This is a genomic window from Bacillus sp. Y3 (genome assembly GCF_008123875.1).
Classification (GTDB): domain Bacteria; phylum Bacillota; class Bacilli; order Bacillales; family Bacillaceae; genus Bacillus; species Bacillus altitudinis.
In genome coordinates this window covers 1-41936 of record NZ_VSSC01000011.1, presented here as the reverse complement: position 1 = coordinate 41936, position 41936 = coordinate 1, and the positions used below count along the sequence as shown (strand labels likewise).

Annotated in this window: 44 protein-coding genes; 13 read left to right on the top strand and 31 right to left on the bottom strand. The window is 40.4% G+C overall.

Annotated features, from left to right (window positions below; translation table 11 throughout):
* Nucleotides 1–209 precede the first annotated feature (209 nt).
* Nucleotides 210–479, bottom strand: coding sequence for a UPF0223 family protein (locus FXF70_RS18475; RefSeq protein ID WP_008345089.1), 270 nt, complete (start codon nucleotides 477–479; stop codon nucleotides 210–212).
* Between the two features lie 190 nt (nucleotides 480–669).
* Between FXF70_RS18475 and FXF70_RS18470 the strand changes: the two genes are divergently transcribed.
* Nucleotides 670–2142, top strand: a complete 1473-nt coding sequence (locus FXF70_RS18470; RefSeq protein ID WP_017367175.1) for an aminotransferase class I/II-fold pyridoxal phosphate-dependent enzyme — start codon at nucleotides 670–672, stop codon at nucleotides 2140–2142.
* Nucleotides 2143–2185: 43 nt separating this feature from the next.
* Here FXF70_RS18470 and FXF70_RS18465 read toward each other — a convergent pair whose 3' ends face one another.
* Nucleotides 2186–2305, bottom strand: coding sequence for a GapA-binding peptide SR1P (locus FXF70_RS18465; RefSeq protein WP_003212464.1), 120 nt, complete (start codon nucleotides 2303–2305; stop codon nucleotides 2186–2188).
* Nucleotides 2306–2621: 316 nt separating this feature from the next.
* Between FXF70_RS18465 and FXF70_RS18460 the strand changes: the two genes are divergently transcribed.
* Nucleotides 2622–3002: a hypothetical protein gene (locus FXF70_RS18460; RefSeq protein ID WP_223255627.1), complete on the top strand. Its 381-nt coding sequence runs from the start codon at nucleotides 2622–2624 to the stop codon at nucleotides 3000–3002.
* 125 nt (nucleotides 3003–3127) lie between these two features.
* Here FXF70_RS18460 and lpdA read toward each other — a convergent pair whose 3' ends face one another.
* The 5 genes from lpdA to FXF70_RS18435 all read right to left on the bottom strand — a co-directional run bounded on the left by lpdA (nucleotide 3128) and on the right by FXF70_RS18435 (nucleotide 9332).
* On the bottom strand, nucleotides 3128–4540 hold the full coding sequence (gene lpdA / locus FXF70_RS18455; protein ID WP_003211097.1) for a dihydrolipoyl dehydrogenase: 1413 nt from the start codon (nucleotides 4538–4540) through the stop codon (nucleotides 3128–3130).
* Nucleotides 4541–4544: 4 nt separating this feature from the next.
* Nucleotides 4545–5888 carry a dihydrolipoamide acetyltransferase family protein gene (locus tag FXF70_RS18450; RefSeq protein WP_008345100.1) on the bottom strand — a complete coding sequence of 448 codons (1344 nt, stop codon included), beginning with the start codon at nucleotides 5886–5888 and terminating at the stop codon, nucleotides 4545–4547.
* A 108-nt stretch (nucleotides 5889–5996) separates the two neighbouring features.
* Nucleotides 5997–6974, bottom strand: a complete 978-nt coding sequence (gene pdhB / locus FXF70_RS18445) for a pyruvate dehydrogenase complex E1 component subunit beta (RefSeq protein ID WP_007498597.1) — start codon at nucleotides 6972–6974, stop codon at nucleotides 5997–5999.
* A gap of 3 nt (nucleotides 6975–6977) precedes the next feature.
* On the bottom strand, nucleotides 6978–8093 hold the full coding sequence (pdhA, locus tag FXF70_RS18440) for a pyruvate dehydrogenase (acetyl-transferring) E1 component subunit alpha (RefSeq protein ID WP_148780884.1): 1116 nt from the start codon (nucleotides 8091–8093) through the stop codon (nucleotides 6978–6980).
* 570 nt (nucleotides 8094–8663) lie between these two features.
* The gene (locus tag FXF70_RS18435; protein WP_058337391.1) at nucleotides 8664–9332 is read right to left on the bottom strand and encodes a YkyA family protein; all 669 of its coding nucleotides are present in this window, start codon (nucleotides 9330–9332) and stop codon (nucleotides 8664–8666) included.
* Between the two features lie 235 nt (nucleotides 9333–9567).
* Here FXF70_RS18435 and FXF70_RS18430 point away from each other — a divergent pair, with 235 nt between their 5' ends.
* Complete coding sequence (locus FXF70_RS18430) at nucleotides 9568–9747, top strand: YjcZ family sporulation protein (protein WP_026050085.1); 180 nt, start codon at nucleotides 9568–9570, stop codon at nucleotides 9745–9747.
* Nucleotides 9748–9859: 112 nt separating this feature from the next.
* Nucleotides 9860–10417 (top strand): peptide deformylase, encoded by a 558-nt coding sequence (gene def, locus FXF70_RS18425; protein WP_008345111.1) that lies wholly within the window; start codon nucleotides 9860–9862, stop codon nucleotides 10415–10417.
* A 39-nt stretch (nucleotides 10418–10456) separates the two neighbouring features.
* On the opposite strand, the gene FXF70_RS18420 is transcribed toward def, so the two are convergent.
* Nucleotides 10457–11236: a Cof-type HAD-IIB family hydrolase gene (locus FXF70_RS18420; RefSeq protein WP_024719544.1), complete on the bottom strand. Its 780-nt coding sequence runs from the start codon at nucleotides 11234–11236 to the stop codon at nucleotides 10457–10459.
* A gap of 394 nt (nucleotides 11237–11630) precedes the next feature.
* Between FXF70_RS18420 and FXF70_RS18415 the strand changes: the two genes are divergently transcribed.
* Nucleotides 11631–11840 carry a DNA-dependent RNA polymerase subunit epsilon gene (locus FXF70_RS18415; protein ID WP_008345114.1) on the top strand — a complete coding sequence of 70 codons (210 nt, stop codon included), beginning with the start codon at nucleotides 11631–11633 and terminating at the stop codon, nucleotides 11838–11840.
* A gap of 5 nt (nucleotides 11841–11845) precedes the next feature.
* The gene (gene rnjA, locus FXF70_RS18410; protein WP_008345116.1) at nucleotides 11846–13513 is read left to right on the top strand and encodes a ribonuclease J1; all 1668 of its coding nucleotides are present in this window, start codon (nucleotides 11846–11848) and stop codon (nucleotides 13511–13513) included.
* A gap of 100 nt (nucleotides 13514–13613) precedes the next feature.
* On the opposite strand, the gene ade is transcribed toward rnjA, so the two are convergent.
* The 5 genes from ade to FXF70_RS18385 all read right to left on the bottom strand — a co-directional run bounded on the left by ade (nucleotide 13614) and on the right by FXF70_RS18385 (nucleotide 18895).
* A complete protein-coding gene (gene ade / locus FXF70_RS18405; RefSeq protein ID WP_076821774.1) occupies nucleotides 13614–15344 on the bottom strand; it encodes an adenine deaminase in 1731 nt (576 codons plus the stop codon).
* Between the two features lie 262 nt (nucleotides 15345–15606).
* Entirely contained in the window at nucleotides 15607–16275 is a 669-nt protein-coding gene (locus FXF70_RS18400) for a potassium channel family protein (protein WP_008345123.1), read from the bottom strand.
* Between the two features lie 37 nt (nucleotides 16276–16312).
* Nucleotides 16313–17155 (bottom strand): gamma-glutamylcyclotransferase family protein, encoded by an 843-nt coding sequence (locus tag FXF70_RS18395; protein WP_148780883.1) that lies wholly within the window; start codon nucleotides 17153–17155, stop codon nucleotides 16313–16315.
* Between the two features lie 27 nt (nucleotides 17156–17182).
* Entirely contained in the window at nucleotides 17183–18472 is a 1290-nt protein-coding gene (locus FXF70_RS18390) for an ATP-binding protein (protein WP_041092430.1), read from the bottom strand.
* A gap of 144 nt (nucleotides 18473–18616) precedes the next feature.
* Nucleotides 18617–18895, bottom strand: a complete 279-nt coding sequence (locus FXF70_RS18385; protein WP_017359400.1) for a transcriptional regulator AbhA — start codon at nucleotides 18893–18895, stop codon at nucleotides 18617–18619.
* A gap of 276 nt (nucleotides 18896–19171) precedes the next feature.
* On the opposite strand from FXF70_RS18385, the gene mreBH reads away from it, so the two are divergent.
* The 3 genes from mreBH to FXF70_RS18375 all read left to right on the top strand — a co-directional run bounded on the left by mreBH (nucleotide 19172) and on the right by FXF70_RS18375 (nucleotide 21724).
* Nucleotides 19172–20179 (top strand): rod-share determining protein MreBH, encoded by a 1008-nt coding sequence (mreBH, locus tag FXF70_RS18380; protein WP_017359401.1) that lies wholly within the window; start codon nucleotides 19172–19174, stop codon nucleotides 20177–20179.
* Between the two features lie 74 nt (nucleotides 20180–20253).
* Nucleotides 20254–20385: a protein YkpC gene (locus FXF70_RS19120; RefSeq protein ID WP_003210922.1), complete on the top strand. Its 132-nt coding sequence runs from the start codon at nucleotides 20254–20256 to the stop codon at nucleotides 20383–20385.
* Nucleotides 20386–20491: 106 nt separating this feature from the next.
* On the top strand, nucleotides 20492–21724 hold the full coding sequence (locus FXF70_RS18375) for an aminopeptidase (RefSeq protein WP_008345134.1): 1233 nt from the start codon (nucleotides 20492–20494) through the stop codon (nucleotides 21722–21724).
* A gap of 40 nt (nucleotides 21725–21764) precedes the next feature.
* On the opposite strand, the gene FXF70_RS18370 is transcribed toward FXF70_RS18375, so the two are convergent.
* Nucleotides 21765–23384: an ABC-F family ATP-binding cassette domain-containing protein gene (locus FXF70_RS18370; RefSeq protein ID WP_007498620.1), complete on the bottom strand. Its 1620-nt coding sequence runs from the start codon at nucleotides 23382–23384 to the stop codon at nucleotides 21765–21767.
* A gap of 144 nt (nucleotides 23385–23528) precedes the next feature.
* On the opposite strand from FXF70_RS18370, the gene FXF70_RS18365 reads away from it, so the two are divergent.
* Nucleotides 23529–23804, top strand: a complete 276-nt coding sequence (locus FXF70_RS18365) for a hypothetical protein (protein ID WP_008345136.1) — start codon at nucleotides 23529–23531, stop codon at nucleotides 23802–23804.
* A gap of 63 nt (nucleotides 23805–23867) precedes the next feature.
* Here the strand turns inward: FXF70_RS18365 and lepB are convergent, their stop codons facing one another.
* From lepB to yknW, 8 genes are all read right to left on the bottom strand, one after another.
* Complete coding sequence (gene lepB / locus FXF70_RS18360) at nucleotides 23868–24440, bottom strand: signal peptidase I (protein WP_026050084.1); 573 nt, start codon at nucleotides 24438–24440, stop codon at nucleotides 23868–23870.
* Nucleotides 24441–24650: 210 nt separating this feature from the next.
* The gene (locus FXF70_RS18355) at nucleotides 24651–26543 is read right to left on the bottom strand and encodes a PTS fructose transporter subunit IIABC (RefSeq protein ID WP_008345139.1); all 1893 of its coding nucleotides are present in this window, start codon (nucleotides 26541–26543) and stop codon (nucleotides 24651–24653) included.
* 13 nt (nucleotides 26544–26556) lie between these two features.
* On the bottom strand, nucleotides 26557–27468 hold the full coding sequence (gene pfkB, locus FXF70_RS18350) for a 1-phosphofructokinase (RefSeq protein WP_017359406.1): 912 nt from the start codon (nucleotides 27466–27468) through the stop codon (nucleotides 26557–26559).
* Nucleotides 27465–28220 carry a DeoR/GlpR family DNA-binding transcription regulator gene (locus FXF70_RS18345; protein WP_008345143.1) on the bottom strand — a complete coding sequence of 252 codons (756 nt, stop codon included), beginning with the start codon at nucleotides 28218–28220 and terminating at the stop codon, nucleotides 27465–27467. The genes pfkB and FXF70_RS18345 overlap by 4 nt, the downstream gene beginning before the upstream one ends.
* Nucleotides 28221–28555: 335 nt before the next feature.
* Nucleotides 28556–29749, bottom strand: a complete 1194-nt coding sequence (locus tag FXF70_RS18340; protein ID WP_148780882.1) for an ABC transporter permease — start codon at nucleotides 29747–29749, stop codon at nucleotides 28556–28558.
* The gene (locus FXF70_RS18335; RefSeq protein WP_148780881.1) at nucleotides 29736–30437 is read right to left on the bottom strand and encodes an ABC transporter ATP-binding protein; all 702 of its coding nucleotides are present in this window, start codon (nucleotides 30435–30437) and stop codon (nucleotides 29736–29738) included. Before FXF70_RS18335 ends, FXF70_RS18340 begins: the two co-directional genes overlap by 14 nt.
* Nucleotides 30434–31540 carry an efflux RND transporter periplasmic adaptor subunit gene (locus FXF70_RS18330; RefSeq protein WP_148780880.1) on the bottom strand — a complete coding sequence of 369 codons (1107 nt, stop codon included), beginning with the start codon at nucleotides 31538–31540 and terminating at the stop codon, nucleotides 30434–30436. Before FXF70_RS18330 ends, FXF70_RS18335 begins: the two co-directional genes overlap by 4 nt.
* 20 nt (nucleotides 31541–31560) lie before the next feature.
* A complete protein-coding gene (yknW, locus tag FXF70_RS18325) occupies nucleotides 31561–32181 on the bottom strand; it encodes a YknW family membrane protein (RefSeq protein ID WP_148780879.1) in 621 nt (206 codons plus the stop codon).
* A 518-nt stretch (nucleotides 32182–32699) separates the two neighbouring features.
* On the opposite strand from yknW, the gene FXF70_RS18320 reads away from it, so the two are divergent.
* A complete protein-coding gene (locus FXF70_RS18320) occupies nucleotides 32700–33077 on the top strand; it encodes a Rok-like winged helix domain-containing protein (protein ID WP_008345156.1) in 378 nt (125 codons plus the stop codon).
* A 47-nt stretch (nucleotides 33078–33124) separates the two neighbouring features.
* Here the strand turns inward: FXF70_RS18320 and moaD are convergent, their stop codons facing one another.
* Genes moaD through FXF70_RS18290 form a run of 6 tightly spaced genes read right to left on the bottom strand, consistent with a single transcriptional unit; the run spans nucleotide 33125 to nucleotide 37255 of the window.
* On the bottom strand, nucleotides 33125–33358 hold the full coding sequence (gene moaD / locus FXF70_RS18315; protein ID WP_008345159.1) for a molybdopterin converting factor subunit 1: 234 nt from the start codon (nucleotides 33356–33358) through the stop codon (nucleotides 33125–33127).
* Nucleotides 33351–33842 (bottom strand): molybdenum cofactor biosynthesis protein MoaE, encoded by a 492-nt coding sequence (locus tag FXF70_RS18310; protein WP_041092418.1) that lies wholly within the window; start codon nucleotides 33840–33842, stop codon nucleotides 33351–33353. The genes moaD and FXF70_RS18310 overlap by 8 nt, the downstream gene beginning before the upstream one ends.
* A complete protein-coding gene (mobB, locus tag FXF70_RS18305; RefSeq protein ID WP_148780878.1) occupies nucleotides 33835–34362 on the bottom strand; it encodes a molybdopterin-guanine dinucleotide biosynthesis protein B in 528 nt (175 codons plus the stop codon). The genes FXF70_RS18310 and mobB overlap by 8 nt, the downstream gene beginning before the upstream one ends.
* Nucleotides 34344–35618: a molybdopterin molybdotransferase MoeA gene (locus FXF70_RS18300; RefSeq protein ID WP_187424780.1), complete on the bottom strand. Its 1275-nt coding sequence runs from the start codon at nucleotides 35616–35618 to the stop codon at nucleotides 34344–34346. The genes mobB and FXF70_RS18300 overlap by 19 nt, the downstream gene beginning before the upstream one ends.
* Nucleotides 35619–35627: 9 nt before the next feature.
* On the bottom strand, nucleotides 35628–36644 hold the full coding sequence (locus FXF70_RS18295) for a MoeB/ThiF family adenylyltransferase (RefSeq protein WP_081114456.1): 1017 nt from the start codon (nucleotides 36642–36644) through the stop codon (nucleotides 35628–35630).
* Nucleotides 36645–36673: 29 nt separating this feature from the next.
* Nucleotides 36674–37255: a molybdenum cofactor guanylyltransferase gene (locus FXF70_RS18290; protein ID WP_041092412.1), complete on the bottom strand. Its 582-nt coding sequence runs from the start codon at nucleotides 37253–37255 to the stop codon at nucleotides 36674–36676.
* An 83-nt stretch (nucleotides 37256–37338) separates the two neighbouring features.
* Between FXF70_RS18290 and FXF70_RS18285 the strand changes: the two genes are divergently transcribed.
* Nucleotides 37339–38256 carry a coiled-coil domain-containing protein gene (locus FXF70_RS18285; RefSeq protein WP_148780876.1) on the top strand — a complete coding sequence of 306 codons (918 nt, stop codon included), beginning with the start codon at nucleotides 37339–37341 and terminating at the stop codon, nucleotides 38254–38256.
* Nucleotides 38257–38318: 62 nt separating this feature from the next.
* Here FXF70_RS18285 and FXF70_RS18280 read toward each other — a convergent pair whose 3' ends face one another.
* From FXF70_RS18280 to ahpA, 3 genes are all read right to left on the bottom strand, one after another.
* Nucleotides 38319–38900: a Rok-like winged helix domain-containing protein gene (locus tag FXF70_RS18280; RefSeq protein ID WP_017367156.1), complete on the bottom strand. Its 582-nt coding sequence runs from the start codon at nucleotides 38898–38900 to the stop codon at nucleotides 38319–38321.
* Between the two features lie 481 nt (nucleotides 38901–39381).
* A complete protein-coding gene (locus FXF70_RS18275; RefSeq protein WP_008345174.1) occupies nucleotides 39382–39840 on the bottom strand; it encodes a TlpA disulfide reductase family protein in 459 nt (152 codons plus the stop codon).
* Between the two features lie 276 nt (nucleotides 39841–40116).
* Complete coding sequence (gene ahpA, locus FXF70_RS18270; protein WP_007498654.1) at nucleotides 40117–40659, bottom strand: biofilm-specific peroxidase AhpA; 543 nt, start codon at nucleotides 40657–40659, stop codon at nucleotides 40117–40119.
* A gap of 271 nt (nucleotides 40660–40930) precedes the next feature.
* Between ahpA and FXF70_RS18265 the strand changes: the two genes are divergently transcribed.
* Nucleotides 40931–41740 carry a mechanosensitive ion channel family protein gene (locus FXF70_RS18265; protein ID WP_148780875.1) on the top strand — a complete coding sequence of 270 codons (810 nt, stop codon included), beginning with the start codon at nucleotides 40931–40933 and terminating at the stop codon, nucleotides 41738–41740.
* Nucleotides 41741–41936 lie beyond the last annotated feature (196 nt).

Below are 41936 nucleotides of genomic sequence, written 5' to 3'. Positions count from 1 at the left end.
AATGTGAGTGAGCAAGTGCTTCTCACAGCTGCCTGCCAGAACATGAAGAAGATTGCCACACACCTAGCAAAGCTAGGCTAGGTGTGTGGGAGGCCTTTTTCATGTTTTTCCTTCAATCTCATCTATTATAATGATAGCGAAAATAAAAAAGATTGTAGAAAAACATGAGTTTCTCTACAATCTGAGCCTATCTATTATAGGCTCGTTTTTTACATCCGTATCATAGCTGTTTCTTCAGCCTCTCTTGCACTTTTTACTGTGCGATAAGGGGAATACCCACTTCCCTTTTCAAACGCCGCACAATGCGTCTTTTCTTCTGCTTTTGATGGTACAACTTCTTTAAATCGTTTATAAGCCTCTAGTAACGCTTGTTTCGCAATTCCTGTTTCATAGGCTTTTTCAACGGCTTGAAAAAATGAAATGACCGCCATCTTTTCTTCAGTTGTCCAGTCGACGTCCATTGGATATTGATATTCCATTTACTTGTCCCTCACTTTAATCCACATTTCTTATTTGAACTTTTATTATAGCATCTGTTTGATCAGAATCCGATTGATTTTATGCTTTACATTCCGATCAGTTCATAATATAATTCTTTTGTTTTATGCAATGAAATCTGCTGTTATTGGGATAATAATAGCAGGTATTTCGATGAAGGTGGGAAAGCAATTGTCACAACATGATACACCCTTATACACTGGACTAAAAAAACACGCTTCAACCAATCCAGTCCAATTTCACATTCCAGGCCATAAAAAAGGAGCCGGAATGGACCCTGAATTTAGAGCATTCATTGGAGACAATGCATTAAGCATTGACCTTATTAATATAGAACCTCTTGATGATTTACATTCGCCTCGAGGAATGATCAAAGAAGCACAGGAGCTTGCAGCAGAAGCATTTGGTGCCGACCATACGTTTTTCTCTATACAAGGAACAAGCGGCGCGATCATGACAATGGTGATGACCGTCTGTGGTCCTGGAGACAAAATTATTGTTCCACGTAATGTCCATAAGTCGATTATGTCTGCTATTGTATTTTCTGGTGCAGTACCTGTTTTTATTCACCCGGAAATTGACAAAGAGCTTGGCATCTCTCATGGCATCACGCCAGAGTCAGCTAAAAAAGCGCTGACTAAACACCCAGATGCGAAAGGGCTGCTTGTGATTAACCCAACGTATTTTGGCATTTCAGCTGATTTAAAAACCATTGTAGACATTGCTCATTCATATGACGTACCTGTTCTTGTAGATGAGGCACATGGTGTGCATATTCATTTTCACGATGAGCTTCCATTGTCTGCGATGCAGGCGGGAGCTGATATGGCAGCAACAAGTGTGCATAAACTTGGCGGCTCTCTCACCCAAAGCTCGATTTTAAATATAAAAGAAGGGCTTGTTTCAAAGGATCGAGTACAATCTATTTTAAGCATGCTGACAACTACGTCTACTTCTTATTTGCTTTTAGCCTCCCTGGATGTCGCTAGAAAGCGATTAGCGACTGAAGGAAAGGCGCTTGCAGATGAAGCCATTCGATTAGCTGAATCAGCAAGAACTCGTTTAAACGAAATTGAAGGTATTACTTGTATTGGTCAAGAAATTCTCGGTTCACCTTCTACTTACGATTATGACCCAACAAAATTAATCATCTCCATTAAAGACCTTGGACTGAATGGCCATGATGTGGAGAAATGGCTGAGAGAAAGCTACCGAATTGAAGTAGAGCTCTCTGACCTATACAACATTTTATGTATCGTGACGCCTGGCGATTGTGATGAGACGATTGATACGCTTGTAACGGCTATGAAGGAAATTGCGGCAACCTCTGCACGTCAAGGCGGCAAACAAGCCGTGACAGAAGTGTTACTGCCTGAGATCCCTTCGCTTGCGATGACACCGCGTGACGCTTTTTACGCAACAACGGAAGTCATTCCATTTAAAGAAGCGGCTGGCCGTATCATTGCAGAATTTGTCATGGTTTATCCGCCTGGTATTCCTATTTTTATACCAGGTGAAATCATCACAGAAGAAAATATCTCCTATATCTTTAAAAATATCGAAATCGGTCTTCCTGTTCAAGGACCAGAAGATTCCACACTAGATATGATTCGTGTCATTAAAGAACAAAAAGCCATTTTATAAAAAAGAAACATGCAGCCCCAATTGGAGCTGCATGCTTTTTTATTTATTCAGAGGCTTCATCACAGCAATGACAGTGACCACATGTTCCATAAAGTGTTGTCACTTTTTCATTTTCAAATTGATCAATGGTTTCATTGCAATCTTGACAAATAATTGTACCCACGTACATTCCCCTTTTCTTTACTCAAAGTTTGAAAGCGTTTAATCTATTTCATACCTCTATAATATGATGTCATATTTAAGTTGTCAACGGTTAATTGTATGACACATTTAATCATTTTTTATAAATATATGCTTTTTTCTCATCATATTGAGGAAACGTTTCAAATGTATTTTGCTTCATATCAATTCTGTAACAATTGAGTAACAATCGAAAATTGTCAAAAAGGACGTGATACACTAGAGTGACTAACAGGGAACTAACTCCTAAAAATGTTGGTACAACCCCAAAGGATTTTGAGGTGAATAGATTGAATTTTATGAGGACCCTTCTCATTATATTCCCTATGCTCTTTGTACTTAGTTCATGCTCATTTGCGTATATCATACCGAATCAGACAGACCAGGTCAGTCATATTCAAAAGCCGAGAATTCTCTTTTTTACTGATGCAGAAAATCTTGATAAAGAAAGTCCTTATTATGACGCAGTGCTTGATTTAAAAAATGAATATCCGAAGGAAATGTCCAAGATGATTGTCAAAGAAGATCGTAAAGGCTGGAAAAATGAAGTAGACGAACTGCCGGCTATTTTACTTGTCAATAATGAAAAAGTCATTGTGAAGGTGGAAGGTAATGTCCGAAGTAAAGAGGATATCTTATCACCCATATGCCAAGCATTAGATCGAGTGAATACAAATTAACGGTTCGACTTTGCACTTATATATCCATATGAAAAAAGCCCTCATCTCATGAGGGTTTTTCTTTTTCAGCGACGTTTCACATACATAAAAAACCCCTCTCCGTGTGGAGAGGGGTTAAACGTTCATTATTTTACGATATGGATTGGGCTTCCGATTGCTACTTCAGCCGTTTCCATTGTGATTTCACCTAAAGTTGGGTGAGCGTGAATTGTCATTGCGATATCTTCAGCCGTCACACCAGCTTCAATTGCAAGGCTAAGCTCTGAAATCATATCAGAAGCACCAACACCTGCGATTTGTGCACCGATCACTAGACCATCCTCTTTACGAGTGATCATTTTCATGAAGCCATCAGTTGCATCAAGAGAAAGTGCACGTCCGTTTGCTGCGAATGGGAATTTCGCTGCAACGATGTCGATTCCTTCTTCTTTTGCTTCTGCTTCAGTGTATCCAACAGTTGCAAGTTCTGGCTCAGAGAATACAACAGCAGGAATACCAAGGTAATCAATTTCAGCTGGCTCTCCAGCGATTGCTTCAGCAGCAATTTTACCTTCGTAAGAAGCTTTGTGTGCAAGTGGTGGTCCATCAACGATGTCACCAATTGCATAGATGTTTGAAACGCTTGTACGGCATTGTTTGTCAGTTTTGACAACTCCGCGGTCTGTCAATTCAACACCAACTTGCTCAAGACCAAGCTCATCTGTGTTTGGACGACGACCAACAGTCACAAGTACGTAGTCAGCATCGACAGTTTTTTCTTCACCTTTTACTTCGAAAGTAACAGTGACACCGTCAGATTTTTCTTCAACGCCTTTTGCAAGAGCGTTTGTGTGAATTTCAACGTTTCCTTTTTTCTTCAGGTTACGTTTCACTAATGAGCTCATTTGCTTTTCAAAACCTGGAAGGATTTCGTCTCCACCTTCAAGGATGACAACTTCTGTTCCAAAGTTCGCATAAGCAGTACCAAGCTCAGTACCGATGTATCCACCACCGATGACAACTAACTTTTTAGGTACTTCTTTAAGCGCTAAAGCACCAGTTGAGTTAATCACGCGGTCTGTGTATTTAAATGTAGGCAATTCGATTGGACGAGATCCAGTTGCAAGAATTGCATTTTTAAATGTATAAGTCTGCGCTGAATTTTCATCCATGACACGTACAGAGTTGCTGTCTACGAAATAAGCTTCACCTTTGACGATGTCTACTTTATTTCCTTTTAGAAGACCTTGAACTCCACCTGTTAATTTGTTGACAACAGAAGCTTTCCACTCTTGAACTTTTGTGAAATCAACTGTTACGTTTTCAGCTTTGATACCCATGTCTTCAGAATGCTTTGCATTCTCGAAACGATGTCCAGCATTGATCAATGCTTTTGAAGGGATACAGCCGACGTTTAGACATACGCCGCCAAGTGTTCCTTTTTCAACGATTGTTACTTTTTGTCCTAGCTGTGCAGCACGAATAGCAGCTACATATCCACCAGGACCTGCACCGATGACAAGAGTATCTGTTTCGATTGGGAAATCTCCTACTACCATGAATTTACGCCTCCATTAAAATTAATTGTGGATCATTCAATAAACGCTTGATGTGGTTAAGGGCATTTTGCGCAGTAGCTCCATCAATCATACGGTGGTCAAAGCTTAGGGAAAGAGCTAAGACTGGAGCTGCAACGATTTCGCCATCACGAACAACCGCTTTTTCAGCGATACGGCCAATACCAAGGATCGCTACTTCTGGGTGGTTGATGACTGGAGTAAACCATTGTCCACCAGCAGAACCGATGTTTGTGATTGTGCAAGATGCACCCTTCATTTCAGCTGGAGCCAATTTACCATCACGTGCTTTTGTTGCAAGCTCGTTGATTTCGTTAGATACTTCGAAAATCGCTTTGCGATCTGCATTTTTCACAACTGGAACAAGCAAGCCTTTTTCAGTATCAGCTGCAATTCCGATGTTGTAGTAATGCTTTTGAACAACTTCATCTGTTTTATCATCGATAGAAGTGTTAAGTACTGGGTACTTTTTCAAAGCAGAAGTTAGAGCTTTTACAACGTAAGGCAAGTAAGTTAACTTGATTCCTTGATCAGCTGCAACTTGTTTGAATTGTTTACGATGTGCAACAAGGTTTGTTACATCAACTTCATCCATTAATGTTACGTGAGGAGCTGTGTGCTTAGAGTTCACCATTGCTTTTGCGATCGCTTTGCGGATTCCGCTCATTTTCTCGCGAGTTTCTGGGAATTCTCCTTCTAGAACTGGAGCTGCTGCCGCTTTTGGAGCTGCTTCTTCTTTCGCACTTTCAGCTGCTTGAGGTGCTGCTTCTTGAGTTGCTGCAGAACCGCCATTAAGGAAGCTGTCGATATCTTCTTTTAGCACGCGGCCATTTTTACCAGTACCTGCAACTTTGTAAATTTCAACGCCTTTTTCACGCGCATATTTACGTACAGATGGCATAGCAATAACGCGTTTGTTAGGATCAGCATCTACTTGCTCTTGTGCGCCAGCACCAGTTGCTGCTGCCGCTTCTTCTTGAGCAACTTCTTTCTTTTCAGGCTCGTTACCAGCTTCAGCAGTACCTTGTACTTGAGCTTCAGTTTTCGCTTCGCCTTCTTCTTCGCTGCCTTTAAATTGAAGATTTTCGTAACCAGGTGCATCAAACGTAATGATTGTTTGTCCTACAGTTGCAACCGTTCCCTCTTCAACTTTTAATTCTAATACTTTTCCTTTAACAGGTGAAGGAATTTCTACAACTGCTTTATCATTTTGTACCTCTGCTAAAACGTCATCTTCATTGATTTCGTCGTTTGGTTTTACAAACCACTTAACGATCTCACCTTCGTGGATACCTTCTCCGATGTCCGGAAGTTTAAATTCAAATGCCACTGTTTTTCGCCTCCTAGATTATGTTAAACCATTGTTCTGTCAACATTACACGGTCATGTAATTGATAAAGGGGAAGAGAAATAAATTCTTTTCCCCTCTGTCATTTAATTAAAATTCAAGAACTTTCTTAGCTGTTTCAAGCACGTCTTTATGGTTTGGAAGCCATACGCTCTCAGCTTGAGAGAAAGCAAATACAGTATCAGGTGCAGCTACACGAAGTACTGGTGCTTCTAGGCTAAGGATTGCTCTATCATTGATTTCAGCTACTACGTTTGCTGCAATACCAGCTTGTTTTTGTGCTTCTTGAACAACGATCGCGCGGCCTGTTTTTTCAACAGAAGCGATGATTGTTTCAATATCAAGCGGGCTCACTGTACGAAGGTCGACGACCTCAGCAGAAACGCCTTCTTTTTCAAGTTCTTCAGCAGCTTTAAGTGATTCGTGAACCATTGCACCGTAAGTGATGATTGAAAGGTCAGAACCTTCACGTTTCACGTCAGCTTTACCGATTTCAATTGTGTACTCTTCTTCAGGAACTTCCTGACGGAAAGAACGATAAAGTTTCATATGCTCAAGGAATACAACCGGATCGTTGTCACGGATTGCAGAAATTAATAGTCCTTTTGCATCGTAAGGTGTTGAAGGAATAACAACCTTGATACCAGGCTGTTGTGCAATAAGACCTTCTAAGCTGTCAGCGTGAAGCTCAGGTGTGTGAACTCCTCCACCAAATGGAGAACGGATTGTCACTGGAGAATGCCAGCGTCCACCAGAACGGTAACGCATACGAGCCATTTGTCCAGAAACAGAATCTAATACTTCGTAAACGAATCCGAAGAATTGAATTTCCATTACTGGGCGGAATTCTTGTAGTCCAAGGCCAATTGCAAGACCGCCAATACCAGATTCAGCAAGTGGAGTATCGAATACACGATCCTCACCAAACTCTTTTTGCAATCCTTCAGTCGCACGGAATACGCCGCCGTTTTTACCAACGTCTTCTCCGAAAACGAGAACGTTTTCGTCATTTTTCAGTTCTGTGCGTAACGCATCAGTGATCGCTTGAATCAATGTCATTTGCGCCATGGCTTACTTCGACTCCTTCTGTTTGTAGATTTCAAGCTGTTCAACCAAGTTAAATGGTTTCACATCGTACATGTTTTCAATCAAATCAGTGACTTTCTGCTTAGGCTGTTCGTCAGCTTCTTTGATTGCTTGTTTGATTTGTTCTTTTGCATCTTCGATGACTTTATTCTCTTCTTCTTCAGACCAAAGGCCTTTGTTTTCCAAGAATTTGCGGTAGCGTACCAATGGATCTTTTTGCTCCCACTCATTTTCATCTTCTTTTGTACGATATCTTGTTGGATCGTCACCAGCCATTGTATGTGGGCCGTAACGGAATGTAAGAGTTTCAATTAATGTTGGACCTTCACCATTTACAGCACGCTCACGAGCTTCAGCAGTCGCTGCGTATACAGCTAATGCATCCATACCGTCAACTTGTACGCCTACGATACCAGCTGCAGCTGCTTTTTGTGCAATCGTTTGTGCAGCAGATTGCTTTTCAACAGGTGTAGAGATCGCATATCTGTTGTTTTGGACAACAAAAATCGCTGGCGCTTTGTAAGCCCCTGCAAAGTTAATACCTTCGTAGAAATCACCTTGTGAAGCTCCACCATCACCAGTGTAAGTGATTGCAACAGCATTTTTACCGCGCTTTTTCAAACCAAGAGCTACACCAGCAGCTTGAATGATTTGTGCACCGATAATGATTTGCGGAGAAAGTGCATTCACATCTTCAGGCATTTGGTTCCCAACAAAGTGTCCACGAGAGAACAAGAATGCTTTTGTTAGTGGAAGACCATGCCAGATTAATTGTGGTACATCACGATATCCTGGAAGAATGAAATCTTCTTTCTCAAGTGCAAAGTGAGTTGCAAGCTGAGAAGCTTCTTGTCCAGCTGTTGGCGCATAGAAGCCAAGACGTCCTTGACGGTTCAATGAAATTGAACGTTGATCTAATACACGTGTAAACACCATACGGCGCATTAATTCTTTTAATTGGTCATCTGAAAGATCTGGCATTGCCGCTTCGTTTACGACTTCGCCTTTTTCGTTTAAAATTTGGAACGTTTCAAACTGCTTTTTGATGGCATCGAATTGCTTTTTGCTATCAACAATTGCTTTTTTTGTTTTTACAGCCATTCTAAAGTCACCTCTTCCTTTCTTTTAACAGTCAATTTGTCGTGAATCCATTTATACATACAGATATAGGATAACCCAAAATGCTCATATGACTCCTGTATATAATAGCCACAAAGATCGTTGTCGAAACATTGGATGATCGCTTGCTTTTGAGTTTTTCTAACTGTATTAACGATAGTTCACAAAAAACTAATACAACTTCTGTTAACAAGGAATAGTTTACAACAAGAAAAATAGTCCGTCAATTGATTTAACGGCTTTATTTAAATAAATGTATTCGCTTTACTTTTTATGGTGACCTGTATCAATCTGTTTAATCAACAGCATAAACTGTACTAGTATAGAGTGGGTCACTGTACTACAATAGCACATGTTTGTTTTTGGCGAAAAATAAAAAAAGAGCTATTTTTAGCTCTTTTGATCATGATGGACAAAGGGCTAAAATGAACTTCATTTTAACCCTTTCTCTTCTTTTCAGTTTGACATCTTGGAAAAACGAGTAACGACACGCAGGCACTTTGTGAGTAGCAGCGATAAACAAAACTAGCAGCAAATATGCAAGTACTGTTTTTAACTGTTTTGTGATTCTTTCTGAGCTGTTTTGTATAAAGCTTGTTTATATTCGTTCAATTGATCTGTATATTGATTGAACTTCTTGCTTTCTTTTCTCACTTTACTATAGGAACGATTGACTGTTTTCAGTTTGGATTTCAGTTCAGCGTATCCTAAGTCTTTTCTTTTTAAAGATTCATACAAGTGCTTGTCTTGTTTCAGCGCCTTTTGATACTCACGGTAAAGCTGATCATACGATGCATATCTTTTTTCAATTGATTTGACTGTTTGTTCTGCTTTGTCTCTTACTTCCGCATCTTTTATCTGTTCAGCGAATTCCTTTACAGATTGAAATTCTTTTTTCGATTGATCCATGCTGTCTTTTTCTGTTTTTAAATGTTCTTCACGCTTTTCTGCCGATGCTAATGCTTGATCAGACAAGTTTGAGACTGTTTTTGTGTGGTCTTTTGTTGTTTGAATCATTTTTTTATACAACTGCTGCTCTTTTTTCTCATAGCTTTGCAGTGCACCTTGTTCTTTTTCAAAGGATGCTTCTTTTTCGCTCATTTTCGTCATAGCATCTTGCATCTCATAAAGCGGATTTTGACCTCCGCAGCCCGCAAGCAAGAGGGTACATATCCCCGCTAAAGCTGCACCTGCTTTTATTCTTCTTTTCATCTGTTTCAATTACAAGGTCCCCCTTTACATCTCCACATACCACTATAATTTTTCAGGGCGGTTGTGACAAGGAAAGAGGCGTGTTTTTTGAGGGGAAAGAAGATTTTTTTCATGCTCTAGGCTCATGACTATACAAATAGTGCATTCATACATAGTTTATATTACACGCTTCGCCTTCACTTATGAGAGGCCGAGTGTATTTCCAAAGGAGGTCAAAAGTATGTCTAATTATAGTCATGGAAGTATGTATGGTGGATACGGCGGTTACGGATATGGATACGGCGGCGGTTGTTGCTATCCAAGTTATGGTGGTGGATACGGTTGCGGTTACGGTGGTGGACGTACATTCGCTTTAATCGTCGTCCTATTCATTCTATTGATCATTGTTGGCGCAGCATTCTTAGGTGGCGGTGGCTGCTGCTAATGGCTGAATAAGCCTCTGACCGGTCTCATACGACCGGTCTTCTTTATTTCATTGCATATGTCGTGTATCATTTTATATACTTTACATACAAAGGAAATAGGAGTGAAGTTTTGTGATTACCATGGATGATATCGTACGAGACGGGCATCCCGTCTTAAGACAAACAGCTGAAGCGGTCGAACTCCCGCCAACAGAAGAAGAAAAACAGCAATTAGCTGACATGATTGAATTTGTCAAAAACAGTCAGGATGCAGACATTGCTGAAAAATATGAACTTAGACCCGGTGTTGGCCTAGCAGCTCCGCAAATCAATATCAGTAAACGAATGATTGCTGTTCACTGTGAAGACGAGGGCGGAGAACTTTACAGCTATGCATTATTCAATCCTCGCATTGTTAGCCATTCAGTCAAAAGAGCTTATTTAGCTACTGGAGAAGGCTGTTTATCTGTTGATGAAGCCATCCCTGGATTCGTCCCGCGCTATGAAAAAATCAGGGTGAAAGGTACAACGCTTGAAGGTGAAGACATTGATATTCGCCTAAAAGGGTTTCCGGCCATCGTTTTTCAGCATGAAATTGACCACTTAAATGGCATTATGTTTTATGATCATATTCAAAAAGATCATCCATTCGCCGAGCCAGACAACGCGGTTGCGATCGGCAGATCATAATAAAAAAACAAGACCCGTCCATCAGCGGGTCTTGTTTTTTTATTCATCAATAAGGCCTAATTCAGTCACAGCGTGGAATATGCCATCCTCATCTACAGGTTTGGTGACAAAGTCAGCTAATGTTTTTAATTCATTGACTGCATTCCCCATCGCAACGCCTGTTCCAACAAACGAAATCATTTCTCGATCGTTCAGCCCGTCACCGAAGGCAATTGTGTCCTTTTGATCGTACGGGAGTCTTTCAATGACTCGTTTAATTCCTTCAGCCTTTGATCCACCTTTTGGCAGGACATCCGTAGACAGCTCATGCCACCTGACGAGATCAATTTCTTCACGGAACGCTTCATATAGATGTTCCTCTTCTGCTTTACAAAATAGCAGCATTTGATAAATGACGTTTTCTTTAAAGAATGACAAATCGTGCTCGGGATGCTCTGTTTTTAAAGTGCCAATCCCTTCATGGATAAATGGATGGTTCGGCACAGACGCCTTCATCGTCTTCTCTCCCATGAAAACAAGCGGATGATCATGTTGATCCGCTGTTTCATAAATTTTATCCATCAGCTCTTGCTTAAGCGGATTGCCATAAATGACTTCTCCTTCGTACATGACATACTGACCGTTATAAGCAATAAATGAGTCAAGCCCTATTTCTTCTAAAATAGGCTGGATAAGAAAAGGCGAACGGCCAGATGCAATGAAGAGATGATGCCCTTTTTCTTTTAATAAACGAACAGCTCGCTTCGTTGATTCAGGTATTTTTTTATCATGGTCATATAAAGTACCGTCGATATCAAAGAAGATGACTTTTTTATTCATATCTCGTCTCCTGTCTCTTGTTATGTATACCCTCTCCCCTTCATCATACAGAAAGATCTTCACTGACGAAACCACTTCCTCTTAAAACGCCCATTTCCCACATATAACCATGTAACATTAAGTGGAAACATCATATAATACAAGTATATAGAGAGAACGGAACAAATGGCTGAATGAGACTCATACCGAAAGGAGGCGATCCGCGATGCTTCGTCGTCTGCGCAAGAAAATTCGAAGACAATGGAAGGACATGCTTCGTAAAAAATCGATTGCTTAAAAGGATCTTCCGCACATTTGCTGAAGGTCCTTTTTTCTCTGAGACTTTTCTTATGCGCGTTTTTTTAATATAATAGAATAAGCGAGTGTAACATACGGTATTTAAGGAGAGATTTGGATGATATATAAGGTATTTTTTCAGGCAAGTACGACTGAGGTACCTGTGAGAGAACACACAGATTCACTATACGTTGAAGCGGTTTCTGAAAGAGACGTACGCGATAAGTTGAAAAAACATAACTACAATATTGAATTCATTCAGCCTGTAGACGGTGCTTTTTTAGACTATGAACGAGAAAGTGAAAATTTTAAAGTATTGGAGCTATGAGAGGAATGAAATTTGTAAAAAACGATCAGGCGGCAGTTTTTGCGCTCGGCGGATTAGGCGAGATCGGTAAAAACACGTATGGCGTTCAATTTCAAGATGAAATCATTTTGATTGATGCTGGTATTAAGTTCCCTGAAGATGAACTTCTTGGAATTGATTACGTCATCCCTGACTATACGTATTTAGTTAAAAACGAAGATAAAATCAAAGGTCTTTTTATTACTCATGGACATGAAGACCACATCGGCGGTATCCCTTACCTTCTCAAGCAAGTGAACATTCCAGTTTACGGAGGCAAACTCGCAATCGGCCTACTTCGTAACAAATTGGAAGAGCATGGTCTATTAAGACAGACCAAACTTCACATCTTTGAAGAAGAGGATACGATCAAATTTAGAAAAACAGCTGTGTCTTTCTTTAGAACGACGCACAGTATCCCAGATTCTTATGGAATTGTCGTGAAGACACCTCCTGGTAACATCGTACATACAGGCGATTTCAAGTTTGACTTTACTCCTGTTGGCGAGCCTGCCAATTTAACGAAAATGGCTGAGATCGGGAAAGAAGGCGTTCTTTGTCTTCTATCTGACAGTACAAATAGTGAAATTCCAGAATTTACGATGTCCGAAAGACGTGTAGGTGAAAGCATTGATGACATCTTCAGAAAAGTAGATGGACGTATTATCTTTGCTACATTTGCATCTAACATTCACAGACTTCAGCAAGTGATCGAGTCAGCTGTTGCCAACGGCCGAAAAGTCGCTGTGTTTGGGCGTAGCATGGAGTCTGCCATTGATATTGGACAAGAGCTCGGATATATCAAATGTCCAAAAAACACGTTCATTGAACACAATGAAATCAACCGCCTTCCAGCAAACAAAGTAACCATTCTTTGTACTGGTAGTCAGGGCGAACCGATGGCCGCTCTTTCTCGTATTGCCAACGGTACGCACCGCCAGATTTCAATTAACCCTGGAGACACTGTTGTCTTCTCGTCTTCACCGATCCCAGGTAACAATATTAGCGTAAGCCGTACTATTAACCAGCTGTATCGTGCTGGTGCTGAAGTCATTCATGGCTCACTTAATAATATTCATACCTCTGGACACGGCGGGCAGGAAGAACAAAAGCTGATGCTCCGTTTAATTAAACCTAAATTCTTCATGCCGATCCACGGTGAGTACCGCATGCAAAAAACGCATATTAAACTTGCGAATGATTGCGGAATTCCTGAGGAAAACTGCTTTATCATGGATAACGGTGAAGTTCTTGCTCTGAAAGGTGACGAAGCAAGTGTCGCTGGCAAAATTCCATCAGGCAACGTGTATATCGACGGTAGCGGTATTGGTGATATCGGCAACATCGTGTTAAGAGACCGCCGCATTCTTTCAGAAGAAGGTCTTGTCATTGTTGTTGTCAGCATGGATATGAAAGAATTCAAAATTTCTGCAGGTCCTGATTTAATCTCAAGAGGTTTTGTCTACATGAGAGAATCTGGAGACCTCATTAATGACGCGCAAGATCTCATTTCAAAGCATCTTGAAAAAGTAATGGAACGTAAGACGACTCAATGGTCAGAAATTAAGAACGAGATTACTGACACTCTTGCTCCTTTCCTTTATGAAAAAACAAGACGCCGCCCAATGATCTTACCGATTATTATGGAAGTGTAAGGACGTACAGGGAGACATAGCCAATTGGCTGTGTCTCTTTTTTATGCGCAATAAAAAAAACCCGCATATCTGTACGATACGTGCGGGTTCAGTCATTGTTTTACGATTGAATCGGGAGATGCTGAAAACTTCTCACATCAAACAATCCTTGTGTTGTCATTTTCACATCAGGAATGACTGGCAGTGCTAAGAAGGATAATGTCAAAAACGGATTAAAGTCTAAGACAAAGCCTGTTTCCTTTAACGCTTCATGAAGTGCATGAAGGCTTTCATTGACCTTATGTGCAGGTTGATCTGATAATAAACCGGAAATCGGTAATGGAAGCGTATGAAGAACTTCTCCGTCTTTTACAACGGTCAAACCGCCCCCTGCTTCTTTTAACGTCTCAATGGCTTTGATCATATCAGCATCATTTGTTCCAACGGCAATTAAGTTATGCGAGTCATGGGCAACTGTTGTTGCAATTGCCCCCTCTTTTAAGCCGAATCCGCTGACAACCCCTATCCCAATTTCAGATAGACCTTTGTGGCGTTCGACAAGTACTATTTTTAATACATCTCGATCAATATCACTCGTAAATTGTCCATCGCTTCCAGATGGAGATATTTGTTCTAATTTCGTTTCAAGCTGATTCGGTATAATGCGAATGACATTCATCTTTTGATGATCTGTTATAGGCAGCGTTAAATCTTTCTCTTGAACGTCCACTGCATGTACCGATTGCATGAGCGAAGAACTTGGCGTGATCTTGTCGACACTTGGCAAATATTCTCCATGTTCAGAGACCAATTCTCCTGCGATAAAGACGCTTGTAATTCCTACCTCATGTAAGTCAGAAATGAGCATAAAGTCCGCGTCAAAGCCTGGTGCAATCGCTCCCTTTGTTTTGAGACCGAAGCACTCCGCTGCGTTTAAACTTCCCATTTGATATGCTAAAAAGGGGTCCAATCCTTCTTGTATCGACATCCGTACTTGTTCATCAATACTTCCTTGAGCCATTAAATCATCTAAATGTTTATCATCCGTACAAAAGAAAAAGCGTCTCGCATTCTTCTCATTGACAGCAGGTAATACGTTTTTCACGTTTTTAGCAACAGAGCCTTCTCTGAGCATGACATACATGCCTCTTTTGACACGTTCAAGGGCCTCTTGAGCTGTTGTCACCTCATGATCCGTTTGGACATTAGCTGTTCGGTACACATTAATTAATCGGTCCGTTAATCCTGCTAGATGGCCATCAATGAGTTTATGTTCATGTTGAGCATCAAGCAGTTTTTGAAGCATATCTTCTTCCGCTTGTTCAACCGCGACATAATCCATCACTTCGGCAAGACCAAGCACTTCTTTCTCCTGATAAAGAGGCTTTAAATCTTTTGCTTTTAGTGTAGCACCTGATCGTTCAAAGCTGACTGCCGGTACACAGGATGGCAGCATGAAATATATATTTAGAGCAGCTTTTCTCGCTTCTTCGAGCATAAAACGGATACCTGCAACACCGGATACATTGGCAATTTCATGCGGGTCTGTGACAACAGTTGTCACGCCGTGAGGAACGACAGCTTTGGAAAATTCAGCAGGAGTCACCATCGAGGATTCGATATGAACGTGGCCGTCAATGAAACCGGGAACAAGCATTTGACCTGTTGCATCCAGCTCCTGTTCTCCTTCATACTCCCCAATTCCTACTATTTTTCCATTTTCAACAGCGACATCAGCGTCTATCCATTCCTGGTTAAACACGTCCATAACCTTCGCATGTTTAATCACTAGGGCTGCTTTTTTTCTCTTTGCAGCTACCTCAATTTGATGTCTGAAAAGCTCCTTATCCAACGACACTGCCTCCTCCGAGTAAACAATATAATGTTTCTTATCGTAAACGAATCTGTTTGTCCAGTCAATGACATTTAGAGAAAATCAACCATATCAAAAGATTGATTTTTATTTCTGAATAGTGATAATTAGCTGAAAAATAACCATGTTCTATTTTGCTGTTCTTTTGGAAAGTAAACGGCTCATTTCCACTTTGTTCTCTCCCACAATGTCCGCCCCATACGTACACTTCTAAAGCAAAAAACACCCCTTCTCGGAGTGTTTAATAGTCGTTCTGCATTTCCCGTTTTTCAAAGCGCCCGATATCTGCCACTGCCCCAATGACAATGAGGATATCTTCTTTTTGAATCATTTCATCTGCGAGCGGTGAAACGATCACTTCTTTCCCGCGCTTAATTGCCACGATATTGATCCCGTACCTTGCACGAATGTCGAGATCTAACAAAGAGTGCCCGGCGAGTCTGCTGTTGGCGACGATTTCAATAAGGCTGTACTCATCTGACAGCTCTAAATAATCAAGCACGTTGTTAGAAATAATTTTATGTGCAATCCGTCTGCCCATGTCTCGTTCAGGATGGACAATACGGTCCGCACCAATTTTATTCAAAACCTTTTCATGGTAGTCATTTTGAGCTTTCACTGTGACCATTTTGACACCCAGCTCTTTCAGCATAATCGTTGTTAAAATACTCGCCTGAATGTTTTCACCTATCGCCACGATCACATGATCAAAATTGCGAATGCCTAGGTTTTTTAGGACAGATTCGTCCGTCGAATCACCAATCACGGCATGTGATGCAATTTTAGCATATTCGTTCACACGATCTTCATTCATATCCATGGCCATGACTTCAAGTCCTTCTTCGCTTAGCGCCTTGCAGATACTTCCGCCGAAGCGTCCAAGACCAATGACTGCATATTCCTTTTTCATGTTCAGACTCCTTTTATATCACTTACCATGCATTTTACTACGGTTTCATTAATGAATCCATATGTGACCGTATTTTTTTACGGAATGCTTCACTTAAGTAAAGGTCTGCTCCTTTTTCGATTTCACTGCGATAATGACCAGGAGGCGCAATTTCTTCGCTCTTTTTTAAAACGAGAAACGTTAAGCAGTCCTCATACACTTGATCACCTACTGTGACATCGACAAATGCTGGACGATAAGTCCCTTCATTTACACCTTCTCGTTTGTACAAATAACGAATGGCATCAAAAGGTACTTCATATAGAACACCCTCTGTTTCTCCGCCGTCTTCTACCATATCTGCTCTTGATCCATCAGGACGCACCAATGTAAACCTTGTGGTAAAACGATCAAGTGTGCCGCCGCCGATGATTTGTTTGAAATAATGATCCACTTTCGCAAGCTTAAACCTTGCATCATCCATGCAGGACCCATAGGCAAAATAATAGAAGGAAGACGGTTTGCGCTCCCATAATTGATATGACTTCCAGCAGCCGCTTTCAATCTCCTTTAGGCTCGAAGCCTTCTGCTTACCTATTGTATAAGCAACGGCTGACCTTGGTCCCTGGTCTGTCATAACCTCTATTTCCTGCTGGTCATACCCTTCCTCTAGCTCATCTATCTTATGCAGCGTTTCATCACTGACCTCATACAATTCTCCATATACTGTGTTTTGTTCCGAGACAACACACACAGGGTAACCCTCACCTGTATCGTACAGTCTCCCCTTTATCCAAGCAGATGCTGCTAATGGACTGCTTTCTTTCATCAATGTCTCGTGATACTTTTCGTGCTTTAAAAGTGTCCCATACACAAATAAAGTTTTTGTCTCCTTCGTCATCACACATCACATCCTCTCACCTTGCTACTATCTGCTTTTTTGATACACAGGTAAGTAAATATCAAAAGCCGTCCCTTTGCTGAGCTCGCTCTTTACATCCATTCTTCCATGGTGATCTTTTAAGATCGTCGCACAGATCGTTAAACCAAGTCCTGTACCTTCTTTTTTAGTCGAAAAGAAAGGATCATATATTTTCAGAATATCCTCTTCGGACATTCCTTTTCCTTCATCTTGAATCGTGATTTTCCATTCATTCATCACTTTTTCTGTTGATATGTATATATTGCCGCCTTCAGGCATCGCCTCGATCGCATTTTTGATTAAGTTAATGAACAGCTGCTTCATTTGATTGGCGTCTGCTAATATCGTGCCAGCATCCTGCTTTTTAAATGGCTGTTTGAGATCAATATTTGAAAGAACGGCATTTGTCTTTAATAAGGTAATCACCTGCTCTAGCAAATCATGGAGCTGTACTTCTTGAAATTGAACCGATTGAGGTTTTGCTAAGACAAGCAGTTCACTTAAAACAAAATCAATGCGTTTAATTTCAGAAAAGATGATATCAAAATAATCGGTTCTTTCAGGATATTGCGTTTTCATCAGCTGCAAAAATCCATTGACTGAGGTGAGCGGATTTCTGACTTCATGGGCAATGCCAGCAGCTATTTGTCCTGCAACAGCCAGCTTTTGTGCCTGCATTTGCAGTTGCTGATTTGATCTTTCAAGTTCAAGCTTTGCCTGCTTTTGTTTCGTGATATCTGCAACCGTTCCAATACCTCCAGTAAACTGGTGCTGTTCATCGAAATAAAGCTTATAATGCACATCTCCCCATACCTTTTTTCCTTCTTTATGGAGAAGCTGCAGCTCCACCCGCCCCTCATCCTTATGCTCTTTGATCACAGACAACAAATGCTGAACGACATGCTCTTCTTGATCAAAGTACTGATTGTACATCGTACCTAGACACTCCTCTATGTCGTAACCCGTCATTTGTTTCCATGCTTGATTTAAAAAAATGATTTCACCTTTTTCATTGGTTTCAAAAACGATTTCTTGCAAGTTATCTGTGATTCGATTCAGCCGCTCTGTCAGTTCGTGTGCTTCTTTTTCTCGTTTATTTAAATCTGATACAATCAAATTCAACCGGTCCACGTAGCCTGAGATGGTCCAAATACCGGCCAAAACAACGACTGTAAAGGCTAGATCGAGCGGCCAATTAATGTGATAGCCGCTAAGATAATAAAAGAAATCCCAGCTCAAAATTAATATAAATGCAAGAACGGATAACAGGATCCGTACTTGATATGTTTTGTTCAAATAATTCCACCTGCCGCCCTGAGATTCTTTGTCAATTGTACCATTTTCCACTTATTTTTTGAGGAAGATGTGGCATTTTTAAGGAACTTTTTTAGAAAAAAAAGCCTGCTCTCAGCACAATGGGAGAGAACAGGCTATTTTTATTTACTGCTGAAGGGCTTCTTGAAGCTCTTTTAGCAGTAGTTCTGCGCCTTCAGCGCTTAATGTAATTTGACCATTTCCATACTCGTGGTTCTCAGAAGTAATCTCACCAGTCATCAGGCAGACGCCCTCTGGCTGATATTTTTTCAAGACGATTTTATCTCCATCTATAAAAAATTCCATACTGTCTTTAATAGCGATATCAAGTGCTCTTCTCAATTCGATTGGCATCACAATACGCCCTAGTTCATCTACTTTTCTTACAACTCCGATAGATTTCAATTTCGTTCCCTCTTTCTTTCATTAGCTCAAGATCAATCTGTTTTTCACCAATTGATATATCGTAGACGTAAGAGATTCTTAAAAGGTTTCTCCTGCATAAAAATTTTTTTCAAAATCGAAAAACCAAAGGGAAAATTTATTGTGAATGTCAAAATGAGACTTGAATTTTACAGATTCATTTCAAGGTGATCACACACCCCCACAAATGACCTCAACCCTCTGAACTTTTAAATGTAAAATTGTTTAAAACAGCAAAAATAGAGATTGGGTGAAAACATGTTTCAAAATGCCGAAATTGGAATTGATTTAGGAACAGCTAACATATTGGTTTACAGTAAAAATAAAGGAATTATTCTCAATGAACCATCCGTTGTGGCAGTAGATACGGAAACAAAAACTGTCCTTGCAGTGGGGTCAGAAGCAAAAGAGATGATTGGGAAAACACCTGGAAAAATTGTAGCGATCCGTCCGATGAAAGATGGTGTCATCGCTGATTATGATATGACAACCGATTTACTTAAACAAATTATGAAAAAAGCAGGAAAAAATATTGGGTTTACCTTTAGAAAGCCGACCGTGGTTGTTTGTACACCTTCAGGCTCAACAGCTGTCGAACGCCGCGCGATCAGCGATGCTGTCAAAAATTGCGGGGCAAAGCATGTGCATTTAATTGAAGAACCCGTCGCAGCTGCAATCGGTGCTGATCTCCCAGTGGACGAGCCTGTTGCCAACGTCGTTGTAGACATTGGCGGAGGTACGACAGAGGTAGCGATCATTTCATTTGGCGGGGTTGTCTCTTGCCACTCGATCCGAATTGGCGGAGATCAACTGGATGAAGATATCATTACTTTTGTGAGAAAGAAATACAATTTACTGATCGGTGAACGGACAGCTGAACAGGTAAAAATGGAAATTGGTTATGGTCTCATTGAACACGAACCTGAGTCATTAGAAGTACGTGGACGCGACCTTGTCACAGGTCTTCCAAAAACAATTACACTTGAATCAACAGAAATTCAAGGTGCTATGCGAGAATCACTTCTTCATATTTTAGAGGCGATTCGGGCTACATTAGAAGACAGCCCTCCAGAACTGAGTGGTGATATCGTAGATCGAGGCGTCATTCTAACTGGCGGTGGTGCACTATTAAACGGCATTCAAGAATGGCTCTCTCAAGAAATTGTCGTCCCAGTTCATATCGCAGCAAATCCTCTTGAATCTGTCGCAATTGGAACAGGTCGTTCATTAGAAGTCATCGACAAATTGCAAAAAACATTAAAATAATCTTCATGTTCTACTTCTTTTTTCATCATTTCGATCATATCGTGATGAATGGATAAACGTGAAGGAGGAAGAACATGTTGCTTGATTTAGGTAAACGGGTCGTTGTCACAGTCATTTTAACCGGTATTATTTTAGGAGGAATGAGCCTGTCGTTTTCACATATGCCCCCTTCTAATGCACAGCCTGTGAAACAACTGAACCGCTAAAAAAGCCGCACGAAAGCGGCTTTTTTATTTTGCTTCGGGACGGCTCCCTATTTTCCTTTTCGGTCTTAAATCTGATATGATGAACATGACTAAAGGAGGGTTTTTTATGAGTTCATTCGAAAAACAACTAGATCAATATGCAAAAACCATCGTTGAAGTAGGTGTAAATGTTCAAAGTGGTCAAGAAGTGGTCGTATCTGCGTTCACTGAATCTGTAGACCTTGTCCGCCTTGTGGCAAAACACGCATATGAGCGCGGAGCGAAAAACGTACATATCCGCTGGAGTGATGGTGTTCTGACCCGTTTAAAATATGAACATGCCCCACAAGATGTGTTTGAGCAATTTCCAGAATGGGAAGCACAGATGATGGAAACCATCGCAAAACGTGGCGGTGCTTTTATTACGATCTTGTCAGAAAGCCCTGATCTTCTAAGTGGCATTGACTCGAAAAAAATTGCTTCACAGCAAAAAGCTGCAGGTTCAGCACTTCATACATATCGTCAATACGTTCAATCTGACAAAGTTGCATGGACAGTCGTCGGTGCTGCATCAAAAGATTGGGCGAAAAAGATTTTCCCTGAGCATGCAGATGAAGAAGCTGTTGCATTATTATGGGACCAAATCTTTAAAGTCGCCCGCGCTGATCAGCCAGATCCTGTTGAAGCGTGGAAAAAGCATGATGAATCACTAAATGAAAAAGTAAAAGTATTAAATGAACGTCATTACCACAAGCTGCACTATGAAGCACCTGGTACAGATTTAACGATTGAACTTCCAGAGCAGCATATTTGGGTAGGTGCTGGCAGCGTGAGTGAACGCGGCGTATCATTCATGGCCAATATGCCGACAGAAGAGGTCTTTACCGTACCTAAAAAAGATGGTGTAAACGGAACTGTCTCTAGCACTAAGCCACTTAGTTATGCAGGAAACATTATCGATGAATTTACGTTAACCTTTGAAAATGGGCGTATTGTAGATGTGAAAGCAAAAGAGGGCGAAGACATTTTAACCTCTCTCGTTGAAACAGATGAAGGCTCACATTATCTAGGTGAGGTTGCCCTTGTACCAGATGATTCACCAATTTCTAACTCAAATATCCTCTATTACAATACACTTTACGATGAAAATGCATCCAATCACCTTGCCATCGGCAGCGGTTATGCATTTAATATCGAAGGCGGTAAAGAGATGAAACGAGAGGAATTAGATGCAGCTGGTGTGAACAGCAGTATTACACACGTCGATTTCATGATTGGTTCAAAGGAAATGAATATTGATGGGATCACAAAAGATGGTAAACGTGAACCGATTTTCCGAAATGGAAATTGGGCTTTTTAAAGAAAAAAGACATCCTCATGTGGATGTCTTTTCTTTATGTTTATGCATACAGCTCTTGTAGTCTTTTTTGAATCTCTTGATCTGATAAGAACTCATCATAAGTTGTTTGTTTATCAACGATGCCATTTGGCGTCACTTCGATAATACGGTTTGCAACTGTTTCAACAAACTGATGGTCATGAGATGAGAAGAGCATAGCCCCTTTAAAGCTCATTAGACCGTTATTTAGCGCTGTGATGGACTCTAGGTCTAAATGGTTCGTCGGCTCGTCTAACAGCAAAATATTCGCTCCAGACAGCATCATTTTTGATAACATACAACGAACCTTTTCTCCACCTGATAAGACGCTTGCTTTTTTCTTCACTTCTTCCCCAGAGAAAAGCATACGGCCTAAGAAACCACGCAGGAAGCTTTCACTTTGATCATTAGGAGAATATTGACGAAGCCAATCAACAAGATCTAAATCGCTTCCTTCAAAATATTCACTGTTGTCTTTAGGGAAGAAGGCTTGAGATGTTGTCACGCCCCATTTAAATGTCCCGCTGTCTGGCTCCATTTCACCAGCAAGGATTTTAAATAAAGTAGAGACAGCAAGTTCATTACGACTTAAGAACGCAATTTTATCCTCACGATTCATAATAAAGCTGACGTTATCCAGTACTTTTACACCGTCAATCGTTTTTGATAGACCTTCTACTTGAAGGACATCATTTCCGATTTCACGCTCTGGCGCAAAATGAACATAAGGATATTTACGAGAAGATGGTTTAATGTCATCTAGCGAAATCTTATCAAGCAATTTCTTTCTTGATGTCGCTTGCTTCGATTTAGATGCGTTCGCACTGAACCGAGCAACGAATTCTTGAAGCTGCTTAATTTGTTCTTCTTTTTTCTTGTTGGCATCCTGGCTGAGTTTTAATGCCAGCTGGCTTGATTCATACCAGAAATCATAGTTTCCGACATACACTTGAATTTTTCCAAAGTCAAGGTCTGCAATATGCGTACATACTTTGTTTAAGAAATGACGATCATGCGATACGACGATGACGGTATTTTCAAAGTTAATGAGGAACTCTTCTAACCACTGAATGGCTTGTAAGTCCAAGTGGTTCGTTGGCTCATCGAGAAGTAGAACATCAGGCTTACCGAATAAAGCTTGTGCTAAAAGCACTTTTACCTTTTCAGATCCGCCAAGCTCAGACATTTTCTTCGATTGCAGGCTCTCTGGAATGCCAAGACCTTTTAATAGGATCGCAGCTTCACTTTCCGCTTCCCATCCGTTTAACTCAGCAAACTCACCTTCAAGCTCTGCTGCACGAATCCCGTCTTCATCTGAGAAATCAGGTTTCATATAAATCGCATCTTTTTCCTGCATCACATCATATAGACGTTTGTGACCCATGATGACGACTTTTAACACTTCAAACTCTTCGTATTCAAAGTGGTTCTGTTTTAAAATCGCTAAACGTTCACCTGGACTCATATGAACATCGCCCGTTTGAGCTTCAATTTCTCCAGAAAGAATCTTTAAGAACGTTGATTTACCAGCTCCATTGGCACCAATTAGTCCGTAGCAGTTGCCAGGAGTGAACTTAATATTTACTTCTTCAAATAATTTACGATCAGCAAATCGCAAACTAACATTATTCACTGCAATCATTTATTAATCCTCCATCACTCATTCATCAATATGAAGTATAACATGAATAACGATTGATAGAAACGTCTCTCGCTAAGAACAAAGGCTTTTTGTCCAATATGGTATAATAAGTGGGAATGTTTTTGTTGAAGGAGTTCGGGCGATTTGAGATTACTCACACTCATGGAATACTGTTTATTGATTTTCTTTATGGGCATTTATTTATCGGCGACTGGCTTTAATGCAAGAGACTTTGGCCTTTATATTGGGCTTGTCCTCATTTACACACTGGTCCATATCTTTTCAAAACGCTTTTTACAAAAGCGCGGAAAAGACAATGTGAAAATTGGATTATTCCGTTCTGTTTTGGCGATTACTGGGTCCGTTTTCGCTTCTGTTTTGGCCATTGTCATCATTGTCACGATGCTCACACCAAATTAAAAACGACCCTACATGAAGGGTCGTCCATTCAAGCACCTTTCTTACGCATTGAGAAAGGTGTATTTATTGTGTTTGTCGAATATCGCCAAATGGGAAGAAAACAAATTCTGATGTGCCGACAATACGATCCTTTTCAATGAGTCCGAGTCCATTTCGACTGTCCATAGAATTCAGTCTGTTGTCACCCATAACAAAGTAATCGTTTTTCGGTACTTTCACTGGACCAAAATCTCCTGTTAAATGTACCTCATACTCTTTGGCATGTGCCTTGTTCTCTTTTAAATAAGGCTCATCTACTTTTTTACCATTAATGTAAAGCGTATCATCCTTCATTTCAATCGTGTCGCCTGGAAGACCGATCAATCGTTTGACATAATGAATTTTCTGACCGTCTTTTCCATTAATAATCACGATGTCACCACGTTTGACTCCACCGAGATAGTTGATGGTTTTGTTAACAAACAGCTTTTCTCCATCATGAAGGGTTGGTTCCATTGACTCTCCTTCCACCACATACGGCTCAAAAATAAACGTACGGATGATGAGGACGAGAGCAAGTGCAATTAAAATGGCTTTGATCCATTCAAACAGAGAACTTTTCTTCTCTTTTTTGGCTTGTTTCGCATCAGATTGAATGTCATTTTCGTTTTGTTTGTTTTCTTCGTTCAAAATACTGCTTCCTCCTAAGACTTTCTGCTAAAAGACTTGAAACGTGAATTGAATAACTTTACTTTATCACATGTCATTTAAAAATTCACAAGACAACCATTCAATTAGATATTTTTTCCTAATTTATTGATAATTAAACAAAAAGAAGCACCGCTCTTCACGATGCTTCTTTTCAAATTAAGCTTCTTGTCGGACTGGTTTTTTTAGAATTCCGAGAAGTAGCGCTGTAACAATGGCACCGATTAAGATGCTGATGATGTAAAGAACTGGATGGTTTGTTACCCAGAAAACGAATAGTCCGCCGTGCGGTGCAGGAAGCGTCACTCTAAAGAATTCTGTTAATCCACCTGCAACTGCTGCACCAATCACAGCTGAAGGAATGACGCGCAGAGGATCTGCCGCTGCAAACGGGATCGCCCCTTCAGTAATGAACGCAGCTCCCATGAAGTAACATGTAATACCTGCTTCGCGGTCACGTTTAGAGAATTTGTTTCTAAAGATCGTTGTCGCTAGGGCAATTCCTAGCGGCGGCACCATTCCGCCTGCCATAATCGCAGCATGCGGTGCATAGTTGCCAGCAGCAATCATCGCAAGACCAAATGTGTAGGCCGCTTTGTTAATCGGACCACCCATATCAATGGCCATCATACCAGCTAAAATAATCCCCATTAGTACAAGGTTTCCAGTACCAAGTGATTCAAGCCAGTGTGTTAATCCGTCCATGACCATTTTAACAGGTGTGTTGACGATGTAATGCATGATAATCCCTGTAAAGAAAATACCGAACAATGGATAGAGCAGAACTGGTTTAATACCATCAAGCGACTGTGGTACAAAAGTGAATACTTTTTTGAGCAGCACCACAATGTAACCAGCAAGGAAACCAGCAATCAATCCGCCTAAGAATCCAGCACCTGCTGCAGAGGCCATGAATCCGCCAACCATACCTGGTGCAAAACCTGGACGGTCTGCAATACTCATTGCGATAAATCCAGCTAATACAGCAACGATTAAGGCAAGTGCATTATCTCCGCCAATCCCTTTTAATACAGCTGCAAATGAATTGAAAGAAGGATCTTTAGGGTCAGCTGAGTTAATTCCCCAGAAGAATGAAATCGCAACGAGGATACCGCCCCCAACAACAAACGGAAGCATGTTGCTTACACCGCTCATTAAGTGCTTATAGAATCCACTTCTTCCCTTACCTGACGATTCATTTTCATCTTTTGAAGAACTGCCGCCTGAACCTTTATAAATCGGTGCATCTTGATTGATGGCTTTTTCGATCAATTCTTGCGGACGGCGAATTCCAGCTGTCACAGGTACTTCAATGACATGTTTGCCTTTAAAGCGTTCCATTTCAACTTGTTTATCAGCTGCCACAATAATAGCTGGCGCTTCTTCAATTTCTTTTGCTGTCAGGGCATGTTTAATTCCACTAGAGCCGTTTGTCTCAACTTTAATGTCAACGCCCATTTCTTTTGCTTTTTCTTTCAAAGCATCTGCGGCCATAAATGTATGCGCGATGCCTGTTGGACAAGCTGTCACCGCTAAAATTTTAGCAGGTTTTCCCGGTGCAGCCGGTTCCTCTTTGACTTCCTCTTCTTCTTCATCGTCTTTATCATGTGTATTGATAATTTCAATGATTTCATCTTCAGTAGCCGCTTCAAGAAGCTGCTTTCGGATCTCTTCACGCATGAGAAGTGTGGATAAACGAGAAAGTGCTTCTAAATGCGTGTTGTTTGCGCCTTCAGTTGCTGCAATCATAAAGACAAGATGACTTGGCTGTCCGTCTAATGATTCATAGTCTACACCAGCTGTTGAACGGCCAAATGCAATGGCAGGTTCTTTCACACTTGCTGTTTTCGCATGAGGAATCGCAATTCCTTCTCCGATTCCCGTAGAGCTTTGTTTTTCACGATTAACAACAGCTGCTTTGTAGCCTTCTTTATCATTTAATTTACCAGCTGTATCTAATACAGTGACCAGTTCTTCAATAACGGCTTCTTTTTGCTGGCTGTCTAATTGAAGCTTAATCGTATGCTTCGTGAGTAGTTCTGTAATTTTCATGATGACTCCTCCTTTAAATGCGTGTGACTTTTACTTGTGGCAATAATGTATCGACAAGCTCTTTTGTTCCAAGTTCCTCAGAAAATGCTGTAGCACTTCCTGATGTGACGCCAAGCTTAAATGATTCTTCTATGGAAAGGCCTTTAGAAACGCCAGCTAAGAATCCTGCAACGACTGAATCCCCTGCACCAACTGAGTTGATCAGCTTGCCTTTTGGAACATTAGATTGAAAGATCCCTTCCTTACTGAATAAGAGAGCGCCGTCTCCAGCCATAGATACAATGACATGTTCAGCACCTTGTTCCAACAGCTTTTTCCCATAAGGAATGGCTTCTTCTGCAGATGAAATACTGGTTTCAAACATTTCACCTAACTCATGATGGTTTGGTTTCATTAAGAATGGTTTCAGATCTGCTGCTTTTTTTAAGGCTTCTCCAGAAATATCAAGTACTACTCTTACCCCTTGCTTCGCACATACCTCAGCAATGCGCTCATATGTGTTATGAGGCAGTGAAGAAGGAATGCTACCTGCTAATACAACGACATCGCCTTCTGTTAATGAAGTGAATTGGGATAAAAACGAATCGAACTGTGCTTCAGTAATACTTGGACCGAGCCCGTTGATTTCTGTTTCTTCGCCTGTTTTTAGTTTCACATTGATACGTGTATCTTCTGACACCTCATGAAAGGCTGTTTGTAATTGTTCGTTTTGTAAAAAGTCTTGAATATATTTGCCTGTAAAACCGCCAATGAATCCAAGTGCTTTTGATTCAACACCGTGCCGTTTTAAAAGCCTTGAGACATTGATTCCTTTACCACCTGGATATTTTTTGTCATAGGTTGAACGATTTAAACCGCCGACCGCAAAATCCTCCACGTGTACGATGTAATCAACTGATGGGTTTAAAGTAACTGTATAAATCATGTTTTCACTACCTTTATAACCGTTTTTTCATGGTAATTATCGAATGAATCCTCTTTTGCGTCGTTTGTGATAATGGTCGCTTCCTGTAAACTAGCAAAGGTTGAAAACGATATTTCGCCAAACTTTGAGGCATCTGTTAAGATGTAGGTTTTTTTCGCCTGCTTCATGGCTCTTTTTTTAATGAGCGCTTCTTCTGGATCAGGTGTTGTAAACCCTGCCTCGGGATGAATGCCGTTCGTCCCAACAAAGCTTTTGTCAAAACGGTAATTTTCCATAGCTGTCAAAGCTGCGGCTCCCACCATGGCTCCTGTTCGATGTTTCACTGATCCGCCTATCAGGTAAAAAGAAATGCCTTTTCTCATGAGTGCTTCAATGTGCATGACACCATTTGTCACCACCACGATATCTTGATCTGGATCGATAAAGTCAATCATTTGCTGTGTTGTCGTACCAGCATCTAAGTAAATACAATCGCCTTGTTTTAAAAGTGATGCAGCTGCCTCTGCAATCAATGACTTTTCATGAAGGTTTTTGGCAGATTTCTCAAACACATCTGGTTCAAGACGAATACTAGATATTTTAGCAGCTCCTCCGTGAACTCTTTTAAGAAAGCCTTTTTCTTCGAGGGCTGATAAATCTCTTCTAATTGTAGATTCAGACGCATCCGTCATAATCGTTAAGTCCTGTATTTTGATGACATCGTTTTCTTCTAAATAGTCGATAATGAGTTGATGTCTTTCTGGTGTGAGCATTGAAAACACCCCCTTTTGAAAACGTATTCATTTTGCGCGCACCTTTATTGTAATCGCTTTTTTCAACATTATCAATACAAAACAATCAAATACATTCAATAACTATCAAAATCTTTCACAATGGTCATCTTACCTTTATATGTACCATTTGTAAACTGAAAAATATGTGACATTGAGAAGAAAGTCATGATATTAGCATTTCTATCATTTTTCATTTCATTCAATTGAACGAAAAAAAGCCTTTATGCGTTTTGCATAAAAGCTTCAGGTGCGGAGCAGCAGGCAATATATCTCGTTCTACCTTCTTGTCAGCACCTTGAAAGTTAACTTTAGGATTATTCATATCTAAGTGATTCAATCGGATCGAGCCTCGCTGCTTTATTGGCAGGAATCAGTCCAAAAATAATACCAATGAGCATACTAAATAGGACGCCTCCACATACGATTTGCCACGATACAAGAGAAGGCCACCCTGCAAACAGTGACACAAGTGAAGCACCTCCTAAGCCAAGAGCGATTCCAAGTAACCCACCGATCAGTGTAAGGACGACAGACTCAATTAAAAACTGAACGAGTATTTGAGCCCTAGTTGCCCCAAGTGCCTTTCGAATTCCAATTTCTCTTGTTCTTTCTGTGACAGATACGAGCATAATATTCATGACACCAATGCCGCCGACAAGTAATGAGATACCAGCAATTGAGCCAATGATTGTTGTCATGACAGACGTAATCTGACCAATGCCTGCTGCAATCTCTTCCAGATTGATCATTTCGTAAGCATCTTCTGTATGGTGATTTTCATTTAAGCGTGCAGCCGCACTCTTTCCTACTTCTTTCATTTGATCAGCATGTGCGACTTGAATAGACAACTTATCATATTCTTTCACACCAAATGCAGTTGTCAGCATTGCAAAAGGGACATATATTTCATTCATATCAAATGAAAACAGCCCTTCCTGTTTTGCTAAAACTCCGATCACCTCAACCGGCTGTCCATTCATCCAAATCAACTCGCCTACTGCCTTCTCTCCATTAAATAATTCTTTTTGTATCCCTTCTGAAATAACAGCTGCCCTTCTTCCGCTCCTAAAATCGATTTCACGTAAGTCCTGTCCTTCTGATATATGTAATGAATGTACATTCGTGTAGCCTTCATTAATCCCATTGACCGTTGCATCTATTGTTGTATCTTGGAATCTTAATTGCATGCCTTGTGCAGTGGAGGAGGCAACCTGTTTAACCCCATTCAATGCTTGAACACTTTGAATGTCTTCTTCAGTAAATGTGGCTTCAAATAACGCATTAGGATTCGCATTTAACTCCTCATCAGAGGGTGTATAGGTCATATCAATGGTATTGTTTGGCCCTGAAATTGATTCTTTCAGCATTTGCTCTCCGCCTTGACCGATGGCAACGACTGCAATCACTGATCCAACCCCAATAATAATTCCAAGCATTGTTAAAATAGACCGCAATTTATGAGCTAGGACAGAATTCAGCGCTATTTTAATATTTTCAAAGAGTTTCATTCATTGCGTCTCCTTGTATCAATCTATCTTGAACGAAGCGTCCATCTCTTACAACGACTATCCGGTTTGTATACGCAGCTATTTCTTCTTCATGAGTAACGAGCACAACCGTTGTTCCTTCCTCATTGAGCTTTGTAAACTGTTCCATAATCGAGCCGCTCGTTTTTGAATCAAGAGCGCCTGTTGGTTCATCTGCCAAGATGAGCTTCGGCTCATTGACAATCGCACGTGCGATGGCTACTCTTTGCTTTTGACCCCCTGACAACTCGTTTGGCATATGCTTCATTCGATCTGCCAAACCAACCTTTTCAAGTGCCATTTCCGCACGTTCTTTTCTTTCCTTTTGACTGATACCAGCGTAAATCATCGGAAGTTCAACATTTCGCCTCGCATTTAATCTAGGCAGTAAATAAAATTGTTGAAAAACAAAACCAATGGATCGATTTCGAATCACTGCGAGTTCTTGATCCTTTGCTGCCGACAGCTCCATACCTTGAAAATGGTACTGTCCGGAGGTCGGGTGGTCCAAACAGCCAATGATATTCATTAACGTTGATTTTCCAGAACCGGACGGGCCCATAATGGACATATACTCGCCTTTACCAATGACGAGGTTCACATCACTTAATACATCAAATGTCTCCTCAGCGACTTCGTAGCTTTTTGTCACGTTTGAAAGCTGAATCATTCAGCATTCACTTCCATTCCGTCATACATATCATCTGATGGCTCTGCAATGATTTGATCTTCTTTTGTTAAACCTTTCGTCACTTCAAGATCTTGACCTGACGTTTCACCTAATGTCACTTTTACTTTCTTCAGTGCATTCTTTTCAACAACATAAACGTATGATCCATCTTTCTCTTTTTTCACGGCTGTTTCAGGAATTGTGAGCACTTGACGCTTGTCCGTTTCAATTTCCATGATCATTTTAAAGCCTGGTTTTGCATCCGGCTTTTTCCCTTTTATTTCAATTTCGACTGGATATTGTACGGTTTGATCACTAGCAGCTGTTTCTGCTGTTGACTGGGCAGGCACAGCGCCCACTTTTTTCACCACTCCTTGCCAGCTCTTTCCGCGAATGACATCAGACGTTACCTTTACTTTTTGTTTCTTTTTGACTTTCATAGCGTCATACTCAGTGATTAAGCCTCGTACGATCATTTTTTTCTCATTGCCAATATGGATCACCGGCTGCCTCTCTTCTAGCTTCCCTGCGCCAGCATCTTGCTCGATGGAGATGACTGTTCCTTCAATTTTGCTATGTATCGTTAAATCTTCTATTTGTGCCTTTACTTTTTCTTGGTTAAGCTCCGCTTGTTTTTGCTCTAATTCAGCAGCTTTGAGTTCGAGTTCAAGCTGATCTCGCTCGTTTTTCGAATCAGAGCCCGCCTTTTTCCCCTGATTTTCATCTAATGTATTGAGTCTATTTTGTAATTGTTCAAGCTTTAGTGTACTTGATTCAGCCGCAAGTGCTTGCTGCTGTTCTTCAAGCTCCAGTTCCTTATTTTCATATGTCAGGAGCGGTGTTCCAACTTTCACCTTTTCTCCTTCTTTCACAGCGATATGATTCAGGCTTCCCTTCTCCTCTTCTGTATAAATGAATTGCTCCTCCGAGAATGAAAGTGTTCCAGGCGTCATCACCTTAGAGGTTATTTCTTTTGGTGTGAGTTTAACTGTTTTAAATGCTGCCGTAGACACAGGTTTTGATTGGTTTTTTGCAATGTTAAATCCAATAAATAAACCAATCACAATAATCAAAATGGATCCGATGATGATTTTCTTTCTCATAAAAACATTCTACCCCCAGCTTACTGCATGTTGATGGTGATCGTAGTTCCTACATATTGAAAAATTAAAGATAATACATAAAAGACACTCACAATAACCCAAGATATTCTTGGCGAAGTGCGGCCGACTTTGATCAATAAAAAGCCTGTTAAAACAAGATTCCAGATCACAAAAAGATCGATATTGGCTAACACGGCATGCCATGGACCAGACATTCGAATGAATGCGTTTAATGAAGTAACCGTGATATCTTTTGGCACATGAAAAAAAATGATCGCCAAATGAGAAATAATCGTACCAATGATCGTAATAGGCGTGATATACAGTACACCTGAAAACAGCTGATGAAATGTTGCATCACCTTTTGCTAAAAAGACGATGAGCTTGTATACAGCAGCGTTAATCACAATCCCAATGACCAGACCAATGAGCGTGATCACATAAACGAAAGGGATTGGCAAAATTAAATCTGCCCACAATCCTTCATTCACTAGCTGAGACAAATAAGTGACAACAACTGTTAATACAAGCACACATGATAAAGGCCACCAAACGAATGGATGTTCCCACACTCTTTTTAAATGCTCTGATGGTCTAGTGCTTACTCCAATTATTGTGGGTTTTTGCGTTGTTTCTTTCATCAAATGTCATCCTCTCCATGTGCTGTAAGTATGGAATCGTTTTTTCATACTCTTGTTGTTTCTATTTTATCAAAAGATTGCCAATAAGTGATAGATCATTTGATTTTCTTATTTTCATAGTGATAGGATTGAATCTATTATTCTATTTTCATGAACGACATCCTTCAAATTATACCTTGATCCGACCATATTCATATGAAAAAATCATGATTTTACTGACTGAAAAACAGTTTATGAAGTAAACAACATGTCTTTCGGAATAAATATCCTTTTCCTTTGGATTCAGATGGTCTCATTTAGACACAACAATTTTTTGTTAAAATATTCCTAGTAATTTCAATGAATCCCGGCTTTATAGGACTATGTTTAGCGCCTTTTATAGAACAGATGAGCCTTTAGTATCAATACTTTCATATTAAAAAAATAAAAATAAAAGGATTTTACTTGATCAAATGTTATTTTTTCATATAATGTAAAATAGAGGTAGGTTAAATGATAGTGGAAATGGAGTCAAGTGAATGTTAAGAGAAAAATTGAAAATGCAATTGATTTTACTTTATGAAAAGGAACAAGAAGCATGGCAATACTTTAGAAAGGAAAGAGAACTGATTTATCATGAGCTCAAATTACTTGATATGAAAGAAAGCAGACCTTCTAATGACAAAATATACTACGCAGCAAGGTGTGTAGATATTATTAAAGAAAAAAAGGGAAGCATCGTGAGCACAAAAGAACTAAAAGAACAGCTTCAAGCTCAAACAGATTTCAATGTGAGACGAATCAGCGAATTGTATGATCTCATTCAACAGCTCGATCCTCACATTTCTAAAGCACGCCGGGGATGTTTTATTTACGAAGATCATACCCAAGTACCTCTACAATCTTTTCACACATAAAAAAATTGGTTACAGCCGCTGGCCATAACCAAATCCTCTAATATCTATTATCCACCACTTACAGGAGGAATGAGTGCAACAGTGTCCCCGCTACGCACTTCAGCATTTCCCCTCGTATATATTTCGTTGACTGCAACCATCACGTTTTGTGCAGTATCAACACCATATACCTCCTGTAATTCTATTTTAATCTCATCAACCGTTGTTTGATCTTTTTGAATGATGATTTGTTGTTTACCGGCCTTCTCAGCAAGGCCGGCGAACAATAATACGCTAATCATGCCGCTTCCCTTCTTTCTCGTTAAGTTGGAGAGTACTAGGTTTTCCTTCAGGGTAAGAAACGGTTTCAAGCTGATCACCTATCCAAGCCTCTCCATCTTCCCAGTATTCCTTTTTCCAAATAGGAACTATTTCCTTTATTCGTTCAATCGCATATTCATTGGCTTCGTATGCAGCTTTCCGATGAGGTGATGAAACAGCTATTGCCACTGCAATGTCACATATCTCAAGAGTTCCAATACGATGCACAATGGCAGCTTCTGTATCAGGCCAGCGTTTTTTAATTTCTTGTCCAATTTGACTCAACATATTTTCCGCCATTGGTATGTATGCTTCATATGTTAAACGCAGCGTTTTTTTGCCATTTGTCCATTCTCTTACCGTGCCTATGAATGTCGTAATGGCTCCCGCTTTGCGTCTTGTAACATGCTGAATCAATTCATTCACATCAATTGGCTCTTTTGTGATGTTAAAAAGTTCATTCATACGAGGCTTCCCCCTTCAATAAATTAAAAGCAAATGTGATCCCGCGCTTGTCAAATGCTGAAAACACAGGAAACGGGTATTTCTCGGAGAACTGTATTTCTTTATTGAAATAAATGGCTGCTTGTATATGAGAAAGTGTCGAAAGATAAATGAGTTCCTGTTGGTCTTTGACACACAGGATTTTGCGGTAAGGCGCCTGTTTGTATCCTTCAATCAAGACGGCATCTAAAGGAAGATGCTGACACATGTTGACTAGTTGTGCAAACGTCATGTGCTGCATGAAAAAGTGACATTCACCTTCTCCCTCCACACCAGCAGCAAACGCACCCGCTTGAACATATCGATCCGTATCTTTTTGTTTGAACAGACGGTCTGGTTTTCCGCCATGTCCATGATGTTTCAAGCAGCCTAGCTTCATTTCTTCTTCATCCGCCAGCTGACATAATTTTTCGATCAGCGTCGTTTTACCACTATTTTGAAAGCCCACGACTTGTAGAATGTTTAATTTGTCATCCAACATGTAGCACCGCCTTCGTGGTGAAATAACAGAACGCTGACCTGGTCACCTGCACTAAACCCTCTTGTTCCTCCAGGCAAAACAATGAAACAATCAGCATGAGCAATAGATGTCACCGCACTAGATTTATCAAGACCTGTTGGCGTCACACTCAGCTGGCTGCCAGCGAAATCAAGTGATGCTCTAACAAATCGAGTGAATGGATTGGCTTTTGGAAAATCATGTGTCAGCTTCGCCTCAGCAAAAACGGGAAATGGATTTTCTTTCAAACACCATTTATAAATGATCGGTTTGACAAATAGTTCAAAGCCAACAAAACAGGCAGCCGGATTTCCTGACAGCCCATAAAGCAATTGACCATTTGACAACGCAGCAACGGTCGTCACACTTCCAGGTCTCATCGCCACTTTATTAAACAACACATCTGCACCTAGTTTTTCATAAATAGCAGGTAAAAAGTCAAAATCACCTACCGATACACCACCTGTTGTGATGAGCATATCAACTTTGCTTAAGGCTGCTTTTACGGCTTCATAGCTTTGATCAAAATCATCGGATACACCGCCTAAATCAAGCGGTTCTCCTCCAGCTTCAAGAACCTGAGCGTACACCATACTTAGGTTACTATTTCTAATTTTACCGTCCACCATGGCATCACTTACTTGTAGGAGCTCGGTACCTGTTGAGATGATACCGATCACCGGTTTTTTGACGACTGGCACAACCGCATATCCGAACGTTGCCAATATCGCCGTCACGCCTGGGGTAACTTTTGAGCCTTTTTTGATCATGACGTTCCCTTTGAGGGTCTCTTCTCCTTGCCGAGAAATATTGTCACCCTTTTTCAGAGGTCTTTTAAGTGACATCATTGATTTACCGTCTTTTTCAAACGTTTTCGTCAATTCGAGCATGATCACAACATTTGCTCCTTTTGGAATCTTCGCTCCTGTCATGATGCGAATCGCTTGAAAAGGACCGATCGTTTTTGCAGAAACAATACCTGCCCCTATATGATCAATGACCTCAAATTCAACCGGATGCTCGCTCGATGCATCCTTTGTATCTTCTGCTCGAAGTGCAAAACCATCATACGGAGAACGATCAAAGGCAGGAACATCATGGTCTGCTAAAATATCCTCTGCAATCCATCTTCCAAGGCTGTTCTTTAAAGGAACCCATTCGACTTGTCCATGTTTTTGAAATTGGTGGACTTTCTTTACTGCCTCTTCTACTGGAATTGGCTGTCGTCTTTCCATCACTTCTCACTCCTATATGCCTAGCAGTCTTGCTAGTAATGAATTGGCTACTCTTTCATCATTTGTCCCATGGATTAATACACGTCCTCCTTTAAAACAAACGATACGGTGTCTTTCATAGCGTATATGAATTAAAAAATCGTTCACTTCCACCTCACAAATAGATGACAGACGCTCTTTTACATGCTGAAATGAAAGGTTTTCTAAATCCTTCGATATGATCTGAATGGTGTCACGCCCGCAAAGAATCGCTGTTTTTTTTCGCTGTTCATCTAAATATGGATACGTTCTATTTATGCCGCAAGATGGACAGCTCTCCTGCTTCGTACGAGATACATCCATTTTAAACGAAGACGACTGCCACAAATCAAACGTGACAAACTTTCGCTCCATTTGCTCTTCATGCCCAGTTAAATATTTTAATGCCTCTGTTTGCTGATAAGCCGACACCATTTGGACAGCAGGAGAAATAATACCAGCTGTATCACATGTCAAACCCCCAACAGGCACTGAGGTAAACACACAGGATAAGCAAGGTGTTTTGCCCGGCAAAATGGTCATATACATTCCCTGACTGCTCACACAGGCACCGTAAATCCAAGGCGTATTTGTTTCTAATGATAAGTCATTCATCACCATTCTTGTCTCAAAATTATCAGTCGCATCAATGACGATATTTGCTTTTCGGAATAAAGGTCTTAACAGCTCTACTCCTGCATCTTCAATAAGAGCGTGAATGGTCACTTCATGGTTGATCTCTTGGAGACGTTTTTTAGCTGCTGCCGCTTTTGGCACATGCATCTTTGCATCGTGTTCAGTGTACAGCTGCTGCCGCTGTAAATTTGAGAATTCGACATAATCACGATCTACAATCGTCAAAGTACCAATTCCAGATCGGACAAGCCCTTCAGCAGATGCTGTTCCAAGTGCACCAGCTCCAACAATAAGGACATGACTTTCGGCAAGTGCAGACTGCCCTTTTTCGCCTACCGGAGGGAACAAGATTTGCCTTGAATATCGCTCGTTCAATATTGTTCTCTCCTTCTCGTTTTTATGTATCATATCATACCGTTTTCAGGTAAATCGCTTCTTTTATTGATATTATGAAATTCATTTGGTGCCACGTTCAGTTCGTCGGCTGGAACAACCTGGACGTGAAGTTTTTGCAGTAAGTCTTTGATAGCTAATTGATTCTCTTTTAAACACGCAGAAATAAACGGAAGACTGCGGCGGTGATAAAGCGCAAATAACGGCTGTAATCTTCCCTGCACCATCGGAACCACAGCATCTACATGCTTATGGCAATAAGAAGATAAAGCGACGGCTGTCTCTTTTCGTATGAATGGCATATCACATGCCGTCACTAAATACCACTCTGCTTCTTGCTTTTGCATAGCGGTATATATACCTGCAAGCGGGCCATACCCACGTACCTGTTCATCATCTAACCAAACAGCTTGTTCCCCTCTTGCTTTGAAAAAAGGCAGAAGCTTCGGGTGACTGATGATGATGGTTTCCCCTTTCAAAAGTTGCTCTTTCACATGTTCATATAGTGGTTTCCCCTGATAGACATGACTTGCCTTTGGCTCTCCAAAACGCCTAGAAGCACCTCCGGCTAGTATCACATTCACTATTCTCATCATCTCATCCCCTTTGATATGGTTGTTCTAATCGCACTCATTTCGCATACTTTATTGATAACATGAATAAGGAGGGTCTACCTATGAACCGGCGCCATGCTTCTCCCCTATTCCATGATCTGTCTCAAGAAAATCTATTTTTAAAAGCTGAAACGGCCAAATATCAACAGATAATTTCAGATTTACAGTCCACGTATACCTATGCTAAAAACAAGAAGCTATCTCAAGAATATCATGAGATGAAAAAGGATTTCACTCAATTAAAACAACAATTGGATGAAATGACCATTGACCAAGACGAAGCATCATCTAAAATACAAGATCTCTCTTATAGCAAATCGGAATTATTACATAAAATCGTCCTTCTTCATGAAATGCTGCAAAAGGAAACCTATCATAGACGAAAAGAAACAGAGGAAAAGCACCGATTGCATTTGAAGGTTGTAAAATATAAGGAAATGTCTCAGCAACTACAGGAGCGATTACTAGACCAAGATAAACAGCTTGCAAAAGAGGAGAAAAAAGGAAATACTTTATCCGCTGTGATTGAAAAACTGCAGCAAACTCTAGGCGATAAAAACGCAGAGCTTCATTTATTACAAGAAGGCGTCCGGCATCTACAGGAGCGTTTTTATGAAACACAAGAAAAATTACTGCACATCGAAAAAGCAAAAGAAGCCATTTTTTATGAAACGCTCACGAGCTACCAAAAACAGTTGGCCGAAAGCGAGGAATGGATCGCTTCTCATTTTGCTGATATCGACCAGTCAGCCCAAACAAATGCCGAGCCGTTCTCACAAGACCCTATTTTACAAACAACCGAAGAAATAGGACCGATTTTGAAGAAACTAAACGAACAAGTAGAAACGCTCCAGGCAAAAGTTGATGCGGTGCAGCGGAGTGGAGAGGTCATGACAGTGAAGATCGATGGATTTAAAAAACAGCGCGACAACATGCCCAAAGAACGAAAGATTGTCTATACAGTTAATCAAAAAAAGTGATTCATTCATCACGTACGCAAGAAAAAACTGCTGGCATTTACGCCCAGCAGTTTCTTTTTTATTTATTCGTCTTCTGTTTGAATGTCGCCTTCTAAAATATACTGTCCGCGATAAGGTTTCTTCACTTCTGGGTACATTTTAATTAAGCTTTGCATAAACGTTGTCATATTTGGAATTTCAAGACCGCTCTCTTTTTCAATCTCTTTTTGGAGTTCAGAGCTTTTAATCGCCGCATTATGACGCTTTAATGTTTTGATTGCAGCTTCACGAAGCTTAGCTGCCTTTGATCCAGGTCTAGCTGTGCCTCTTCTGCGTCTTGTAGATCCTTCAGGAATACCTACAGGTGCACCATTTAGCTGACCTGTTCCTAAAGATGATGTAACGTTTGACTGCGTTTGCGCAGGCTGCTGGTAGCTTCTCATTTCTTGTGCAGCCAGCTCAGCTAATACAGGCAATGAATCCGTTTTTCTCTCTGTACGCACTTCTTTTTTTGTATCTGTGACGAGACCTGTACCTTGACGGTCTAATTCTCTTAGTTTTGCGTAAATCGCATCTCGTTCAATTTGATATTCACGGATGACCTTTACTTCTGCTTCGTTTAATTGTTCCAATCGTAAACGTAACGCTTCCCTCTCATTAAACAATGGATTTCCCCCTCATCATATAAAAAATATTCTATAGTAAATATTAGATTAGAAAACTAATTTTATCAACTATTTTTTTATCATTTTACAGTTTGCTATCAGATAGGTATTTCCAACTAAAATTTTGCCAAAGAAGAAAAATCGGCACCCATTTCATTGCCACTATAGGCTTTTGACCACCTTTAAAATATTGTAAAAATTTTGAATAAATGCTTATACTACTTGATTTATATAGTTATTTACCAAACTGAAATTTCTTTTGTGCAAAAACGTTCTGAATAGTAAAAAGTTAAAATCTTTACATTTTCATTTCAAAATAAAAATGTAAATAGGTCATAATGCCTTTTTATTTCAGGGAATTTTTTTAATGAAATCCCTCATTTTCTCTTTTCTTAGGCATTCCACCTACAATCATATTCATCCAGTGCAATATGTCTCCTATTTTTCCCCATGAAAAAACCCCCATTCATGGGGGGAAAGCCTATTCTGCAGCCTTTTCAGACTCAGAAAGAACTCGATTGACGCGTTTTTCAAGCATTTTCATACCGCTTCCGCCAGCTTGGAAGTGGCGTAAAGCACCTGTTTTATCGAATACATAATAAGCTGGTACATATTCGTTCTCAAATGCTTCTGTTAGTTTATGGTCGCTGTCTACAAAGATTGGCTGTGTGATTTCATGCTCATTTGCAACCTCTTTGATTTTTTCTAGATCTAGGTCATCCTCTGAACGTGGCATATGAACTGCGATCACGTTTAGTTGATCCTTGTATTCATCACGGAATTGGTTCACTTGCGGCATCGCCTCTTTACAAAGGTGGCAGCTAACTGACCAGAAGTGGATCAATGTTGGTTTATCACCAATTAATTCTTCTCTTGTTACTTCTCCATTTAACCATTCTTTTGCACCAGTTAGTTCTGGCATTGGTTGACGTAATTTCATTTTGAAGCGCCTCCATCCATTGTATGTCTCGAAACAAAAAGGTCTAACATCAGTTAGACCCCAGCGTGTAGACAAACCCTCGCATTCTTTGTCAGTCCTGCGTGCTGGTGCTCACGAATGTCAAATTCGCTTTGCGCCAGTACTCGTCCTTCCTAGGGCTGCAAAGGTTTTCTATCACGCTGAAAAGAAGACAAAGGGCTAAAATAAACAACATTTTAGCCCTTTGTCAACAATCTGAAGGTCTAACACCAGTTAGACTGTTTCTTCAACTATCAATTAAAGTGTTTTTTGACCAGGTTTCCAGTTCGCTGGGCAAAGTCCACCAGTTTGTAATGCTTGAAGAACACGTAGTGTCTCATCTACATCACGACCGATATTGTTGTGGAATACTGTTTGATATTGAAGTTCGCCTTCTGGGTTAATGATGAATAGACCACGAAGTGCAATTCCTTCTTCTTCAATTAAAACACCGTATTCTCTAGATACTGTGTGGTTTGTGTCAGCAGCTAGTGGGTATTTTAATTCTCCAAGACCATTGTCTTTACGATCTGTGTTGATCCAAGCAAGATGCGTATGGATTGTATCAGTAGATACACCAATGATTTCTGCATCTAAATCTTCAAACTCATCATAACGATCACTCATTGCTGTAATTTCAGTTGGACAAACAAAAGTGAAATCCATTGGATAGAAGAAAAGAACTGTCCATTTGTCATTCTTGATGTTTTCCTCTAAACTCACTTTACCAAATTCCTTATTAGCAAGTACTGCTTCCATTTCAAAACGTGGAGCTTGTTTTCCTACAAAACGCTCTGCCATATGTAAATCCCTCCAAAAATAATATCTTTATACAGACTTCTTAGCTGTATATAAAATGAGAATCAACAGGTTGAATTCTCATTTAGTTAATAACTTCACAAATATAATTATAATACTTAAGCGATTTTTAGTCAATATTAATTAATAATAAATTTAATTAACGATTTGTCACAATCTCTCGCTCCAACTATTAAAAGTTTAACATGACTTGCATAAGGGAACAAATGATTAGCTTCTCATTTCGCACATACATAGAAAGGTTTTGAAGATCATGAAAGCACTTGAACAAGTAGATTGGGTTTCCATCATCATGAATATCAGTATGATTTTGCTAAAACTCATTGCTATTTTTGTGATTTATTTTATCATCAGAGCGATTGGAAATAAGATGATTAAGCGTGCCTATTCAGCATTCTCTGAGAAGCACGATGTCTCTTTATCACGAGCTCAAACGCTGCAAAGTCTTACCTTAAATATTTTCGCCTACTTGCTGATTTTTATTCTAGTTGTGATGATCCTCGACTTATTTCATTATAACCCAACCGCCTTGCTGGCTGGCGCAGGTGTTGTAGGACTTGCCATTGGATTTGGCGCTCAGGGATTGGTGAGTGATATTGTGACAGGCTTCTTCATACTGCTGGAAAAACAATTTGATGTCGGCGAGTATATAACGGTTGCTGGTTTCGATGGGATCGTTGAACAAATTGGACTGAGAACAACACAGCTTCGAAGCTTTGATGGCACTCTTCATTTCATTCCGAACCGAAGTATACTCAATGTGAGCAATCATTCACGAGGGACGATGCAGGCACTCGTTGATATCGAATTATCCCCAGATGAAAATGTGGATCAGATGATCACCACTTTGCAGGCAGCCTGTGATGAAGTTCGTGAGGGCATGCCACAAATCATCGAAGGTCCTCAAGTCGTTGGAGTGGAGGCATTTGGCTCCTCATCTCTCGTCCTTCGTATCATTGCAAAAACTGAAACGATGGAGCAGTGGCGTGTCGAACGAATTCTGCGCAAAAAAATGAAAGAAGCACTTGATCTAGCCAAAGAGCAAAAAGAACCAGGATCATAATATCCTGGTTCTCAGATTGTAGAGAAACTCATGTTTTTCTACAATCTTTTTTATTTTCACCATCATTATGATAGATGAGATTGAAGGAAAAACATGAAAAAGGCCTCCCACACACCTATCCTAGCTTTGCTAGGTGTGTGGCAATCTTCTTCATGTTCTGGCAGGCAGCTGTGAGAAGCACTTGCTCACTTACATT

Excerpts from the sequence above, each read along its gene's own strand:
- FXF70_RS18475 (WP_008345089.1), bottom strand. The coding sequence starts at position 479 with ATGGAATATCAATATCCAATGGACGTCGACTGGACAACTGAAGAAAAG.
- FXF70_RS18460 (WP_223255627.1), top strand. The coding sequence starts at position 2,622 with ATGAGGACCCTTCTCATTATATTCCCTATGCTCTTTGTACTTAGTTCA.
- lpdA (WP_003211097.1), bottom strand. The coding sequence starts at position 4,540 with ATGGTAGTAGGAGATTTCCCAATCGAAACAGATACTCTTGTCATCGGT.
- pdhB (WP_007498597.1), bottom strand. The coding sequence starts at position 6,974 with ATGGCGCAAATGACATTGATTCAAGCGATCACTGATGCGTTACGCACA.
- pdhA (WP_148780884.1), bottom strand. The coding sequence starts at position 8,093 with ATGGCTGTAAAAACAAAAAAAGCAATTGTTGATAGCAAAAAGCAATTC.
- FXF70_RS18430 (WP_026050085.1), top strand. The coding sequence starts at position 9,568 with ATGTATGGTGGATACGGCGGTTACGGATATGGATACGGCGGCGGTTGT.
- FXF70_RS18420 (WP_024719544.1), bottom strand. The coding sequence starts at position 11,236 with ATGAATAAAAAAGTCATCTTCTTTGATATCGACGGTACTTTATATGAC.
- FXF70_RS18415 (WP_008345114.1), top strand. The coding sequence starts at position 11,631 with ATGATATATAAGGTATTTTTTCAGGCAAGTACGACTGAGGTACCTGTG.
- rnjA (WP_008345116.1), top strand. The coding sequence starts at position 11,846 with ATGAAATTTGTAAAAAACGATCAGGCGGCAGTTTTTGCGCTCGGCGGA.
- FXF70_RS18400 (WP_008345123.1), bottom strand. The coding sequence starts at position 16,275 with ATGAAAAAGGAATATGCAGTCATTGGTCTTGGACGCTTCGGCGGAAGT.
- FXF70_RS18395 (WP_148780883.1), bottom strand. The coding sequence starts at position 17,155 with ATGACGAAGGAGACAAAAACTTTATTTGTGTATGGGACACTTTTAAAG.
- mreBH (WP_017359401.1), top strand. The coding sequence starts at position 19,172 with ATGTTTCAAAATGCCGAAATTGGAATTGATTTAGGAACAGCTAACATA.
- FXF70_RS19120 (WP_003210922.1), top strand. The coding sequence starts at position 20,254 with ATGTTGCTTGATTTAGGTAAACGGGTCGTTGTCACAGTCATTTTAACC.
- FXF70_RS18375 (WP_008345134.1), top strand. The coding sequence starts at position 20,492 with ATGAGTTCATTCGAAAAACAACTAGATCAATATGCAAAAACCATCGTT.
- FXF70_RS18370 (WP_007498620.1), bottom strand. The coding sequence starts at position 23,384 with ATGATTGCAGTGAATAATGTTAGTTTGCGATTTGCTGATCGTAAATTA.
- FXF70_RS18355 (WP_008345139.1), bottom strand. The coding sequence starts at position 26,543 with ATGAAAATTACAGAACTACTCACGAAGCATACGATTAAGCTTCAATTA.
- pfkB (WP_017359406.1), bottom strand. The coding sequence starts at position 27,468 with ATGATTTATACAGTTACTTTAAACCCATCAGTTGATTACATCGTACAC.
- FXF70_RS18345 (WP_008345143.1), bottom strand. The coding sequence starts at position 28,220 with ATGCTCACACCAGAAAGACATCAACTCATTATCGACTATTTAGAAGAA.
- FXF70_RS18340 (WP_148780882.1), bottom strand. The coding sequence starts at position 29,749 with ATGAAACTCTTTGAAAATATTAAAATAGCGCTGAATTCTGTCCTAGCT.
- FXF70_RS18335 (WP_148780881.1), bottom strand. The coding sequence starts at position 30,437 with ATGATTCAGCTTTCAAACGTGACAAAAAGCTACGAAGTCGCTGAGGAG.
- FXF70_RS18330 (WP_148780880.1), bottom strand. The coding sequence starts at position 31,540 with ATGAGAAAGAAAATCATCATCGGATCCATTTTGATTATTGTGATTGGT.
- yknW (WP_148780879.1), bottom strand. The coding sequence starts at position 32,181 with ATGAAAGAAACAACGCAAAAACCCACAATAATTGGAGTAAGCACTAGA.
- FXF70_RS18320 (WP_008345156.1), top strand. The coding sequence starts at position 32,700 with ATGTTAAGAGAAAAATTGAAAATGCAATTGATTTTACTTTATGAAAAG.
- moaD (WP_008345159.1), bottom strand. The coding sequence starts at position 33,358 with ATGATTAGCGTATTATTGTTCGCCGGCCTTGCTGAGAAGGCCGGTAAA.
- FXF70_RS18310 (WP_041092418.1), bottom strand. The coding sequence starts at position 33,842 with ATGAATGAACTTTTTAACATCACAAAAGAGCCAATTGATGTGAATGAA.
- mobB (WP_148780878.1), bottom strand. The coding sequence starts at position 34,362 with ATGTTGGATGACAAATTAAACATTCTACAAGTCGTGGGCTTTCAAAAT.
- FXF70_RS18290 (WP_041092412.1), bottom strand. The coding sequence starts at position 37,255 with ATGAGAATAGTGAATGTGATACTAGCCGGAGGTGCTTCTAGGCGTTTT.
- FXF70_RS18285 (WP_148780876.1), top strand. The coding sequence starts at position 37,339 with ATGAACCGGCGCCATGCTTCTCCCCTATTCCATGATCTGTCTCAAGAA.
- FXF70_RS18275 (WP_008345174.1), bottom strand. The coding sequence starts at position 39,840 with ATGAAATTACGTCAACCAATGCCAGAACTAACTGGTGCAAAAGAATGG.
- ahpA (WP_007498654.1), bottom strand. The coding sequence starts at position 40,659 with ATGGCAGAGCGTTTTGTAGGAAAACAAGCTCCACGTTTTGAAATGGAA.
- FXF70_RS18265 (WP_148780875.1), top strand. The coding sequence starts at position 40,931 with ATGAAAGCACTTGAACAAGTAGATTGGGTTTCCATCATCATGAATATC.